This window comes from Holtiella tumoricola (genome assembly GCF_027857615.1).
In the GTDB taxonomy this organism is placed as follows: domain Bacteria; phylum Bacillota; class Clostridia; order Lachnospirales; family Cellulosilyticaceae; genus Holtiella; species Holtiella tumoricola.
Window position 1 is genome coordinate 1 of the sequence record NZ_JAQIFT010000058.1, and the last position, 57,671, is coordinate 57,671.

53 protein-coding genes (1 of these 53 running past the window's edge) are annotated in these 57,671 nt (G+C 33.5%); 44 read left to right on the top strand and 9 right to left on the bottom strand.

Going from position 1 to position 57,671, the window contains the following annotated elements; translation table 11 throughout:
- Positions 1-18 precede the first annotated feature (18 nt).
- Positions 19-783, bottom strand: a complete 765-nt coding sequence (locus PBV87_RS15790) for a TPM domain-containing protein (RefSeq protein WP_271012895.1) — start codon at positions 781-783, stop codon at positions 19-21.
- 2 nt (positions 784-785) lie between these two features.
- A complete protein-coding gene (locus PBV87_RS15795; protein ID WP_271012896.1) occupies positions 786-1,355 on the bottom strand; it encodes a LemA family protein in 570 nt (189 codons plus the stop codon).
- A 136-nt stretch (positions 1,356-1,491) separates the two neighbouring features.
- On the opposite strand from PBV87_RS15795, the gene PBV87_RS15800 reads away from it, so the two are divergent.
- The 15 genes from PBV87_RS15800 (at position 1,492) to PBV87_RS15870 (ending at position 16,845) form a co-directional block, all read left to right on the top strand.
- On the top strand, positions 1,492-3,192 hold the full coding sequence (locus PBV87_RS15800) for a LytS/YhcK type 5TM receptor domain-containing protein (protein WP_053985947.1): 1,701 nt from the start codon (positions 1,492-1,494) through the stop codon (positions 3,190-3,192).
- Entirely contained in the window at positions 3,189-3,944 is a 756-nt protein-coding gene (locus tag PBV87_RS15805; RefSeq protein ID WP_053985946.1) for a LytR/AlgR family response regulator transcription factor, read from the top strand. The genes PBV87_RS15800 and PBV87_RS15805 overlap by 4 nt, the downstream gene beginning before the upstream one ends.
- Positions 3,945-4,064: 120 nt before the next feature.
- On the top strand, positions 4,065-5,489 hold the full coding sequence (locus PBV87_RS15810) for a carbon starvation CstA family protein (protein WP_271012898.1): 1,425 nt from the start codon (positions 4,065-4,067) through the stop codon (positions 5,487-5,489).
- A 123-nt stretch (positions 5,490-5,612) separates the two neighbouring features.
- A complete protein-coding gene (locus PBV87_RS15815) occupies positions 5,613-6,245 on the top strand; it encodes a pentapeptide repeat-containing protein (RefSeq protein ID WP_271012899.1) in 633 nt (210 codons plus the stop codon).
- Between the two features lie 132 nt (positions 6,246-6,377).
- A complete protein-coding gene (locus PBV87_RS15820; RefSeq protein WP_271012900.1) occupies positions 6,378-7,907 on the top strand; it encodes an alkaline phosphatase in 1,530 nt (509 codons plus the stop codon).
- A 172-nt stretch (positions 7,908-8,079) separates the two neighbouring features.
- Positions 8,080-9,204: a YibE/F family protein gene (locus PBV87_RS15825; RefSeq protein WP_053985942.1), complete on the top strand. Its 1,125-nt coding sequence runs from the start codon at positions 8,080-8,082 to the stop codon at positions 9,202-9,204.
- A gap of 48 nt (positions 9,205-9,252) precedes the next feature.
- Positions 9,253-10,032, top strand: a complete 780-nt coding sequence (locus PBV87_RS15830; RefSeq protein WP_271012901.1) for a histidinol-phosphatase — start codon at positions 9,253-9,255, stop codon at positions 10,030-10,032.
- 173 nt (positions 10,033-10,205) lie between these two features.
- Positions 10,206-11,585, top strand: coding sequence for an MATE family efflux transporter (locus tag PBV87_RS15835; protein WP_271012902.1), 1,380 nt, complete (start codon positions 10,206-10,208; stop codon positions 11,583-11,585).
- Between the two features lie 172 nt (positions 11,586-11,757).
- Positions 11,758-12,270 (top strand): NUDIX hydrolase, encoded by a 513-nt coding sequence (locus tag PBV87_RS15840; protein ID WP_271012903.1) that lies wholly within the window; start codon positions 11,758-11,760, stop codon positions 12,268-12,270.
- A gap of 27 nt (positions 12,271-12,297) precedes the next feature.
- On the top strand, positions 12,298-12,813 hold the full coding sequence (locus PBV87_RS15845) for a P-loop NTPase family protein (protein WP_271012904.1): 516 nt from the start codon (positions 12,298-12,300) through the stop codon (positions 12,811-12,813).
- Between the two features lie 89 nt (positions 12,814-12,902).
- Entirely contained in the window at positions 12,903-13,157 is a 255-nt protein-coding gene (locus tag PBV87_RS15850) for a helix-turn-helix transcriptional regulator (RefSeq protein ID WP_330680457.1), read from the top strand.
- A complete protein-coding gene (locus PBV87_RS15855; RefSeq protein ID WP_271012905.1) occupies positions 13,144-13,854 on the top strand; it encodes a DUF3169 family protein in 711 nt (236 codons plus the stop codon). Before PBV87_RS15850 ends, PBV87_RS15855 begins: the two co-directional genes overlap by 14 nt.
- Positions 13,855-13,880: 26 nt before the next feature.
- Positions 13,881-15,230 carry a TraB/GumN family protein gene (locus PBV87_RS15860; protein WP_271012906.1) on the top strand — a complete coding sequence of 450 codons (1,350 nt, stop codon included), beginning with the start codon at positions 13,881-13,883 and terminating at the stop codon, positions 15,228-15,230.
- A gap of 117 nt (positions 15,231-15,347) precedes the next feature.
- Positions 15,348-16,145 (top strand): HAD family hydrolase, encoded by a 798-nt coding sequence (locus PBV87_RS15865; RefSeq protein WP_271012907.1) that lies wholly within the window; start codon positions 15,348-15,350, stop codon positions 16,143-16,145.
- 19 nt (positions 16,146-16,164) lie between these two features.
- Positions 16,165-16,845 (top strand): Dph6-related ATP pyrophosphatase, encoded by a 681-nt coding sequence (locus PBV87_RS15870; protein ID WP_271012908.1) that lies wholly within the window; start codon positions 16,165-16,167, stop codon positions 16,843-16,845.
- Positions 16,846-16,909: 64 nt separating this feature from the next.
- Here PBV87_RS15870 and PBV87_RS15875 read toward each other — a convergent pair whose 3' ends face one another.
- Entirely contained in the window at positions 16,910-18,214 is a 1,305-nt protein-coding gene (locus tag PBV87_RS15875) for a sensor histidine kinase (RefSeq protein ID WP_271012909.1), read from the bottom strand.
- Entirely contained in the window at positions 18,207-18,887 is a 681-nt protein-coding gene (locus PBV87_RS15880; RefSeq protein ID WP_271012910.1) for a response regulator transcription factor, read from the bottom strand. The genes PBV87_RS15875 and PBV87_RS15880 overlap by 8 nt, the downstream gene beginning before the upstream one ends.
- A 171-nt stretch (positions 18,888-19,058) precedes the next feature.
- Here PBV87_RS15880 and PBV87_RS15885 point away from each other — a divergent pair, with 171 nt between their 5' ends.
- The 5 genes from PBV87_RS15885 to PBV87_RS15905 are packed head-to-tail and all read left to right on the top strand — an operon-like array spanning position 19,059 to position 25,934.
- Positions 19,059-21,221, top strand: coding sequence for an ABC transporter substrate-binding protein (locus tag PBV87_RS15885; protein WP_271012911.1), 2,163 nt, complete (start codon positions 19,059-19,061; stop codon positions 21,219-21,221).
- Complete coding sequence (locus PBV87_RS15890; protein ID WP_330680459.1) at positions 21,187-22,068, top strand: carbohydrate ABC transporter permease; 882 nt, start codon at positions 21,187-21,189, stop codon at positions 22,066-22,068. Before PBV87_RS15885 ends, PBV87_RS15890 begins: the two co-directional genes overlap by 35 nt.
- On the top strand, positions 22,065-22,904 hold the full coding sequence (locus PBV87_RS15895) for a carbohydrate ABC transporter permease (protein WP_271012912.1): 840 nt from the start codon (positions 22,065-22,067) through the stop codon (positions 22,902-22,904). Before PBV87_RS15890 ends, PBV87_RS15895 begins: the two co-directional genes overlap by 4 nt.
- Before the next feature lie 22 nt (positions 22,905-22,926).
- On the top strand, positions 22,927-24,723 hold the full coding sequence (locus PBV87_RS15900; protein ID WP_271012913.1) for an HlyD family efflux transporter periplasmic adaptor subunit: 1,797 nt from the start codon (positions 22,927-22,929) through the stop codon (positions 24,721-24,723).
- Positions 24,720-25,934, top strand: a complete 1,215-nt coding sequence (locus PBV87_RS15905; RefSeq protein WP_271012914.1) for an ABC transporter permease — start codon at positions 24,720-24,722, stop codon at positions 25,932-25,934. The genes PBV87_RS15900 and PBV87_RS15905 overlap by 4 nt, the downstream gene beginning before the upstream one ends.
- Before the next feature lie 44 nt (positions 25,935-25,978).
- On the opposite strand, the gene PBV87_RS15910 is transcribed toward PBV87_RS15905, so the two are convergent.
- On the bottom strand, positions 25,979-26,131 hold the full coding sequence (locus PBV87_RS15910) for a hypothetical protein (protein WP_271012915.1): 153 nt from the start codon (positions 26,129-26,131) through the stop codon (positions 25,979-25,981).
- Positions 26,132-26,301: 170 nt separating this feature from the next.
- Between PBV87_RS15910 and PBV87_RS15915 the strand changes: the two genes are divergently transcribed.
- From PBV87_RS15915 to PBV87_RS15930, 4 genes are all read left to right on the top strand, one after another.
- Positions 26,302-27,018, top strand: a complete 717-nt coding sequence (locus tag PBV87_RS15915; RefSeq protein WP_271012916.1) for a LytR/AlgR family response regulator transcription factor — start codon at positions 26,302-26,304, stop codon at positions 27,016-27,018.
- Between the two features lie 3 nt (positions 27,019-27,021).
- On the top strand, positions 27,022-28,296 hold the full coding sequence (locus tag PBV87_RS15920; protein ID WP_271012917.1) for a sensor histidine kinase: 1,275 nt from the start codon (positions 27,022-27,024) through the stop codon (positions 28,294-28,296).
- A gap of 106 nt (positions 28,297-28,402) precedes the next feature.
- The gene (locus tag PBV87_RS15925; RefSeq protein WP_082238875.1) at positions 28,403-28,546 is read left to right on the top strand and encodes a cyclic lactone autoinducer peptide; all 144 of its coding nucleotides are present in this window, start codon (positions 28,403-28,405) and stop codon (positions 28,544-28,546) included.
- On the top strand, positions 28,546-29,133 hold the full coding sequence (locus PBV87_RS15930) for an accessory gene regulator ArgB-like protein (RefSeq protein WP_271012918.1): 588 nt from the start codon (positions 28,546-28,548) through the stop codon (positions 29,131-29,133). Before PBV87_RS15925 ends, PBV87_RS15930 begins: the two co-directional genes overlap by 1 nt.
- A 73-nt stretch (positions 29,134-29,206) precedes the next feature.
- On the opposite strand, the gene adhE is transcribed toward PBV87_RS15930, so the two are convergent.
- Positions 29,207-31,822: a bifunctional acetaldehyde-CoA/alcohol dehydrogenase gene (gene adhE / locus PBV87_RS15935; RefSeq protein ID WP_053985923.1), complete on the bottom strand. Its 2,616-nt coding sequence runs from the start codon at positions 31,820-31,822 to the stop codon at positions 29,207-29,209.
- Positions 31,823-32,385: 563 nt separating this feature from the next.
- Between adhE and PBV87_RS15940 the strand changes: the two genes are divergently transcribed.
- The 4 genes from PBV87_RS15940 (at position 32,386) to fliB (ending at position 38,117) form a co-directional block, all read left to right on the top strand.
- Positions 32,386-34,260: an FUSC family protein gene (locus PBV87_RS15940; RefSeq protein WP_053985922.1), complete on the top strand. Its 1,875-nt coding sequence runs from the start codon at positions 32,386-32,388 to the stop codon at positions 34,258-34,260.
- Positions 34,261-34,337: 77 nt separating this feature from the next.
- Positions 34,338-35,201 carry a radical SAM/SPASM domain-containing protein gene (locus PBV87_RS15945; RefSeq protein ID WP_053985921.1) on the top strand — a complete coding sequence of 288 codons (864 nt, stop codon included), beginning with the start codon at positions 34,338-34,340 and terminating at the stop codon, positions 35,199-35,201.
- 361 nt (positions 35,202-35,562) lie between these two features.
- Positions 35,563-36,765 (top strand): cation:proton antiporter, encoded by a 1,203-nt coding sequence (locus PBV87_RS15950; protein ID WP_053985920.1) that lies wholly within the window; start codon positions 35,563-35,565, stop codon positions 36,763-36,765.
- Positions 36,766-36,956: 191 nt separating this feature from the next.
- Positions 36,957-38,117, top strand: a complete 1,161-nt coding sequence (gene fliB / locus PBV87_RS15955; RefSeq protein ID WP_271012919.1) for a flagellin lysine-N-methylase — start codon at positions 36,957-36,959, stop codon at positions 38,115-38,117.
- A 6-nt stretch (positions 38,118-38,123) separates the two neighbouring features.
- Here the strand turns inward: fliB and PBV87_RS15960 are convergent, their stop codons facing one another.
- A complete protein-coding gene (locus PBV87_RS15960) occupies positions 38,124-38,732 on the bottom strand; it encodes a TetR/AcrR family transcriptional regulator (protein WP_053985918.1) in 609 nt (202 codons plus the stop codon).
- Between the two features lie 124 nt (positions 38,733-38,856).
- Here PBV87_RS15960 and PBV87_RS15965 point away from each other — a divergent pair, with 124 nt between their 5' ends.
- From PBV87_RS15965 to PBV87_RS16030, 14 genes are all read left to right on the top strand, one after another.
- A complete protein-coding gene (locus tag PBV87_RS15965; protein WP_053985917.1) occupies positions 38,857-39,426 on the top strand; it encodes an NADPH-dependent FMN reductase family protein in 570 nt (189 codons plus the stop codon).
- 4 nt (positions 39,427-39,430) lie between these two features.
- A complete protein-coding gene (locus tag PBV87_RS15970) occupies positions 39,431-40,099 on the top strand; it encodes a flavodoxin family protein (RefSeq protein WP_271012920.1) in 669 nt (222 codons plus the stop codon).
- A gap of 125 nt (positions 40,100-40,224) precedes the next feature.
- On the top strand, positions 40,225-40,929 hold the full coding sequence (locus tag PBV87_RS15975; RefSeq protein WP_330373829.1) for a DUF554 domain-containing protein: 705 nt from the start codon (positions 40,225-40,227) through the stop codon (positions 40,927-40,929).
- Positions 40,930-41,156: 227 nt separating this feature from the next.
- Positions 41,157-43,445 (top strand): ribonucleoside-diphosphate reductase subunit alpha, encoded by a 2,289-nt coding sequence (locus tag PBV87_RS15980; RefSeq protein WP_271012921.1) that lies wholly within the window; start codon positions 41,157-41,159, stop codon positions 43,443-43,445.
- A 21-nt stretch (positions 43,446-43,466) separates the two neighbouring features.
- Positions 43,467-44,495 (top strand): ribonucleotide-diphosphate reductase subunit beta, encoded by a 1,029-nt coding sequence (locus PBV87_RS15985; RefSeq protein WP_271012922.1) that lies wholly within the window; start codon positions 43,467-43,469, stop codon positions 44,493-44,495.
- A 130-nt stretch (positions 44,496-44,625) separates the two neighbouring features.
- Positions 44,626-45,435, top strand: coding sequence for a class I SAM-dependent methyltransferase (locus PBV87_RS15990; protein ID WP_271012923.1), 810 nt, complete (start codon positions 44,626-44,628; stop codon positions 45,433-45,435).
- A gap of 32 nt (positions 45,436-45,467) precedes the next feature.
- Positions 45,468-45,596, top strand: coding sequence for a hypothetical protein (locus PBV87_RS15995; protein WP_271012924.1), 129 nt, complete (start codon positions 45,468-45,470; stop codon positions 45,594-45,596).
- Positions 45,597-45,753: 157 nt separating this feature from the next.
- Positions 45,754-46,353 (top strand): TIGR04100 family radical SAM protein, encoded by a 600-nt coding sequence (locus PBV87_RS16000; protein ID WP_271012925.1) that lies wholly within the window; start codon positions 45,754-45,756, stop codon positions 46,351-46,353.
- Between the two features lie 196 nt (positions 46,354-46,549).
- The gene (locus PBV87_RS16005) at positions 46,550-47,314 is read left to right on the top strand and encodes a helix-turn-helix domain-containing protein (RefSeq protein ID WP_271012926.1); all 765 of its coding nucleotides are present in this window, start codon (positions 46,550-46,552) and stop codon (positions 47,312-47,314) included.
- Positions 47,315-47,417: 103 nt separating this feature from the next.
- A complete protein-coding gene (locus tag PBV87_RS16010; RefSeq protein ID WP_271012927.1) occupies positions 47,418-47,807 on the top strand; it encodes a diacylglycerol kinase family protein in 390 nt (129 codons plus the stop codon).
- Positions 47,808-47,992: 185 nt separating this feature from the next.
- Complete coding sequence (locus PBV87_RS16015; protein ID WP_053985910.1) at positions 47,993-48,649, top strand: DUF488 domain-containing protein; 657 nt, start codon at positions 47,993-47,995, stop codon at positions 48,647-48,649.
- 63 nt (positions 48,650-48,712) lie between these two features.
- Complete coding sequence (locus tag PBV87_RS16020; protein ID WP_271012928.1) at positions 48,713-50,344, top strand: glycosyl hydrolase; 1,632 nt, start codon at positions 48,713-48,715, stop codon at positions 50,342-50,344.
- Positions 50,345-50,473: 129 nt separating this feature from the next.
- Entirely contained in the window at positions 50,474-51,799 is a 1,326-nt protein-coding gene (locus PBV87_RS16025; RefSeq protein ID WP_271012929.1) for an MATE family efflux transporter, read from the top strand.
- An 85-nt stretch (positions 51,800-51,884) separates the two neighbouring features.
- A complete protein-coding gene (locus PBV87_RS16030) occupies positions 51,885-52,577 on the top strand; it encodes a response regulator transcription factor (protein WP_271012930.1) in 693 nt (230 codons plus the stop codon).
- A 7-nt stretch (positions 52,578-52,584) separates the two neighbouring features.
- Here PBV87_RS16030 and PBV87_RS16035 read toward each other — a convergent pair whose 3' ends face one another.
- A complete protein-coding gene (locus PBV87_RS16035) occupies positions 52,585-53,385 on the bottom strand; it encodes a TPM domain-containing protein (RefSeq protein WP_271012931.1) in 801 nt (266 codons plus the stop codon).
- Positions 53,382-54,416, bottom strand: a complete 1,035-nt coding sequence (locus tag PBV87_RS16040) for a TFIIB-type zinc ribbon-containing protein (protein WP_271012932.1) — start codon at positions 54,414-54,416, stop codon at positions 53,382-53,384. Before PBV87_RS16040 ends, PBV87_RS16035 begins: the two co-directional genes overlap by 4 nt.
- A gap of 156 nt (positions 54,417-54,572) precedes the next feature.
- On the opposite strand from PBV87_RS16040, the gene PBV87_RS16045 reads away from it, so the two are divergent.
- Together PBV87_RS16045 and PBV87_RS16050 are read left to right on the top strand one after the other, a co-directional pair.
- Positions 54,573-56,702, top strand: a complete 2,130-nt coding sequence (locus PBV87_RS16045; protein WP_271012933.1) for a sensor histidine kinase — start codon at positions 54,573-54,575, stop codon at positions 56,700-56,702.
- Positions 56,703-56,891: 189 nt separating this feature from the next.
- Positions 56,892-57,671, top strand: partial view of an ATP-binding protein gene (locus PBV87_RS16050; protein WP_271012934.1) — the start only. 1,542 nt of this gene lie beyond the right edge of the window; only the first 780 of its 2,322 coding nucleotides appear in the window; its start codon is at positions 56,892-56,894; its stop codon lies off the right edge, out of view.

The window sequence follows — 57,671 nt, forward strand, 5'->3', positions numbered from 1 at the left end:
GTTGCGACCTCTTTTTTATTACCATCCACCGCTTGAGCCGCCACCATTAGAAGAGCCGCCTCCGAAACCACCATTTCCTCCAAATCCACCAGGACCACCACCATTTCCACGACCTCTGCCACCACCAGTAATACTAGAAATATAGAAGATTTGTAGTAGGCTAGAGAGAATACGTCCTCTATTTAGAACAATATCTAGAAGAAGTAAGACAATAATGATAGGTGCAATAGAAGTTTGTTTATGAGGTTGTGTATTTGTAGAAGGCGTAACGGCATATTCTTCAAATAAAATAGCATTAAAGCTATCATAAGCTTTTATAAGACCTTCTTCATAGCGGCCCTCTATAAATTCGGGTTTTGCTATATTGGTCATAATACGATTACTAAGTGCATCAGGAATAAGACCTTCTAATCCTCTTCCTACTTCAACGCGCCAACGCTGATCCTTTGTAGCAAGGAGAATAAGCAAACCATTATCTTCCTCGGCATGACCAATACCCCAGCTCCTAAAAAGTTTAATGGCATAGTCTTCAATAGGAATACCTTCAGTTGAAGGAACCACAACAACAATAGCTTGTGCACCTGTTGAGAGCTCTACTTGTGTACCTACTTCTACAAAATAATCTAGACCTTGCTTAGAGATTGCGCCAGCATAATCGTTAATGTATTTGTATGTTGTAGGTGAGGGGAGAGATGGTATAGCAGCTAAAGAAGCAAAGTTCAAAAGTGTAACAGTTATTAGAACTAAAGTTATGAGCTTCCAATGTTTAGATTTATTTAGCATAATCAGCCAGAGAAGTCTACAATCGGTGCTTCATTAGCGCCAGCAGTAGCTGTATATAATGGATAATCTGGGAAATTAAATAGGGAAGCTACAATATTAGTAGGAAAACGTCTTTTTTGATTGTTATAGCTTGCTACAGCAGTATTATAGTCTTGTCTTGCAATAGCGATTCTGTTTTCAGTACCTTCTAGCTGAATAGATAAGTCTTGAAAGTTCTGATTAGACTTTAAGTCAGGATAGCGTTCTACAATGACAAGTAATCTAGATAGAGCATTACTTAATTCACTATCCGCCGCAGCTTGCTCGTTTACATCAGTCGCACCAGCAAGTTTACTTCTAGAATTGGCAATATCTGTAAAAATTTCTTTTTCTTGAGTTGCATAGCCTTGTACAGTATTTACAAGATTTGGAATAAGATCCATACGACGTTGAAGTTGTGTGTCGATATTGGACTTCGTTGTATTGACATTTTGTTCTTGCGTAATCAGATTGTTGTAACTGCCAACAGTAGGAATAGCAAGGAGTACAATTACAATAATGATACCAATAAGTACTTTCCAGCCTGTTTTCATCTTATTAAACTCCTTTCTTAATATAGAAATAGTATGTGTAGAAATGAACAGGATTATAGAATGAACAAACCTTAATATTTATGCTATAATAAATTTAAAAAGTTAGAAAATAAAATACAATTTTAGGGTGATAATGATGGATCCAATATTAAGAAATATTTGTTTAAATATTAGTATGTTGGTTTTTATGGCTTATTTATTTACACGTATTCCTATAATAAAAGATTTTATTTTTAATGATAGTGACAGATTATACTCAAAGATTATTTTGGCAGTTATATTTGGAGGAATGGGGATTGTTTCAACCTATACAGGAATCAGCGTACAAGGTGCAATAGCAAATACAAGGGTTATTGCTATTGTAACAGCAGGAATTATTGGGGGGCCTGTAGCAGGTGTAGGTGCTGGACTTATAGCAGGTGTACATAGATACCTTATTAATATAGGTGGATTTACGGCAACAGCATGTGCCATTTCTACTATACTTGAAGGGCTAATAGCAGGATTATTCTCAAATCGTATACAGAAATCAAAACAAAGAGGGATGTATATAATAGGTGTTACTATTTTGGCTGAGCTGGTACAGATGAGTGTCATTTTGCTTGTAGCAAGGCCATTTAATCAAGCAGTAGAAGTGGTAAAAGCAATCTTTATACCTATGGTATTTCTAAATGCAGTAGGTGTAGGAGTCTTTATTAATATTTTAGATTTTATTGTTATGGAGAGAGACTATGAAGCTGCAACACGTATTAAGCTGTCTTTAAAAATAGTCGATAGATGTTTACCCTATTTTAAAAATGGATTTTATAATGAACAAAATTTACAGGATATGGCTCAAACTATTTTAAAGATGTCTGATGTATCAGGAGTAGCCATGACAAATGAACAAGAAATATTAAGTTGTGCAGGATTATTAGAAAAGGCACAGTTTAGTCAATGTACCTATTTAAAGGAACTCATTAAGACAACATGTATAACAGGTAAGATACAAGTAGCAGATAAGCATGAGCTAGGGGAAAAAATCTTTAAATCTTTTAAGATGTTTACAGTAGTCATTGCACCTATTATAAAACATAATGAATGCTTAGGATGCATGGTTGTTCTCATTAACAAATCTAAGAAGGCCATACAAGCAGAAATAGGCTTTGTAGATGGTTTAGCCAAATTATTTTCAACCCAATTAGAGTTAGCAGAACTAGATAATCAAATTAAGTTAAGGCAAAGGGCAGAATACCAAGCCTTACAATCTCAAATTAATCCTCATTTTCTTTTTAATGCTTTAAATACAATTAGTGCATTGTGTAGGGAGAAACCAGAGCGTGCAAGAGAGTTACTTATTGTGTTAAGTACTTATTTTAGAAATACTTTAGAGGAAAGCTTAGATTCTATAAGTTTAGCTAAGGAGATAGAGCATGTTAAAGCCTATTTACAGTTAGAAAAAGCCAGGTTTGAAGAGCGGTTACAAGTAGAAATAGACATGCCAGAAGGGATTTGCTGTACAGTGCCCAACTTTATTTTACAACCTATTGTAGAAAATGCTGTGAAACATGGTGCCATGAGTAGAGCAGAGGGCGGTAAAGTAATCGTTGCTGTCACACAACAAGCACAAGAAGTTATCATTACAGTAAGTGATAATGGTAAAGGGATAGAAGAAGGTTTACTAGAAGATCTCTACAAAAATAAAATGGCAAAAGGGAAAGTAGGCTTATCTAATGTACATAGAAGGTTAAAAAGTGTTTATGGAGAGCAGAATGGTTTACAAATTGATTCAAATATAGGTAAAGGTACCATTTGTACCATACATATACCTTTGATGAGAAAGGGGGAAGTAGCATGAAAATTGCTATTGTAGATGATGAGAGACCATCGAGAAGTGAGTTAAGATATCTTATTGAAAAGTATTTGCCTTATGTTGAGATTGAAGAGGCAAATAGTGGACAAGGTCTTATGAAAAAAGTTTTAGAGATACCTTTTGATGTGATTTTTTTAGATATTAACTTAGGAGATGTACAAGGCATAGAGTTAGCGGCTTTAGTCAAAGGCGTTCTACCTGAGGTAAGTATTGTTTTTGCTACTGCGTATGATGAATTTGCTGTAAAAGCTTTTGAAATGGAAGCAATAGATTATATTATGAAGCCCTTTGATGAAAGGCGAATAGAGCTTACTATGAAGAAGATTATGAGGCAACATAAGAGAAAGCAAGTTTTAAGAGATCAATCTATAGAAGCATTACAGGTAAAAGAACAAGCAAGAGAAATTGGAAAGCTGGCTATAGGTACAGATAAAAAGTTAAATTTAGTGGATATTAAAGAGATTGCCTTTATAGAAGTAGATGAACGTGCGTGCAAAATACATACTTTTAAGGGTACACTGCAAAGTGGCCAACCCTTAAAGTATTTTGAGGAAAAGTTAGGGAAGGAACATTTTCTAAGGATACATAAGAGCTATATGATTAACTTAAAGTATGTAACAGAAATAGAACCAAGTTTTAATAATATGTACGTTGTTAAGCTTAGAGGATTCGAGAGAGAAGCCCTTCCTGTAAGTCGTAATCATATTAAGAAATTGAAAGAATACTTTTTAAGTTAAAACTGTGCATTTAAAACGTGAAATCAAACCTTTTAAACAAGAGTATATACATTTTAAACATAAAATTCTGACGTTTTGTTATAAATTTGTTAATATATAATAAAACAAGGAGGGATATTTATGATTACATTTTTTGTTGCACTTGCCCTACTTATAGGAGGGTATTTTGTTTACGGAAAAATAGTTGAAAGGGCATTTAACCCTGATGACAGGCTGACACCAGCAAGCACGATGGAAGATGGTGTAGACTTTGTACCGATGAAAACAGGACGTATATTTTTGATACAACTTCTAAACATAGCAGGTCTTGGACCAATCTTTGGTGCACTACTTGGTGCATTGTGGGGACCAGTTGTATTCTTATGGATTGTATTTGGAACCATCTTCGCTGGTGGTGTACATGATTATTTATCAGGTATGATTTCTGTACGACATAATGGTGCAAGTATATCTGAAATAGTAGGTATGTACTTAGGGAATGGTATGAAAACAGTCATGCGTATTTTTTCTGTGGTTCTTCTCGTATTAGTTGGTACAGTATTTATGACAGGACCAGCAGGATTGCTAGCAAGACTTACACCCGATACACTTACAACTAATTTCTGGCTTATTGTAGTACTTATATATTATTTCTTAGCAACATTATTACCTATTGATAAATTAATCGGAAAGATTTATCCAGTTTTTGGAGTAGCTCTTATTGTTATGGCTCTCGGAATCGGTGGTGGTATTTTAGTACAGGGATATCATATTCCAGAGTTAACACTTACTAATATGCATCCGGATAATTTACCAATCTGGCCAATGATGTTTATAACCGTTGCTTGTGGGGCCATCTCAGGATTCCATGCAACTCAATCACCTATGATGGCACGTTGTATTAAAAGTGAGAAAGATGGACGCAAAGTATTTTATGGTGCAATGGTAGCAGAGGGGATTATTGCTCTTATTTGGGCAGCAGCAGGTGTTGCCTTCTATGAAACAACAGGCGGTTTATCAGCAGCACTAACTGAAATGGGCGGTCAAGCAGGTGTTGTTTATGATATTTCATTTAAACTTTTAGGGCCTATGGGTGGCGTACTTGCGATGATTGGTGTTATTGCATGTCCTATTACTTCTGGTGATACCGCATTTAGAAGCGCAAGACTTACCCTTGCAGACTGGATGGGCAAAAATCAATTACCAATGAAAAATAGATTAATCCTTGCAGTGCCACTTTTAGCAGTAGGTGGACTTCTTTCACAAATAGATTTTAATATTATTTGGAGATACTTCTCTTGGTCAAATCAAACATTAGCCATGATCGCACTTTGGGCAGCAGCGGTATATCTTTATAAGAGCAAAGCAAAATATTGGATTGCAGCAGCACCAGCAGCCTTTATGTCAGCTGTTTCTTGTACTTATATTTTACAAGCGCCAGAGGGCTTTAAGCTTTCAACAGCTATTTCTTATCCAGTAGGCGCAATCTTTGCGATAGTATGTTTAGGAATATTCCTTAAAACAACCGTATTACGTAAAAAAGAGGAAAGTAGCCTAGATGCATAGACTTCAGCATCACTAAAATAATATCTGAATATACCTTGCGGATTGACTTTAATCGATTATCCTATATAGTATAAGAAGATAATAAATAGGAAACTAAAACATTTTGTTTTAGCTGGAGGATACATGGCTATTAATTTTAAGAATACACAAAAGCTTAAGAAGAACTTCATGTACAATAACTTAAAGAAAAGTAATTGTTTTGATGTAGACTTTTCAGGTTCAAATTTTGACTTTACCAGTTTAAGAGGGGCACATTTCAAAGGATGTAACTTCTATAAATGTACCTTTAAATCAGCTGAATTAGTAGGAACAAATTGTAAGAAGAGTAAATTCAAACAAGCTAAATTTGAAGATACTATTTTTGAAGGGGTTAACTTAAATGGTGCAGACTTCAGTGGAGCAACATTTAAAAATACAGTATTTCTAAATACAGATGTAAGTGTAGCAGCTAACTTAAACTTAAATGATGAAGGTATTATAGTTTATGAGAGTATGCCAGAACTTGAAATGAGTGAAGAACTTAGAGCTGCCATCTTAAGCCTTATGGAAAATGAATATGTGAAAGCTTCACGTGTACTAGATACAAAAGATGGTGACATTAATACACTTAGTGTAATGCGTTTACTTGCACACTACGAGGAAAAAGCACTTATTCGTGGATTCAAAATTATGCAACCACGTTTAGACAAAGAGTTCTGTACACTAAGTTATTTACTTAAAATGTTAGAGACTTATAAAGAAGCCGGATTTCTATAAAAGACTGCCTATGCAGTCTTTTTTTATTTAACAAAGATTTAATATAAATCTAATATTTGTCCAATGTGGATTTAACCTCATAATATTATTCTTTTAACTGAAGAAAACAGATAATGAAGGGGAAATCAAAACATGAAATTAAATAAAAAATTCGTTATAGCATTAGTAGGAATGGCAGTACTTGCATCATCATTTGTAGGGGTAACACAAATGCAAGCAAGTCCAACACCAATCGTAGCAGCTGCTGCAGCAAATACCAAGAAGGTAGAATATAAGAAACCAAAATATATCTTTACATTCATTGGGGATGGTATGTCTTATGTACAGCTTAATGCAGCACAAGTATACAAAGGTGCGACAGAAAAAGGAGGCATTAACTTAGGTAAACTTGCAGTAAGTAGCTTCCCAGTTGTAGGTTCAGCAACAACGCAAGATTCTACATCTTTCTGTCCAGATTCAGCTTCAACAGCTACAGCGATTTCTAGTGGGGTTAAAACACATAGTGGTGTAATTGGTTACAACGCTGACAAAGAAACAAAACCAGAAAGTATTACAGAAAAACTTAAAGAAGATGGCTATAAAATTGGTATCGTAAGTAGTGTTTCTATTGACCATGCTACACCAGCTGCTTTCTATGCTCATGAAGTATCAAGAAGTAATATGTACAATATTGCAATCCAACTTGCTGAAAGTGATTTTGATTACTTTGCAGGTGGTTCTTTAGCACAACCAAACGGCAAAAACAAAGATCAACAAAGTGCATTTGAAATTATAGAAGAAAATGGTTATACAATTGCTGATACAAACGAAGAAATTGCAGCATTAAATAATGATTCTGGTAAAGTCTATGCAATCAGTCCAAAACTTCAAGATTCAAACGCTATGAGCTATGCGCTTGATAGTGAAAAAGGGGATTTAGAGCTTAAAGATTTCGTTAAAAAAGGTATTGAAGTATTAGATAATGAAGATGGATTCTTCATGATGGTTGAAGGTGGAAAAATTGACTGGGCAGGTCATGCAAATGATGCAAGAAGTAACATTGGGGATGTTATTGCATTAGATGAAGCCATTCAAGTAGCTATAGACTTTGCAAACAAACATCCAGAAGAAACTTTAATCCTTGTAACAGGTGACCATGAAACAGGTGGTATGAGCATCGGATACTCAACAACTGGTTACAATACAACATTTGATATGTTAGAAAATCAAACAATGAGTTATGTAGAGTTTGATAAATTAATTGCTGATTACAAAGCAACTACAGATGTTGCGTCAGCAAAACTTGAAGATCTTCTTCCAACGATTAAAGAAAACTTTGGGCTTATGACATCAAAAGATAAAGATGCAAGCAAAAACCCTGAGTTTGTGCTTACAGATTATGAATACAGCAAGTTAGAAAAAGCATTTGAAGAAACAATGAAAGCATCAGCAGATCGCTCTAAAGACCAAGAAGCAGGTATTCTCTACGGTGGATATGAACCACTTAGTGTAACACTTACACACCTTCTTAATAATAAAGCAGGTATTGGCTGGACTTCTTACTCACATACAGGTGTACCAGTACCAGTATACGCAATGGGCCAAGGTCAAGAACTTTTCAGTGGTGCTTATGATAACACAGATATCTTCAATAAACTTGTAACAATCTGTGGTCTTGAATAAGTAATACATAGCAGTAAGTAAGGTTGGGTTATTAAAAAAAGTCTAAATGGAGTAAAAGGTGAGGGGACTTAAAAATAAAAGTTATCCTCACCTTTTATAGTTTAAATAGGAATAAGTCTATAGGATGGTTAGACTTGAAATATAGAATCAATGGATAGGAGTAAGGTGATCAATGAAAGCAGCTCTCAAAAATAAAAATGTTATCTTTTCGCTTTTATGTCTTATATTGATAGGCATACTACTTATCATTCCTACAGGGTTTGAAAAACAAATGTATGTCAATGCAGAAAGTGTTAAGGCAAAGGTCTTAGAAACTAACGAAAGTACAGTATATAACAATGGTCTACTTAGACAAGGAAGCCAAGTGTGCCAAGTAGAATTATTAGGTGGAACCTTTAAAGGGGAACAAGTAGAGGCAGTCAATCTTCTAACAGGTAAGTTAGAGTTTGATAAGTTATTTCAAGTAGGTGATACAGCACTTGTATTAGTTGAAAAATCTCAATCAGGAGAAATCCTATTTGTGAATATGCTTGACCATTATAGGCTATCTGCTGAATGGTTTATTGTACTTGTATTTATGGCAGCATTACTTATTTTCTCTGGAACAGTAGGTATTAGAACGATTATATCTTTTATCTTTAGTTTACTTTGTATATGGAAATTACTAATTCCAATGCTTTTAAAAGGCTATCAGCCTATGATATTAGGATTAGTTATTGGGTTAACAATGGCTACAGTAACTTTAATCTTAGTTGGAGGGTTTACAAAGAAGGCTTACTGTGCAATAGCAGGTACGGGGCTCGCTTCTATATTGACATGTTTTATGGCAATGGGGTTTGGAGCCATCTTTAAAATAGATGGAACGGTTATGGCGTGGTCTGAATCATTACTATACGCGGGATTTGAAAACTTAAATTTAACACAAATCTATCAAGCTGCAATTTACTTATCTTGTTCAGGAGCGATTGTAGACTTAGCAATGGATTTATCTGCTGCACTAGAAGAGGTGGTAGAGAAAAAGCCAGACATATCAAGCAAAGAGATTTGGGTGTCAGGTATGAGAATCGGAAGGTCTGTAGTAGGATCTCAAGCGACAACATTACTCTTAGCTTATATGGGAAGTTTTATTACAGTTATGATGGTTTATATGGCACAAGGTACACCAATGATAAGTATTTTAAATTCCAAATCTATTGCAGGTGAAATTTTACATACATTTGTAGGCTGTATAGGTCTAGTGATTGTCTCACCACTTACAACGATGATCTGTAGCTATGTATACAAAAAGGAAAAATAGTGTGCTATAATGGGTAGCGATGAATGTCGGACCATAAAGGAGTTTATTATGTTAGCCAATTATCATACGCATACGGAACGTTGTAAGCATGCAACAGGAAAAGTTATAGATTACGTAGAAGCAGCAGTAAGTGCAGGTGTAGAAATACTAGGGATGTCAGATCATACTCCATTTCCAAATAATAGCCTTTGGCCAGAAGTAAGAATGGCATATGAGGAATTAGATGACTATATTAAGCAGATTGATGAGGCACAAACAAAATATCCACAAATCAAACTGCTAAAGGCGTTTGAATGTGAATTTATTGAAGATTATAGTTCATTTTATAATGAAGTGCTAAGAGGACAATATGGGGCAGATTATTTAATTTTAGCAGGGCATATGATTCATGGAACTTCACCATGGAATAGGCTAGGTATGGTTAAAAGTGATAAAGAAGAGCTTAAACTCTATGCCAACTATCTAGTAAAAGCAATGGAAACAGGATTATTTAAGTTTGTAGCACATCCGGATGTGTTTGGACACTTTTATTTACCATGGGATGAAGAAGCGATTGCAGCCTCTAAATATATTATTGAAGCAGCAAGTCACTATAATATGCCATTAGAGATTAATGGATACGGATTAAGAAAACCAGAGATTATGACACCACAAGGTTCTAGAAAACAGTATCCACTAAAAGGATTCTGGGAGCTAGCAGCTGGGTATGATTGCAAGGTACTAGCTAATTCAGATGCACATAAACCAACTGATATTATTGCAAAAGTTGAAGAGGGTTATCAGATTGCAGATCAATACGGATTAAAAAAAGTTGAGTTTGTATGGTAAACATAGACTTTTTTAAATACCTATTCATTCAAAGGAATGATGAAAGAATAGATAACATGAGATGTAAGAGAAGACACATAAGTTGATGGAGAATAATCACTTGTGTGTCTTTTGTATTTATGAGAAAATAATATGAAAATGAAATAAGCGAAGATGCCAGGGGGAGAACTATCATGAAGAAATTGATAGGTGACAAAAAGTTTTATCAGATGGTATTGGCCATTGCAGTGCCTATTATGATTCAAAGCGGAATTACAAGCTTTGTAGGATTAATAGATAATATTATGGTGGGTCAAGTGGGGACAGATTCTATGTCTGGGGTTGCCATTGTTAATCAATTGCTATTTGTGTTTAATTTATGTATTTTTGGTGGGATATCAGGTGCTGGGATTTTTACAGCACAATTTTTTGGTCAAGAAAATCATGAAGGGGTACGAGATACTTTTCGTTTCAAAATTATTATTTGTGCAATGATTACAGCTATTGCAATATTGATTTTTGGTACATGTGGAAGTAGTTTAATTGCCCTTTACTTACATGAAGGAAGTAGCTCAGGAGACATTGGTAATACGCTTACATATGGAGAAGAGTATTTACGTATCATGTTAATCGGGCTTATACCTTTTGCCATTTCACAAGCGTATTGTGGTACTTTACGTGAGACAGGAGAAACTATAGTACCTATGAAGGCAGGGATTGCTGCAGTATTAGTAAACTTAGTTTTAAATTACTTACTAATCTTTGGACATTTTGGATTCCCCAAACTAGGCATTGCAGGAGCAGCTATAGGTACGATCATTGCAAGATTTATAGAGTGTCTTATTGTAGTGGTATGGACGCATAGACATCACGAAAAGAATCCATTTATACAAGGTGCTTATAAAACACTAAGGGTACCACTAGCCCTCACAAATAAAATTATCATAAAAGGTATGCCACTTTTACTTAATGAAGGATTATGGGCAGGTGGTATGGCAGTATTGATGCAATGTTACTCTGTTAGAGGATTATCAGTAGTAGCGGGGATTAATATAGCCAATACTATAGCCAATTTATTTAACATAGTATTTTTAGCATTAGGTAATGCAGTAGCGATTATTGTAGGCCCGCTATTAGGTGCAGGTAAAATGGATGAAGCGAAAGAAACAGCTTACAAGATGATTTTCTTTTCTGTTTGTTGTTGCTTAATACTAGGAGGGGTTATGGTAGTTGTCGCTCCAGCATTCCCAATGCTTTATAATACGACAGATGAAGTTAAGGATTTAGCAGCTTGGTTTATACGTATTGCAGCCATATGTATGCCTATATACGGCTTTTTACATGCGACTTACTTTACACTTCGTTCAGGTGGTAAGACGATTATCACCTTTATATTTGATAGTGTTTATTTATGGTTAGTAAGTATACCTTTAGCTTTTATGTTAGCCTACTATACAGGCATTAATATTTTAGTCGTATACTTAATGTGCCAGCTAGTTGATATTTTCAAATGTATACTAGGTTATGTATTACTGAGAAAAGGTATTTGGATACAAAACCTTGTAACTGATTAAATGGTTAGAATAGATGAAGATAACAAGAGCCATTGCATGAAGATGTAATGGCTTTTTTGCTACCTTAAGAAATTGTAAGATAAAATTAAGAATAGAGAGAGGGATCCTATGATATAATAAAAATATTCAGACAGGTAGTTGCCATATAAGATGAAAGGTAAGGATAGATACAGTGGAAAAATGGGATTTATATAATGAACAAAGACAACCTTTAAATAGAACACATAATAGACCAGAACCAATGGTAAGAGGTGAATACCATATCGTTGTTAGTATCTGGACTGTAAATAGCAAACATGAAGTACTTACTACATTAAGACATCCGGAAAAAGATAAATACCCAAACTTTTGGGAGAATACAGCAGGTTCAGTCTTAGCAGGAGAAACAAGTAGACAAGGTGCTAGAAGAGAACTTTTAGAAGAAACAGGTATAAAGGTAGAAGAGGAAGAACTTCACTTTTTACGAACAATAAAAGAAGAAAGTGCTTTTGTAGATTTGTACATTATAAGAAAAGATATAGGAATCGATGAATTAGTGATGCAAGAAGGCGAAACTGTAGATGCTAAGTGGGTAAGCTTAGAGGAGCTAGATGAAATGATTGAAAAAGAGCTTATTGCAAGCCCTGTTGCAAAAAGATTACAGCCTATAAGAGAGGATGTTGAACGTTTTATATTTAATAAATAAAAGTAATAGGTGTTGGGGGAGAACACGATGAAAATTTATATTGTAGGGATAGTGGCAAGTGGTAAAACAACATTGGCTAGAAGGTGGTCAGGAGAACTAGACATACCTTTTTATGAACTAGACTGCATTATATATGGGAAAAAAGATGGCGTAAGATATAAAAGAACACCGGAAGAACAGCAAAAGATCATAGAGAAGATAGACCAGCAAGGTGATTGGATTATTGAAGGTACTTATAGAAAAAGTTGTCATGAGCTTTTAGATCTTGCAGATAAAATTATTTTTTTGGATCCACCATTATGGAAGCGTAGGGTAAGAATTCTGAGTAGATATGTTAAGCAGGTATGTGGTCTAGAAAAATGTCATTATACACCTACATTAAGTATGCTAAGGTCTATGTATAACTGGTCGGATGACTTTGAAAAAAATCGTGAGAAGTTTGAAACCATGCTTTTTAGATATGGTCATAAATTGATTCTACTTAGACGATATAAAGGTGTTTATATCAAGGGAAATGAAGTATTAGAATTTATTGATGGATAGCTATTTAATATGAAGCCTTTAAAGAAGAGTTTAAAATAAACTCTTCTTTTTTTGTTGACAAGAATACTTGTCAGTGGTAAGCTTTTGTTATGACAAGAATACTTGTCATAACGGAGGTGAATGAAATGCCCCTTTACAATCAAGTAAAGCAGATGAGAGAAGAAAAGGGTATAAGTCAAACAGAGCTTGGAAAGCTTTGTGGAGTATCAAGACAAACAGTAAGTAGCATTGAGCGTGGAGACTACCATCCTTCAATTGTATTAGCAATCAAGATTGCGCATATATTTGATAAACAGGTAGAAGAGCTATTTTGGTTGGAGGATGAAGAAAATGAAAAGCTATAATTGGAAAAAGGGAATTGGAATTATTGTAATCAGTGGTTTTATTGGTGGGTTAATAGGATTTTTAATGAACATGATAGAAGGAAGTAATTATTTAAATACAATTATAAGCGTTGCCCAAGGGATATCACCAAGTTTATATATAATAGGTCTTATATCAGGTATTATAGGAATTGGAGGGTATTTTTACTTTAATGGGAAACTGAAAAAAGAACATTATTGTGATGAAGAAGGCTCTTTCTACGATACTCATGAAAAAGCAATGAGTGTAGTGATGATGTGCTCTACCTTATGTGCAGTCATAAACTTTACTGCATTAGGCATAAATATTTTTAATGATACACCTTTTGCCATATTATTTTTTGTAAATGTTATATTAGCTTTTTGGGGAGAGGTAGCACATATTGCTTTAGTCAAAAAGGTTAGACCAGAACTTGATGCAGATCCATTAGAAGTGAACTTTAATAGAGATCACTTTGATAAACTAGATGAATTTGAAAAAGATAAAGTAGGGAAAGCGTGTTTTAAAACAATATCAATGATGACACCTATCTATGTGTTTTTATTCTTATTATGTTATGGAATAAGTTTGGTATTTAACGTTAGCCCAGTTATTTGTTTACCAATTGGAATCATTTGGGCAGTACAAACTATTTTGATGACTTATTATAGCAACAAAGATTATAGTAAGAGCAAATAATAAATTATTGTGGGAGGTATTTGAAGATGTTTAAAAAGGTTTTAAGTTTAGGATTAATGACAGTCATGTTAGCAAGCTCCGTTTCAGTTTTTGCAAGGGAAGTTGATCCAGCAAAATGGGCATTAAGTGAATTAAATGATGCAGAGGCCTATGGCGTAGCACCAAAAGGCTTTGAAAAAGGACTGAATAATGTTGTATCTCCAGAACAAATGAGTTTTATTATACAAGGGCTTAGAAATAAATGTATAGAAGCAAAACTTGTTGCTAGCACAAATACAGAAGTTAAATTAAGTACAACAAGAGGAGAAGTATTAGAAGCTTATTATACTGTTCTTAAAGATTATAGTGGATTAGACTTGAAGAATGACTACATAGCTTATATGAGCGAAAATCAAATTATCAAAGGTTATGGTAAAGAGGATCTTAGATTAGAGCAACCATGTACGGTACAAGAAGCACTTGTTTTTGCATCACGTGTAGTAGAAAGTGTATATGATCAACTTGGGTTAGGCACAGATGGGTTCTTATGGGAAGTAAGTGATGAAAATAATACAATTTATTTACTTGGTACTGTACATATTGGAAAATCAGAAGTATATCCATTAAGCAAAGGGTTAAGGGAAGCTATTGAGGCTTCTGATAAAGTATCTTTTGAAGTAGATTTTGCCAATCAAGAAGGAATGATGTATTTAGCACAAAAGCAAATGTACTTAGATGGTACAACATTAGATAATCATGTAGATGAAGAAACCTATAAACGTATTGTCGCGCTTATGGAACAATATGGCGTACCAGAAGAACAAACAAAATACTATAAACCTTGGGCGCTTTCTAATACATTAACAGCCCTAACAGCACAAGATACAGAGAGCTTAGAAGCAGTAGCAACCTATCCAGTTATAGATGCTTATGTTTATTCAAAAGCCCTATTAGAAGACAAAGAAATCTTAGAAATTGAAGGCTATGCCTTCCAAGCAGATTTACTTGATGGCATACCTGTGGATTATCAAATTCAAAGCTTAAAAGCAGGATTAGATATGGTAGAGGCAATACAATCTGGTGAGGGCAATGCAGAAACTGCACAAGCTGAAGTAGAAATGATGAATAGCTGGATACAAATGATGAAGGTAAGAGATATAGAAGGATTTGAAGCAAGCTATCCTAAAGATTCAGGTATTGAAAGTGGAGATATTATGACTAAAGCTCTCTTTGAAGGGCGTGATGCACATATGACAGAAAAAGTAGTAGAATACTTAAATGATACAACAGATGCAAATTACTTTGTAGCTGTAGGTGCAGGTCATATGATAGGAAAAGAAGGAATCGTTAAACGTCTCCAAGAATTAGGTTATACTGTTAAAGTAGTAGAAAGATAGGATTTTGTTAAAATAGTTTAAAATATAATAAGCCTACGAGATGATTAATCAATTATTTCGTAGGCTTTTTTGTATGCTATAATAGGGGGTGACACTGACAGCATTAGAGGAGGCAACATGAGAAAAGTAATATTTTTTGACATTGATGGAACATTAATTAATAGCTGGGATGGAATAATGGATATAACACCGAAGGTGAAAGAAGCAATAAAGAAAGTACAAGCCAAAGGCCATTATGTATTTATTGCAACAGGTAGACCTTATGCTTTTATAAGCGATGAAATCATGAACTTTGGATTCGATGGTCTGATTTTAGCAAATGGTGCACAAGTTATATTAAATAATAAAACACTATTCACAGATAAAATAGATAAAGCATTTGTAAATAAAGCAGTAGAAACATTTGAAGAACTAGGAATGGAATACATATTAGAAGATGAATACTACTCTTATATAAAAGCAGATTATGAAGAATACTATAATTTCTATTTAGGTGTAGGTGCATCTCCACAACTTGTAAAACGTGAATATGACATAGATACAATTGAAGTACAAAAGATAGAAATGCGTTGTCCAACAGAAGAAGCCTATGAAATATGCCTAGACTTTATCAAGGCACATCCAGATTATGATTATTGGCATAGCATTAGTGCTAAGGCTTTTGAACTTTATCCAAGACGTAATACAAAGGCAACAGGGATTTTAAGAATTCTTGAACATTTAGGTATTCCAGTAGAAGATAGTTATGGTTTTGGAGATGGAAAAAATGATATTGAGATGCTAGAAACAGTAGGCTATGGTATTGCTATGGGAAATGCAACTGATGAAGTCAAGCAATATGCTAAGGCTGTAACAGATACTGTACATAATGATGGGGTAGCTATAGGGATTGAAAAATATATTTTAAATAACTAGAAAATAGGAGTGTCTATTAATGAAAAATTGGAAACAGGGTGCAGTAGGTAAAAAGTTTATTGCTTCTTATAGTGGAGGTAAGGATAGTTCCTTAGCACTTTATCAAGCCATGCAACAAGGAGAAGCAATTGGTATTATTGCTATGATGGAAGAAAAGGGGATACGTTCTAGATCTCATGGATTGTCAGAGGAAATGCTACAAGCCCAATCAGAAGCTATTGGTGTACCTCTTTATATAGGTTGTGCAAGTTGGGAAGGATATGAGGAAGTATTCGTAAAGCTGCTACAAGAAGCTAAGGAAAAAGGTGCCCAAGTACTTGTAACAGGTGATATTGATGTACCAGAACATGAATGTTGGCATGAACGTGTAACAGAAAGTGTAGGACTGGGACTAGGTATGCCTTTATGGAAAATGGACCATAGAGAAGTTGTTAAAACTTTTATTGAGGCAGGTTTTATTACTAAGATTGTAACAGTTAATTTAAATAAAGGAATGAGAGCAGAGGATTTAGGCAGAATTCTAACAAAAGAGTATATGCAAGAGTTAGAAGAACGTGGTATAGATCCTTGTGGTGAAGCGGGTGAGTTCCATACTACAGTCATAGATGGACCATTATTCAAAAAGCCGATTCCTGTAAAAGATGGTGAAATAACAAGCCGTGGTGAATATATGTATTTATCACTTGCCTTAGATAGATAAAAATGCTTTAGACAAATAAGAAGAAAGGTTGTAGCCCATAGATATAGGGCTGCAACCTTTCTTCTTATTTCGTAGGTAGATAAGGTAATTCTATTTTAAAAGTACATCCACCACAAGGAGTAGGGGAATGGGTAAGAGAACCATTGTGAAGATGAATGATTTCTTTAGCAATACTGAGTCCTAAACCATAGTGATTTTTATCTTTTCTTGCAGCATCTACTCTATAGAAGCGGTCAAAAATATGGGGTGCATGTTCTTTGGAGATACCAGGCCCATCATCGATGATTTTAATGATATAGGCCCCTGGCATTTTACTTAGCTCGATAGTAATATGGCCACCTGTTGGTACATAGTGCAGGGCATTGTCAATGAGGATGGTAATGATTTGTTCAATACGCTCTTGGTCACATGGAATAGGTGGAAGTATTTCATCGGGAAGATGAAGCGTAAGATGCTGTTGTTTTTTTGCCGCAAGAGGTAAGAATGTATCTAACAGGTCTATCAGAAGTGTATCTAAATCAACAGGTTCCTTATGAATGGACCAAGTGTGTGCATCTGCTGTTGCAAGAAGAAGTAAGTCATTAATAAGACGTGTGAGCCTTGTACATTCTCTTTCAATTTGAGAAGTAAAGAGTTGGGATTCTTGGTGATTCTGACTTTGAATGAGGGCATTACTACTTCTTATGACTGCAAGGGGTGTTTTAAGTTCATGTGAAGCAGCTGCAATAAACTGAACCTGCTTACGTTGATTTTCTTCAATAGGGATAATAGCTCGTCCAGCAAACCAATAACTAAATAAGCTAAGAAGCAAAATACCAGTAAAGCTAATCAAAATAAACAGGATACGGGTTTCGATAATCGTCACTTTTTCAGTTGAAAGGTCTTGAAGGAGTGTAAGTGTATAACTTCCTACAGAAGAAGGGATACGTGCAATACCTACGCGGTAGGAATCATTTGTATTACCTTGAATTTTAAAAAATATCTTATCAATAGATAAGGTTGAAGTAGTAGGTGCATCTTTATCAAAGTTATAAAGTCCTAGCGCATCTTTATGAGCTTGTTGAAGAAGGTCATGGCGAGGTGTAGAGGGAGACCAGGCACCTTTGAAGAAAAAGGGATGACCATTATCTTCTATAGAAATAATAAGTTTGTTGTCTGCTTCTAACTGAGCAAGCCAAGAAGATTTAATATTTCTTTGCGTTTGAAGCTGATAAGAAATAGTCTGAAGCTGATTCTCAAAGGCTATTTGATTCCTACTATTGAGTTGAGATTCTGAAATCTGTAGAGAAATAAGACAGATAATAAATAGAATTAAACCTGTGATTGTACTACAGATAAGAGCAAGTTGAAAACGTAGCCCTTTAAGCATGGATATGCTCCAAGCTATATCCAATACCTCGAAGGGTTTTAATTTCTATATGACACCCTACGGTACGTAGTCTACGTCTTAGAAAATGCATATAGTTATCTAAATTTCCTTCTTCTACTTCAGTATCAGGCCCCCAAACTCTAGAGAGCAAGAAAGTACGTGGAAGTGCCGTCTTGGGTTGTTTAAAAAAGGCTTCAAAGAGTTCAGCTTCTTTTTTAGAAAGAGAACAAACAGCTTTTGGACCTGTTAGTGTAAGAGCTGTAGCATCTAACGTAGCATCTCCAAATATAAGCTGTTCAGTGGTACTCCAATCCACAGGGCGTCTGCTAAGGGCACGAATGCGTGCAAGGAGTTCTTCGATAGCAAACGGTTTGGATAAGTAATCATCTGCACCTGCATCTAAACCAACGACTTTATCTCCTATACTATTGAGGGCAGTGAGCATAATCACAGGTGTATTAATATGTAGCATTCTCATTGTTTTAAGAATATGAATACCATCTAAAGATGGGAGCATACGGTCTAAAATAACAAGGTCATGTACTTGTTGTTTGATATAGAATAAACCTTCTTCTCCATCATAACAGCAGTCTACAGTATAACCCTGATTTTGAAGTTGTAGCCCCATGGTATTACATAAAGTTTGATCATCTTCAATTAGTAAAATACGCATAATGTTCCTCCATTATAGTCAATTGCTTCTTTTTATAATTCAATTTTAACCCATTTATCTCTAAATATCCTTTAATGGATAAAATTAGTACAAACAAATTTTAAGTTTTAGAGGTTATTTAGAGGTAAGCCTATTAAGATAAGGTTAATGAAATCGAAGAGGAGAACAAAAATGAAAAAACATATTTATAGATTAATGGCAAGTTTACTTATAGTAACAACAATGATGTCAGTAACTGCATGTAGCAATCAAGAAATAAAAAGTGAAGTAAATACAACCAATCAAAATTCTAAGGATACACCTATGGGGCGTTATATAGAAGAAAATATAGAACTTCCAAAGGATATAAAAAGCTTAATACATTATCAAGTTTTAGAAGATGAACGTATTCAAGTATATGGATATACTGCCAATAATAAAGGGGTTACTTATACATCAAAAGATGGTAAAGAATGGGTGCAAGAAGAAGCTAAGTGGTTTGAAAAATTAGTAGAAGAGAATAGTATGGGGATACAAATTGCTCATGATGGTAAGAGCACTATCTATGTATCCTATTTTGCTGATGATTACAAGATACATATAGCAAAAGTAGTAAATAATGAAACATTAGAAGAAGTACCCTATGATACAAATGATTTAGCGTATTCTGTAACAGGAATAAAAGCTTTACCTGATGGTAACATTGCTGTAGGGTTACAGTATAATGGCGTTGTAGTCTTAGATAGTACAACAGGTTCAGTCATAAAAGAATACCTAAGTGCAGGAATGGATCGTGAATTTGTTTTTAATGAGGAAGAACTCATGTTATTAGATGCTTTAAGAGGAGGGGTAGTAATCTTTGACTTAGAAACAACAGAGGAAAAGAAATTTATTCCATGTGAAGGTTCATTATGGGGAAGTAAATTGGCAATGAATACAGATGGAAATGCTTATCTTATTAATGGAGAAGGGATAAGCAGACTTGCAAAAGGCGGAAGTGTATGGGAACAAATTATTGAAGGACAACTTAGTTCTTTTGGAATGCCTTCATTATATATAGAAGATGGAATTGTTAAAGGTGATGAAGCGTTTTTAGTCCTATTCTATGATAGAGATATGGGATATCAACTGAGCCATTATCGTTTTGATCCAAATACGCCAACTAAGCCAACTACAGAGGTAAACCTCTATATGCTAGAAGATAATGTAACCATGAGACAAGCAATAGCAACGTATCAACGTCAAAATCCTGGTGTATTTATTAATATTCAAGTAGGGGTTGAAGAAGGGGGAAGTGTCACAAAAGCAGATGCTATACGTACCCTTAACACACAATTATTAGCAGGAAAAGGACCGGACTTATTACTTTTAGATGGTCTACCAGTACAATCTTATATTGAAAAAGGTGTATTGTTAGATATGAGTAATTGGGCAAAGGAGAAAATTGAACAAGGAGAATGGTTACCAAATATTGTTGGTGCTTTCCAAGAGGAGAATTCTATCTATACATTACCTCTTAGATTTTCACTTCCAACAATGTGGGGGAATAAAGCTATTATAGAAAATATTAAAGGTATAGAGGATCTTGCTTCATGGGCGAAGTCTAACCCAGACAAAGAAGTATTTTATAAGATGTCACCTGAAAAACTTATGAATCTTCTATATGGTCCAACAGCTCATACTTGGATTGATGAAAAAGGACAAATTAAAGAGGCAGAATTCATAACTTTCTTAGAAGCTATAAAAGAATTAACTCAGGTAGATGACATGGGAGAACAAGATGAGATAGCTTGGAACTTCCTTTCAACAGAGTATATGGCTAGTAAAGATACCCAGCTCCATTTAGAAAATATTTCTGGTTTTGATAGATTAAATTATCAATATTCTGCGATCACTCAACGAGGAGATGGGAATTTTGAGTTAATATTTGCAGGTGAAGAAAGTACATTTGAGCCTAGAGGTATTATTGGAATTAATGCAAATAGTAAATATCAAGATATTGCAAGAGAGATTGTTCAATTAGCAATGTCAAAAGAAGTGCAAAGTGTAAATCTAGGAGATGGATTCCCAGTTCATAAACAAACTTTTGAAGAGCAAGCTGTATTAAATTCAGACCAAAACCTTGTGGTATTCCCAGTAACCTTTGAGAAACCAATTCAAATGATTGATGTAACACAAGAAGTTTATTCAAAAGTGAAGGAACTTGCAGAAAAAGCCACTATACCAATAATAAAAGATGAAGTGTTATTAAATCTTATTATAGAAGAAACGAAAGGATACTTTAATGGTGAGAAAACAGCCGAAGAAGCTGCAAGTGCAGTTGCAAAACGTACAAGAGCCTATTTGGCAGAATAAAAAAAAGAATGAGTGGAAGGTTGCATTGTGCTTCTTATTACCTAGTTTGTTAGGTGTTATGATTTTTATTATGCTTCCTTTCATGGATGTTATTAGAAGGTCTTTCTTCGGAGCAATGAGTGGTAAATTCGTTGGTATTAAAAACTATAGCATGATATTTCAAAATGAAGCTTTTAAGCTAGCGTCAGGGAATACTTTGAAGTTTATAGCCATTTGTATTCCTGTACTTGTCATTACTTCTCTAGGTCTAGCACTTCTTATTAACAAGCTAAATAAAAGTGCTAAAGTCTTTAAAATGACTTTTCTTTTACCAATGGCAATCCCAGTTGCTTCAGTTGTACTACTATGGCAAGTTCTATTTCATCAAAATGGATTATTAAGTAAAGGCATTATAGCACTTGGAGGACAAAGTGTAGACTGGATGAAAAGTGACTGGGCTTTTTGGATTTTAATATTGAGTTATTTGTGGCGTAATATAGGGTATGATATGGTGCTATGGTTAGCAGGGCTTAGCACTATATCGCCTGCTATATATGAAGCAGCTAGGGTAGATGGCGCAAATGGATGGCAGCAATTTACTAAGATTACAATTCCTCAGCTTTTACCAACCTTATTTACAATCGTTGTGCTTTCATTACTTAATTCCTTTAAAGTATTTAGAGAAGCTTATTTGATTGCAGGAGATTACCCTCATGACAGTATGTATATGTTACAGCATTTGTTTAATAACTGGTTTGTATCTCTTGATATTGATAAGTTATCAGCAGCAGCGACAATTGTATCTCTTGTAATCTTTATACTAATTTTAATCTTGCAAAAAACATGGGTGGAGGATGAGGAAGGATGAAAAAGTATATACCGATTGCATTTGTAAGTATACTGGCTCTCATTGTATGGTTACCTTTGTGGATGCTTTTTAGTGGGTCTTTTATGCCACTAGATGAAATAAGGGCAGGATTTGGGCCAGTACTTGCTGGAAAATCTGGCCTTGCTAACTGGCCTCTTATCCCTAAGTATCCAACGCTTATGCCTTATGTTGAGCTATTGTTAGATTCACCAGAGTTTTTTGCCATGTTTTGGAACTCAGTTAAAATTGTAGTACCTATTCTTATTGGGCAAGTGTGCTTTGGTATGCCGACGGCATGGGCATTTGCAAGGTTTAGATTTCCTTTTAAGAAAACGATTTTTACAATGTACATAGCCTTAATGCTAATGCCATTTCAGGTAACGATGGTACCTAACTATTTAGTATTAGATAAGTTACAACTTTTAGATACAAGGTTTGCGATTATTTTGCCTGCTATCTTTTCCACTTTTCCAGTATTCATTATGTATCGATTTTTTAAATCTATACCAGAAGCTATGATAGAAGCTATTCAAATAGATGGAGCAGGACATTTTAAAACGTTCTTATACATAGGGTTACCCCTTGGAGCACCAGGAATTGTATCAGCACTTGTGTTAGGCTTTTTAGAGTACTGGAATATGATAGAACAGCCTTTAACATTTTTACAAAATAAATCATTATGGCCACTATCTTTATATCTGCCTAATATAGCAATAGATAAGCTAGGTGTATCTATTGTTGCTTCAGTTATTATGCTTATACCAGCTCTTCTTGTCTTCTTATGGGGACAAAATGATTTAGAAGCAGGCATTCGAGTTGCAGGTTTAAAAGAGTAGAGTGGCAAGAAAGGTAAGCGTGATGAAAATAGAATTAAAGCAGCAACTTCAAAGACAATTACCCTCGCCAAAAGAGGATAGAGATAAAGTAAAACAAGTGGCAATCAAAGGTCTAGCAGGATTTCTGATTATTATGGTCACTTTGACAGGACTGTCAAGAACAGCGAATGCACTAACAACACCACAAGTTACAATTGCACTCCCAAAGGGAGGGCGTATTGAACACAAAATACAAGGAAATGGTGTATTAAAAGCAAAAGATGAAGAGAGTATGGAAGCAAGCAGTGGGCTTAAAGTAAAAGACATCTTTGTAGAAGTAGATGACCGTATTAAAAAAGGTGAGCCTATCTTAGAACTAGATGCAAAAGAGTTACAAGAAAAGTTAGAAATGTCTCAGGATGATTTAGCAAAACTAAAATTAAGATTACAACAATTAGGGTTAAATGAAGATTATAGTACAGTACTTTCACCTCTTGAAGAGGCAAATAACAAAGTTACAAAGCTTGAGGAAGAAAAGTTAAATGCTACTGAGAAGGGGAAAGTTAAAATCAGTAGAGGTGAACAGAAAATTAAACAAGCAGAAGAAGATTTGCTTAGTGCAAAGAAAGATTTAGAAGCTTTTAAAGGAAGTAATTTGGAAGAGCAGCTTAAGAAGGCACGTGAAGAAGAAGATGAAGCTAAGCGCCATTTAGAAAATCAAAAGTATGAAAGAGATAAAGCACTTAAAAGATCAGAACAGGCTTTAAATGAAGCCAAAGAAAACTTCTGGATGACAGCAGGCCAAGGTGTGGATATTACCAGTGCTCAGCAAGCTGTAGACCGTGCCCAAATGGAATATAACATTACAAAGTCAGATTGGGATAGAAATGTAAAAGAAGCAGAAGAAAAATTTAAAAAAGCTAAAGACAAAGTAATTCAACTGGAAAATGGCGAAGTTGACCAAGAAATTTTAAAACAAGAAGAAGAAAAAGTAAAAGCAGCGGAGCGTGCAGTAGAAGAACAGAAACGTTTACAAGAAGACCTTATTGTAGAACAAGAAGAGCTTATTAAAAATCTAGATAGACAAATAGAGTCGGCTAAAAAAGAAGTAGAATTGGCAGTACAAAAAGAAAATAATATGGATTTAGAAGAGCAACAATCTGAGCAAAAACAAGCAATAGAAAAGCAACTTATGCAAGTGGATATTGCAGCTAAAGAAAAGGAAATTAGCCGTATTCAAAAAATTATAGCAGAAGGCGGTAAGCTTGTAGCACCAGCAGATGGAATGATTAAAGAAATTAAAGTTGAAAAAGGTCAAGTAACTACTGGTGGTGAATTAGTTACATTTATAGGTGATGATAGTAAGTATGTACTAGAGGTAGAACTTAGTCAGGAAAAAAGTGAAGGCATTCAAGTAGGGGATCAGGTTATTGTAACCCTTGAAGGCGAAAAAAGAGCGTTAGAAAATACAATAGTAGAAAATATTTCATATGTCCAAGGTGAAGGTGGAAGTAAGAAAAAAATAAGTATTTCTGTACCAGAAGGCATTCCAGGTATGAATGCATCATGTGAAGTAACAAATCAATCAGAGCAATATAATTCTATCGTGCCAGTAGAAGCATTAAAAGAAGATAATGGAAGTTATTATGTACTTGTGGCAAAGAAAAAGGTAACAACTTTAGGAGAAGAAATGGTTGCAGAAAGAGTTAATGTGATGAAAAAAGAGAGTAATGAAAGTTCTGTAGCTGTAGAAGGGGCATTTAGTCCACAAGATAATATTATTATCAAGTCGAATAAACCAATTAAGTCAGGCGATAGAGTACGCCTGATGGAGCAATGATAAAGTGTACTAAGCATGTGCTCATTTATATAAGTATTCTAGCAGTTACCTTATTTGCGTGGGGTATATGCTTAGTCAATGCACAGAAAATACAAGCCTTAGATCATGTGGTGCAGTTACACTATGAGAAAGAAGGATTAACAGGAGATCAACTAGAAAGTGTATTAAAAGACCAGCTAGAAAGTAAAGATAGAATTATTAGTGGTCTAGTAGCTTGGAATCAGGAAACGCAACAAACCATGAAGAATCAAGATCTTGGGAGGGGTATTGAAGGAAATCAACTTAAGGTTTATGGTAATACGAGATTATTATTTGAAACCAAAGAATTAATAGGAAATGGACTCTATGAAAATGATTTAGAAGGAGCCATTATTACAGAGCAAGTAGCTTATGAATTATGGGGAAATACAGATGTAGTAGGGAAGCAGATTACACTTCAAGATAAAGACTATACTATAAGAGGTATATTAAAAGACAAATCAAAAAGTATTATTGTCCAATCTGATACAACTAATCAAGAAGCTAAATTTAATGTAGCTCGAATTGAGTTTATAGATAATGACAATGTTGAGGAAACACTTAATACTTTGCAGTTCAAATATAATTTGCCAAAGGGAATATACAACAATTTATCCTTAAAAAGTATTTTGTTAAGTTATCTAGCGCTTATACCTGGCTGTCTATTAGGTGTGTATGGAATGCTTAAGCTGTATTTCTATATTTATAGAACCCATAGATATTGGATATCTGCAATTGTTCTTTCTATAATAGCTATAGGTATAACTTGGGTTACGGGTGAGGTATTACAGCTTTCGATACAATTACCTTCTTACATTATACCCAATAGGTGGTCAGACTTTGCATTTTGGTCCATCTTGTTAGAGAAGTTTAGAGCCAATGAGCAGATGCTAAAAATGCTACCAACTTCTATAGCAGATGGGTGGTATCAAGAGGTGTATGTTGTACTCATGAGTAGCTTTATTGTGAGTTTACTAGGGTGTATAATGATTATTAAAAAGGCAGTATTTGAAGAAACAAGCGAGTATTTTGGATGTATACTGATGTCAATAATCATAAGCTTTATAAGCATTATAAGTATTTATATAATAGAGGGTAGTGTGTTGATTATACCAGCCTTTTGGTGTAGTATTCCTCTACTTTTAGGTATACATGCTTTAATAAATAAATGGAGAACTATTTTAGAAGAATAAAAGGGTATTGCATAATCTTATGCAACACCCTTTTTGATGTACTATTATTTGTTTAATAATCCTTTTGTTACACAAGTAGAAGTCCATTGGTTATCACCAGCAGATTTCTTCGCTTTATCGTGAAAATATTTCACGCCTTCATCACTTGTATTACTAACCCATGCATTGCAGGTTGGAGTTTTTGGTTTTTTTCCCATTTTGAAATACCTCCCTAGGATTATAGTAAAAATAATTTGCACGTTATTAGTATGAGCAAGAATAATAATTGCATACGGAATAAATAAAATAAATCTTTATTTTATTTTTGCCTACATAATGTATAATATATTTCAGTGAATAATGATATCAGAGGGAGAAAAAAATATTTATGTTTAAAATAGCAGTATGTGATGATGACCGATTAATATGTGCCGATATAGAGCAGCTTATTTTAAATTTTCAAGAAACTATTACTATGAAGATAGAAATAGAAATTTTCTATGATGGAGAATCTTTATGTAAGTATATCGAAAGAGAGAATAGTTTTGATTTGATATTCCTAGATATTGAAATGAAAAAACTTAATGGCATTCAAGTTGGAAGAATTATAAGAGAGATTATGGATGATTATGAGACAAAGATTGTTTATATCTCAGCAAAAAATCATTATGATAGGGAATTATTTGATGTACAGCCAATGCATTTTTTACCCAAACCACTAGTAGCTGACAAGGTAATTGAAGATGTGAAGTTAGCTATAAGATTAGCAGATAAAAGAAGAGGATCTTTTACATATAAAAAAGGGTTTGAAAAATATAGTATACCTATCAAAGATATTCTATATTTTGAAAGCCTAAATCGAGAAATACGTATGGTACATATAAAAGGTGAAGAAACCTTTTATGATTCTATAGAAAATGTTTTAAAGAGAGTAGGACAGTACCAATTTCTTCAAATACATAGATCTTATGTAGTTAATTACGTACATATAAGTCGATTTAAATATGATGCAGTCATTATGACAAATAATGATTTATTGCCTATAGGACAGTCTAGAAGGAAAGAAATAAGACAAATCCAATTAAGTTTAGAAAAGGATAATTAGATTATGACATTATATGAGGGAGTATATTTATGTACTAATATTTTAGGAACTTATACATTGTATAAGTTTATGATGATCTTTTTTTATAATAAAGATTGCAATAAAAGGATAGAGCAGTTATCTTATATTTTATATTTTTTATGTAGTTCATTTATGTATTTGGTTGTTAAGATACCCATTATCATGTTAATGACGAATATAATTGCCTATTTTTGTTTGACCTTAAACTACAAAGCACCTTTAAAAAAACGAACGATAGCAGTTGCCTTTATTTATTTAATTTCAATGTGTATAGAAATTATCGTTATTACTATGCTTTCGGGTATAAAGTTTGATATTATGGCTCAAAATGATTATTCCTTATCTTATACACTAGTAGTGTTAGCACTTGCAAACTACAGTATAATTACGTGCTTAAGCAAATTTAAAAGGATTAAAGATGGTGAAAAGGTACAAATATCATACTGGGTTTGTTTATTGCTTATGCCAGTGGCGTCACTATATATTATTCTAGTACTTTTCAAAACATATGTTATTTCAAATATTGTTATGTGTATTATAATTGCATTATTATTATTGATGAACTTTGGAACATTTTATTTATATGATGTTATTTCAAAAATGTATAGTGAAGAAGCTGAGAAAAAGTGGATTGCTCAACAAAATATGTATTATGAAAAGCAATTTAATATGATGAAATCTTCAGTAAAAACAACAAGAACAATAAAGCATGATTTAAAAAATCATTTATATATGTTACGCGCTTTAGTTGAACGAGATGAGAAAGACAATGCAATCAAACATATTAGTGAGATAATGGATGTTTGTGAGTTACAACAAGAATATGCTCAGTCAGGTAATATTGCAATAGATAGTATTTTAAATTTTAAATTACAACAAGCAGTAGAAGAGAATATAAAAGTAATTGCTGAACTATATATTCCTTTTGAACTAGAGTTATCTTCCTTTGACATGTCTGTTATTTTAGGAAACCTATTGGATAATGCTATCAATGCAGTAAATAAAATAGAGGAACATAAATATATTCATGTCAAGATAAAGTATACAAAAGGCGTACTGATTATAAAAATTGAAAATACTTTTAATGGTGTGATAGAAAAAGACGGAGAGTCTATACTGACAACCCATCAAGATAAAGAAAATCATGGTATAGGCTTAGAAAGCATTAAACGTACATTGGAAAAGTATGATGGTTCCTTAGAAATAGAGTATGCAGAAAATGTTTTTTCTGCTCTAGCATTAATATATATTAATTGAAAATAAGAGATTAAAAATAATATTATAATTTATTACATAAATAGACAAATATTGTGAAAAAGTAGTATAATTACTAGTGTAAATATAGTTGAAGGAGGAGAGCCAGATGAAAAATATGTTATTAAAATTAAGTGGAATTGTAGCAAGCCTTGCACTAGTAATCACTGCATTTAATTCAAATAGTGCTTGTGTTTTTCTTGTACACCAACCAGAACTTCCAGATGAAGCTAAAAAGTTGAGTAAATTTTAATGTTATCAGCAATAAGTCAACAAATGGCGGATTATCTAATAGAAAATAAAGTTATTGTACCTGAGGATAAACCCATTTATATCTATGGGATTGAGCAAGTAATATTAATAGGTATTAATATATGTACAACATTGATTCTAGGTATGTTTTTTAATAAACTATTAGCAAGCCTTATTTTTATGATGGCTTATATTCCATTAAGGTCATATGCAGGGGGATATCACGCAAAGACAAGGATAAGATGCTATTTGTTTTCGGTTGGAATGCTTATAGTATGTTTTATGGGAATAGATCTACTAGGCAAGAGTCAAGGAATAGGGAATTTACTATTGTGCATAGCATTAGGCATAATAGTAACATTAGTACCAGTACAAGATACTAATAAGCCATTAAGCTTGAATGAAAAACGAGTATTTAAAAAAATAGCATTAATTATTTTATCTTTGTTACTAGTAATGATGATAATGTTTCGTATTCTAGGCAATCAAGAAATAGTTATAACTTTAAAAGTAGTTATTATTAGTGTAGGGGTTATGGTAACCCTAGGACAAATCAAGAACTACATAGGAGTAAGACAAACTGATTAAAGATATAAAAAGGTTAAAGCTATGAAAAACATTAAGAAGAGGTAGTCCATATGGGCTACCTCTTCTTAATGTTTTATTTACCGTAGTAAGCTTTTTTGTAAAGATCTTCTAATTCAGGAACTTTTGGAAGTCTTGGATTAGCTGTTGTACATTGATCTTCGAATGCTTTATATGAAAGGTCTTTGATTGCCTCAAGATATACTTTTTCATCAATACCCATTTCTTTTAATGTAAATGGAACATTAAGTTCTTTCATTAAGTTACGAACAGCTTGAACAAGAGATTTAACACCTTCTTCAGGAGTAGAAGCAGGAAGTCCTAACATTCTAGCGATATCAGCATATCTTTCAGGAGCAGTGAATTTACCATATTTAGGGAATGCCATAAACTTAGTTGGATTTGTTTCACCGTTGTATGCGATAACGTGTGGAAGAAGGATAGCGTTTGCACGACCATGAGCAATGTGGAATTCACCACCAAGTTTATGAGCAAGTGAGTGGTTAATACCTAAGAAGGCATTAGTAAAGGCCATACCTGCAATACATGATGCATTGTGCATTTTTTCTCTTGCTTCAGGGTCTTTAGCACCATTTTTGTATGAGCGTGGTAAATATTCAAATACAAGTTGAATAGCTTTCATTGCAAGAGCGTCTGTGAAATCAGAAGCAAGTACAGATACATATGCTTCAATAGCATGTGTTAATACATCAAGACCTGTATCTGCAGTAGGACTAGCAGGTACACTCATTACAAATTCAGGATCGATAATAGCTACATCTGGTGTTAATTCGTAGTCAGCAAGAGGGTATTTCATATTCTTAGATTTATCTGAAATAACAGCGAATGATGTTACTTCTGAACCAGTACCAGATGTTGTTGGAATAGCTACAAATTTAGCATTTTTACCCATGTGTGGGAATTTGTAAACACGTTTTCTAATATCTAAGAATTTTTGTGCCATACCAACGAAGTCAGCTTCTGGGTGTTCGTAGAATAACCACATAGCTTTACCAGCATCCATTGCAGAACCACCACCAAGAGCGATGATAACGTCTGGTTGGAATGAACGCATAACTTCAGCACCTTTTCTTACTGTTTCAAGGTCTGGATCTGGCTCAACTTCGCTGAAGATTTCAATAGAAAGCTTATTAGGATTTTTATTTAATTGGTATGTTACACGATCAACATAACCAAGTTTAACCATCATTGGGTCAGCTACGATTAATGCACGAGAGATATTTGGCATTTTTGCTAAGTATTGAACTGAGCCAGCTTCAAAATAGATTTTTTCTGGAATTTTAAACCATTGCATATTCACGCGTCTCTTTGCCACCCTTTTCTTATTAATTAAGTTCATTGCTGTAACGTTTGAAGAAGTAGAGTTACGTCCGTAAGAACCACAACCAAGAGTTAATGAAGGCATCATTGAGTTATAAACATCACCAATACCACCAAAAGCAGAAGGAGAGTTTACAATGATACGACAAGCTTTAAGTCTTTCACCGTATTCTTCAATAAGCGCTTCATCAGTAGAGTGGATAACAGCTGTATGACCAAGTCCACCAAGTTCAACCATTGTTTCAGCTTTTTTGATACCATCTTCAGCATCTTTAGCTTTTACAACAGCAAGTACTGGAGAAAGTTTTTCTCTTGAAAGAGGATATTCTTCGCCAACGCCATCAATTTCACAGCAAAGTACTTTTGTTTCTTTTGGAATAGTAATACCTGCAAGAGCAGCAATTTCATATGGATATTTACCTACGATATCTGGATTAACCATTTGTTTTTGTGGGTTGATAACAATTGGTTCAAGTTTTTTAATTTCTTCTTTAGTTGCAAAGTAGCAACCAAATTTTTTCATGAAAGCAACTGCTTTATCATAAACAGGTGCTTCAATGATAGCAGCTTGTTCAGAAGCACAAATCATACCGTTATCAAATGCTTTTGAAAGCATAAGGTCTGTAAGAGATTGTTCTAAGTTAGCTGTTTTTTCAATGAAAGCAGGTACGTTACCAGGGCCTACACCAAGTGCTGGTTTACCAGCTGAGTATGCAGAACGAACCATTGCAGAACCACCAGTAGCAAGAATCATCGCAACTTTTGGATGGTTCATAAGAGCTGTAGTAGCATCAATTGATGGATATTCAATCCATTGAACACAGTTTTCAGGAGCGCCAGCAGCAACAGCAGCATCTCTTACGATTTTAGCAGCTTCACGTGAGCAGTTTTGTGCAGATGGATGGAAACCAAAGATGATAGGATTACGTGTTTTTGCACAGATAATTGCTTTAAACATAGCAGTTGAAGTTGGGTTAGTAGTAGGTGTAACACCGCAAACAATACCAACTGGTTCAGCGATTTCCATATAACCTTCATCTTCATTATCTTCGATTAAGCCAACAGTTTTGTCATGTTTAATACTGTGATAAATATATTCTGTAGCAAAGATATTTTTTGTAACTTTATCTTCAAAAACGCCACGTCCTGTTTCTTCAACAGCCATTCTAGCAAGCTTCATTTGAGCTGAAAGACCAGCAAGGGCCATAGCTTGAGTGATTTTATCAATTTGTTCTTGATCGAGTTTCATGTACTCTTCAAGTGCTTTATCTGCTTTTTCAACTAATTCATTAACCATAGCTTGAGCATCCACAACAGGAGCTTCAACAGGTGCTTTTTTTTCTGTAGCCATAATAACAGCCTCCCTTATAAACAATAATTAGATATCGTATTTGTTATATATACTATTAATTTACATATAAATATATAAAATTAATATTTATTTTGAATACATTGTAATAATACTACTGGAGTTTAAAATTGTCAATTATTTAACAAGTGGTAAGTGTCAAAGAAAAATGCATTAATTGCATAAAAAAATAAACATATGTTATAAAAAAATAGCTTATATGACAAAAAAATCTTGAGAAATAGATTGGCAGAAATAATAAATAAACTATTTTTATTAAATAATTTTAAAATATATATTAGGAATATATGAAAATTTAATTTTTAACAATATTTTTATAGCTAAAAATATAAGGAGATATCTAATAAAAAGGACAGCTATATTAAGATAGCAGTCTTTTTATTAAATATCTTTTTTTGTTAAAGAAATATCTATTACTAAGTCAAAAGTTGCGAATGCAACAAAAAAGTTGTAAAGTAATTAATGTAATTAGATGGTTGAAAAGAAGTATAGAATGAACCTCTATAAGAAATTAATAAAAGTATATAGGAAGGGGAGGAATATAAATGAATAAAAAGCTCATTATGTCAAAGACAATTCTATTTGTAGCAATTATAGGATTTATTATTATCTTCAAAAGTATTTTTGGAAATGAAAATACTTTAATCGGTGTTACCACCATAACAGCTATGCTAATGTTTTTAGAAAGAGATTTAACTTTAGCACCGTGGAAAAATACTTTTACTCTTATTGCTTTAAACTTATTTATTGGATGTGCAAGCACACTGGCTAGTATGAATACTTGGTTAGGTATTCCTATTAACTTTATAGCTATTTTTATTTTGGGCTATAGCCTTTTATATAATTTGAAGAAGCCTATGTATATGCCTTTCGTATTAGAGTATTTGTTTATACTAGCAACGCCAGTTAGTATAGAGTTGATACCTAACAGACTAAGCGCCTTAGTATGTGGAGCAATCTTTATTATGGTGTCTCAATTAGTTATTAATAAAAATAAGTTTAAAAAAGTAGGTAATCAGCTATTAGCACAACTGTGTAAAAATATTATTAAAAAGGCAGAGTATATTAAGGTAAACCAACAGTATGAGGGGATAGATAAAGATATTAGAGAACAGATTCATCTATTCACTACACTACTTTATGATAGAAGAGAAGAAGATTTTTATCTAACGGAGGAGGGAATGATCAAGCTTAACTTAGCTGTTTCTTTAGAAAAAATTTCTTATCTTTTAGACAAAGTTAAGTATGAAGCAGAGCAACAAGAAATGATTGATGACCTTATTAGCATACTGGATCAAATAAGTAAATGCTTTAATGATTTAGCAGAAATAGACTGCTTAGATGAGATCTTTAAGACCTTATTAAGTAAATATCAGATAGAAAGAATTAATGATATAGAAGTTTTGAAGCTTCTTAATCATCTGAGCTTTATTAAAAATAATTTAGAAGAATTAAGTAAGATAGAAAATAACCAATATAATTTAGAGAGATTTAAGAAACATTTTGTCTTTAAAATAGAGTTAGATAGAAATTCTATTAAGTTTTCTTATGCATGCCGTCTTGCTATAGGTATTACATTAGCGGCTTTTTTAACAGACTTTTTTAAGTTAACAGAGGGAAGATGGATTATGTTTACAGTTTTTTCTTTGATTGTGCCTATATATGAACAGTCAAAGCAGAAACTAAAGGATCGTATCTTTGCAACGATTATAGGATCGATTATAGTTGTTATTTTATTTAGTATTTTTCATGATTTAACTATACGTACTATAATTTTAATGGGCGCTGGATATATTGGGAATTACTTAAAACAGTATCGACATACAACCATTTGTGTGACTGTTTCAGCTATTGGTGCAGCAGCATTGATGGGAGATGCATTAGTACTATCAGAAAGTCGTATTCTTTTTGTTATATTTGGAGCAATCATTGCATTAGTGATTAATAGATTTATTCTTCCATATAGATTAGAAACACATAATAAACAACTTGAGAAATTGTATAGAATAACAATCGAAGATATGATGAATACTGTATATGAAATGACTAGAGGAAATGGTAATGAGCATAAGTTAAAGAATCTTTTTATCTTAACCTCTTTAATTGAAGACAGAATCAAACTTAATAATCAGTTAGCAGTAAATATAGAAAATCAGGATATGGTAAAAGACTATAGGCTATTTTTAATTACTATTTATGAGCTTTATATATGGGCGACTCATCATGAGATAAGTGTAAATGTACAGCATGTTTTAGTGGATATAGGTAACCTTTTGAAAGGTAACCAAGCTGAATTAATACCAGCTATTGAAGAAGGTCAAAGACAAATTCAATTAGCAGAAGATATTTATGATAAGGTTATTCTAAGTATTATTGTTGAGATTCTACAAGAAGAAGAAAGTATAAAAAATAAGGAGTAAGTAAGGCTCCTTATTTTTTATGTTATAATACAAATAGAGTATAAAAGGACATACCTTAGAAAGTAGGATACGACTCAATGAAAAGATTTAAAAAAGTTTATATTGAAATTACAAATATATGTAATCTAAGTTGTAATTTTTGTCCTAAGACAAAAAGAAAATTACAAGTAATGGAGCCACAAGCTTTTAAACATATAATAGAACAAGTTAAGCCTTATACAGATTATATTTACCTTCATTTAATGGGGGAGCCTACCCTGCATCCTCAACTTGAAACATTTTTGGAGATAAGTAATCAAGCAGGGTTAACAGTTAATATAACTACTAATGGAACATTATTACCTAAGGTCAAAGATATTTTATTGGCATCAAGTCATTTAAGACAAGTTAATATTTCACTTCATAGTTTTGAGGCAAATAGTAGTGAAGTAGATCTTAAAACATATGTGAAAGAGGTTACAGAGTTTGTAAAGGAAGCTACTCAGAAAACAGATATTATCTGTGCTATTAGATTGTGGAATATGGATACAGAAGAACTAAAGGCAGATAATGCATTAAATGAAGATATTATTAGCCTATTAGAGGAGAACTTAGACCTACAAGTGAGACAGTTATTACTAGAGAAGCGAGGCGGTAAGCTTGCTCATCACTTATATCTTAATATGGCAGAAAAGTTTGAGTGGCCAGACATAGATAAGATAGATACAGCCAAGCAAGTATTTTGTTATGGGCTTAGAGATCAAATAGGTATTCATGTAGATGGTACAGTAGTACCGTGTTGTTTAGATAGTGAAGGAAATATTCCATTAGGAAATATTTTTGAGAAGACTTTAGGTGAAATAATAGAAGGACCAAGGGCTAGGAGAATTTATGAAGGTTTCTCAAATCGTCAAGCAGTAGAAGAACTTTGTAAACGTTGCGGATATGCAAAACGTTATTAATTAAAGTATAAAAAAGGGATATTCTTTTAATTAGAATATCTCTTTTTTTATTAAATCAATTTTTAAGTTAAAAGCAGATTTGAAGGAATTAGAAAAATTAAATAATTTAATGAAATAGGTGTAGAAAAATATAAACATACTAGAGTTTAAATTGTAATAAATGCATATGATGAATCGGATAAAAATGAAAAATATTACATGATATTTTGTTTTATATAAAAAATAGTATAAAAAATTAATAAAATAATTTGAGATCTTTAAATGAGAATCAAATGAAAAACATTACAAAAGTTGAAAGTTAAACTAATGGGTATATAATAGGTAATTGGATAAAAAATATTGAACAAGGGTGGGGAAATATATGCTTTCTTATGAGTTCTTTCTAGATTTAGCAATTATATTAATTGCATCAAAATTATTTGGTATTGCCTTTAGAAAGATCCATTTACCGCAAGTAGTAGGTATTTTGGTTGCAGGGCTTATTATAGGTCCTAATGTGTTAGGAATTGTAAAAGAGAGTGATTTTTTAGTCAAGATGGCAGAGCTTGGAGTAATTATGCTCATGTTTACTGCAGGCCTTGAAACTGATTTAAAAGAACTTAAAAATACAGGACTTGCTTCACTTTGCATTGCTTCATTAGGTGTTATTGTACCTTTAGGAGGTGGCTATCTACTTTATTCCTGCTTTAATGGTTTTGCACCTGTAGGAAGTGAGGCCTTTTATCAAGCAATTTTTATAGGGATTATCATTACAGCAACATCAGTAAGTATTACTGTTGAGACTTTACGTGAGATGGGCAAATTAAAAGGAAAAGTAGGCACAGCTATTTTAAGTGCAGCCATTGTAGATGATGTGATAGGGATTATTTTATTGACTTTTGTAATTGGACTCAAGAATCCAGAAGCAGCTCCAATGAAAGTTGTTTTTAATACAGTAGCATTTTTTGTGATTGCTATCATTGGAGGGGTAATAATTAATTTACTTTTTAAATACTTTGATAAGAAGTATCCTCATAAAAGGAGAATCCCAATTTACGGATTTGTACTTTGCCTTTTGATGGCGTACATAGCAGAACATTTCTTTGGTATAGCTGATATTACAGGCGCTTTTGTAGCAGGAATTATCCTATGTAATATACAGTCTTCAGAGTATATTGTTGAAAAAATTGATATAAATTCTTATATGTTGTTTAGCCCTATATTCTTTACAAGTATTGGACTTAAGACAGAAGTTACAGGTGTAACAACGACAGTATTATTATTCTCAGTATGTTTTGTGCTTGTAGCATTACTTGCAAAGATAATAGGCTGTGGTATAGGTGCAAAACTAATAGGATTCTCTGGACATGAAGCATTGCGTGTAGGTGTAGGAATGATGGCAAGAGGAGAAGTGGCACTTATTGTTGCACAAAAAGGTTTAAGTGCTGGACTTATGGAACCAAGTTTATTCACAGCGGTTATTTTCCTTGTTATTGTATCATCTGTTATAACACCAATTATACTAAAATTACTTTATAAAAAAGAGGATCAAGTGGAGAAAAGTACGCTTGCTTGTGTACAATAGCAAATTGCTAGCAGACCAAACTAGGCTAGTAGAATCTAAACTAATATTAAGTTTAGATTCTACTAGCTTTATTTATATAGAAAGATATGAAATTCTATTTATTTACAAAGGTTTTCAATATAGAGACTAGAGTTTTAGCTAGAAATTCGATACAATAAGGGAAACATGTCAGGTTAAGGAGAATGAATTAAATGCCGGAACAAAAACAATATAAACGTATAGTACCTTCTTATATTAAGGACTTTAAATGTATAGGTGGTAAATGTGAAGATACTTGCTGTGCAGGATGGTCCATTGAAGTAGATGCTGGTACCTACGATAAATATAAAAAAGTTGAGCATGCAGAACTTAAAAATAGATTTAGTCAAGACATTGTAGATTGTAAGCAAAAAGCAACTAAGGCTTGTGCAGCACAAATTAAATTAAAAGATAACCGTTGTGCATTTTTAAGTCAAGATGGATGGTGTGATATCTATAGTGGCCTAGGTGAATCCTATTTAAGCCATACTTGTGGACTCTATCCAAGAACATTAAATCGCATCCATAATACTATGGAATATTCAATGACATTTTCTTGTCCAGAAGCAGCACGTCAAATCTTATTACAAGAAAAACCAATAACTTTTAGCTTATCAGAAAAGCTATTTAATGAATCAACAATTAGTGCAGATGTGGACTTAAATATAGAAAACCCAAAAGAATGGCAAGATTATTTCTTTATTATAAGAGATAAGGCGATTGGTCTATTACAAAATAGGAATTTCTACTTAGAAGAGAGATTAACACATGTAGAAGGATTAATGCTTGGAATTACAGAACTTGCATTAAAAGGAAAAACAAAACAAATACCAGGATTTGTGCAAAAGTATACAGGTGAAAACTTTACAGGTGAAAGAGAAGTAGATGCGGGCATTCTAATTGAAAGAATGTATTTCTTACAGCAAGATATGGAACTACCATCTGAGCGTTATGCTGAGTGCTTAGACCAAGTATTAGAAGGGTTAGGATTAACAAAGGAGACTGCAACTTTACAGCAAGCTTATAAAACTTACTTAAAGGGTGAGAGAAGTTGCTATAAGGACTTCTTAGAACAAAAAGGCCATATTTTAGAAAATTATTTAGTGAACTATATCTATGAGCGTTGTATACCTTTAGATGGTGCAACACCTATTGAAAGTTATGAATGGATGTTATTATACTATACACTTATTAAAGTACATCTCATAGGAATGGGTCTAGCTACACCAGTAGGCAGAAAAGTCATAAAGGAGGAACAAGCTATCAAGCTTATTCAATCCTTTACTAAAACTTATGACCATAATGATGGCTATTTAAGTTATTTTACAGATTAATAATCATTAATTGGAATCAAACATAGTATTTAGGCTGGTTGTAATTGTGTGTCGTGCAACGACTTCTGCAGGCTCTACACTTGTAATGCTTCCGCTGGCAAAGAGTGAAGCAAGACCATGGACAAGGCTCCACATAGAAAGCACATAAGTATCATAAAGTGCTAGGTCAGCTCCTACTGTTTCTAGATAACGAAGCGCTGTGCTTCTAAAAGCATTAAAAGATGGATTAGAACATGGATGGAACATACCACTTTCTATACAAATAGGTATAGGAGATTGATTCATAAAGGAAAACTGTAAGTAGTCAGGATTAGCTACCATAAAGGTGACATAGGCTACACCCAGTTCTATAATCTGTTCTTTAGGGGCATCGTGGTAATGAGTAAGAATAGGGGCTAGGGCAGCTTGAAATTCCTTAGCTGATTCTTGCATAATGGCTTGAACCAATTCTTCTTTATTTGCAAAATGCTTATAAGGGGCATTATGGCTTACCTCACATAGTTTAGCTACTTTTCTAAGAGAGAGATTATTATAGCCTTCTGTAGCAATAAGGCGTAGTCCGGTCTGGATAAGTTTAGTGCGTAATGAGTCATCAGTCACATGAGAGGGTGTCATAATAAATTCATCCTTATTTAATATATTTTTTTAAAAGTATAGCACTCTGGGTTGACAGTGTCAACGTAGGGTGCTATATTAATGGCAAAAAGGTTGACAGTGTCAACTTAAGCGAGGTGTAAAAATGAAAGTACTTGTATCATATAATGAAAAACCAACTCATATTCTTGGTAAAAGGCTTCGTGAGGAAATACTTAGTAGGTTGAAAGAACAAGAATATCCTATACAAACTTTTGGTGCCAATATAGAAGAAAGTAAAAATTGCTTAGGATGTTTTGGGTGTTGGGTAAAAACACCTGGCACATGTGTCATCAAAGATAAACAAACTGAATTTAGCAAAGCATATATAAGTAATGATACTGTGATTCTGATTACTCAAATTAAATATGGAACGTATGAGCCGGTGATTAAGAATATGTTAGACCGTAACATACCTAATGTATTACCTTTTTTTGAAACAGTTAAAGGTGAGACACACCATCAACCACGTTACAAAAAGTACCCAGAGTTTATTGTTGTAGGCTATGGAGAAGATTTAAGTCAGGAAGAAGTAGAGACTTTTAAAGGGATTATCAATGCAAATAGTATTAATATGAAAAAGTCAAAAGGCTATACATTCATTTGTGAAAGTGAAGAGAAAGTAGAAGAGATTGTTAGTGCCTTAATAGAACTTTGTAAAGGGCTGGAGGTATAAGAAAATGAAAAAAGTAATATTTTTAAATGGTAGTCCAAAGCAAGAACGCAGTGTTACTCATTATTACATAGAAGAGTTAAAAAAGCTTTTAGGAGAACAGGTGGAATGTGAAGAAATCTATGTAGCCAAAGTAATCAAGCAGAAGGATTTAGACAGTACTTATAAAAAGTTAACGCAGGCAGATCAGTTAGTGATAGGTTGTTCCCTTTATGTAGATACATTATATGCTGGTCTACTATCTTTCTTAGAGGAATTTGAAACTTATTTAGAAGTTTATCCAAACTTAAGAGAACCTAAAACCAGGGTATATGCATTATGTAATAATGGATTTTTACAAGGAGAGCAAAATAAGTATGCTTTAAGAAATCTTAGATTCTTTACAGAAAAAATAGGTTATAGCTGGCAGTTTGGACTAGGCCTTGGTGCAGGTGAAATGATGTATGCAACACGTGATCAGATGCCTATGGAGTTTGTTGTAAAACGTCAAATAGGTAATGCTCTTAGAGTTTTAAGCAGAGCTATTTTAAATGAAGAAGAAACAAAACAACAAGATTTATTAGTAAGTCCTAAAATACCAATTTGGATGTTCAATCAAATGGGGAATCAATTTTGGAAGGATAGGGCAAAAAAGGGAAAAGTGTCCGTAAAAATGATAAGACAACGTATTTATTAATTTACTTCAATTTTTATAAGTATGTTTACTTTGGTATAAATATAAATTATAATTTTATCCAATGATGTACTATCGGTTATATAAAGAATGATTATAACATGAGGTAAGTTAGGAGTGATAAAGGGATGATTTTGTTAGGGACCATTGTAAATGTATTATTAATATTAGTAGGAAGTATATTAGGGATTTTATTAAAGCGAGGCATAGAAAAACGTTATGAAGATTTGATTATGAGTGCACTAGGACTAGTAACTGCTGTTATTGGTATTACATTTGCAATTAAATCACAGAATATGCTAATCGTTGTGGTAAGTTTAGTAATTGGTGCATTGATAGGAGAATGGATCGATATTGATAGTAAGCTTAATAAAGTTGGAGATTGGTTAAAAGATAAAGTAAAGGGGAAGGGTGGAACAGGTTTAGAAGAAGAAAGTAGAATAGGAGAGGGATTTGTTACTGCTACTTTACTTTTTTGTGTAGGCTCGATGGCCATAATGGGTGCACTAGATAGTGGGCTTAGAGGGGACCATACAATTTTATATACAAAAAGTATTATGGATGGTATTTCAGCTCTAATCTTTGCAAGCAGTATGGGTATAGGTGTAGCTCTATCAGCATTTCCTATTTTAATCTATCAGGGTGGTATTGCTTTAATGGCACAAACTGTGCAGCCGTATTTAAGTGATGCAATGATGATAGAGATGAATGCAGTAGGTGGTATTTTACTTATTGGAATAGGTCTATCCCTTTTAGATATTAAGAGAATAAAGGTCTCAAACCTATTGCCAGCGTTGATTATCCCGATTATATGGTTTTTAATAGTAGGTTAGAGAAGAGAAAAGATGAGTAGCTATAGACAGTTACTCATCTTTTTTATTTTTTTATAAAGTTTATATAGATATACCAAGGGGTGAGAAGAAGGGAGGAAATTTTAGACTGAAGTTGTTGTACAAAAAATAAATAGAGTATGCTATCATAGATATACGTAAAAGATAAATATTATTAAAAAACAATAATTTTAATAGATATACAAATGGTAAGAAAAGGGGCCTGACTAATGGATATATTGATTCGTAAGAGAGACGGTAGGTTGGAAAAATTAAACGTAGAGAAAACAAAACGAATGATTAATATGGCTTGCGAGGGGATTGAAGGATGTGACCCTATAGAACTTGAATTAGATTCTTGCATTCAGTTTAGAGAAGAGATGACAACAGCTGAGATACAGAAGATACTTATACAAACAGCGATAGGAAAGGTTATACAAACAAAAGCAAATGAATTTGGTGGAAGTACAAAGGTAACCCACTCTAATTGGCAATATGTAGCAGCTAGATTATTATTATTTGATTTATATAAAGAAGCAAAGAAAAATAGAGGATATGACCACTTCGGGTATGGCAGTTACTTAGAGCTTATATATAAATTAGAAGAGAAGGGGCTATATGGTAAGTATCTTTTAACGGAGTATACCAAAGAAGATATCCTTGAACTTGCAGAATATATTAAACCAGAAAGAGATTACTTATTTAACTATGAAGGGGTCAAGCTCTTAGTGGATAGATACTTGATAAGAGGATTTGGAAAAGAAGTATTAGAGTTGCCACAAGAAAGATTTATGACAATAGCTATGCATTTAGCTATTCCTGAAAAAGAAAATAAAGTTCATTATGCAAAAAAATTCTATGATTTACTTAGCCAGTTAAAGATGACAGTAGCAACACCTACATTAGGTAATGCAGGAACACCGACTTATCAATTAAGTAGTTGCTTTATTTCAACAGTGGGAGATAATTTGTGGTCTATCTATGATACCAATCAGAAATTCGCCCAAGTATCCAAACATGGTGGAGGAATGGGTATCTATTTAGGAAAAATAAGAGCTCTAAATAGTGAGATTAGAGGTTACAAAAATGCATCAGGGGGCGTTATCCCTTGGGTACGTTTATATAATGATACAGCTGTAGCAGTAGATCAATTAGGGAAAAGAAAAGGTGGTGCAACAGTAACACTGGATATCTGGCATCAAGACGTTTACGATTTTCTAGATCTTAAAACCAATAATGGTGATGATAGAAGAAAAGCCCATGACTTATTTACTGCATTATCTATACCAGACCTCTTTATGCAGAGATTAGAAAAGAGACAAAAGTGGTCATTGTTTGATCCTTATAGTGTTCATAAATTAATGGGGTACTACTTAGAGGATGCTTTTGATGATGTAGAGGATAAGGCATTTACACGTAAATATGTTGAGTGTGAAAATAATCCAATGTTACCTAGAGTAGAGGTAGATGCTTTAGATATTATGAAAAAGATACTAAAGAGTGCAGTTGAAACAGGTACACCGTTTATATTCTTTAGAGATACAGTCAATAAATACAATGCGAATAAGCATGCTGGAATGATTTATGCGTCAAATCTCTGTCATGAAATCACTCAAAATACAAGTGAAAGTATATTTGTAAACGAAGAGATTGTAGGAGATGGTAGAAGGGAAATTAGAAGTACGATCACTCCTGGGGATATGGTTGTATGTAACTTAAATTCTATCAATCTAGGAAAGACAGAGTTAGAAGAGTTACAAGAAACTGTTCCTCTACAAATTAGAATGCTTGATAATGTAGTATCTCTCAATGACCTACCTGTTGCAGAAGCGAAATTAACCAGTGATAAGTATAGAGCAATTGGTCTAGGAACAAGTGGGTATCATCATTACCTGGTGAAGAAAAATATTATGTGGGAAAGCCAAGAACACTTAGAAGTAGCAGATACTTTATTCGAAGAAATTGCTTATCAGGCTATAAAAGGTTCTATGGAGTTAGCTAAAGAAAAAGGTGCTTATTCTGAGTTTGAAGGTTCTGAATGGCATACAGGTGCTTACTTTGAAAGACGTGGTTACACATCTTCTAGATGGCTTAAGTTAAAAGAAGATGTGAAAAAGTACGGTGTACGAAATGGGTATATTATGGCTATAGCGCCAACGGGAAGTACATCTAATATAGGAAATACTACAGCAGGGATAGATCCTATATTTAAAAAGTTCTTCATTGAAGAGAAGAAAGGTAGCTTTACACCTAAGACAGCTCCAGATTTATCAGTGGAAAACTTTTGGACTTATAAAGAAGCTCATACAATCGATCAACAGTGGAGTATAAAGGCTTGTGGTGTAAGACAAAAGCATATAGATCAAGCACAGTCCTTTAACCTTTATATTACACCAGAAATAAAAGCGAAAGATATCTTAGAAATGTATATGGAAACATGGAGACAGGGTGTAAAGACGATTTACTATATCAGAAACCAATCTCTAGAAATGGATGAATGTACAAGCTGTTCAAGCTAAGAGTGGAAGGAAGTATTGATAATGAAGAAAAAAATGATATTTAATGAAAATGGACTAAGAGGTACCCATTCTTTAATTAGTGGAGATACAACTAATTTAAGAGAATGGAACAGAATCAAATATGATTGGGCAAATACTATGTATAGAGGGATGCTTAATAATTTTTGGATACCTGAGGAGATCTCACTAGGTGAAGACGTTAAACAATTTCCTCATCTAACAGATGGAGAAAGAAGAGCATTTGATAGAATCATTTCTTTCCTCAACTTTTTAGATTCTATACAAAGTGAAAACTTACCAAATCTCTCTAGATATATTACAGCACCAGAAGTATCCTCCTTATTAAATATTCAAGCTTTTCAAGAAGAGATACATGCACAAAGTTATTCCTATATATTAGACTCTGTTACCAATCCCATTACAAGAGATCAAATCTATGATATGTGGAGAAATGACGAGCACTTATTAGAAAGAAATAAATTTATAGCAGGTATTTATCAAGCATTTAATGAGGAAGCTACAGAAGAAGGCTTTATTAAAACTGTTATGGCAAATTATATTTTAGAAGGTATCTACTTTTATTCAGGTTTTAGCTTCTTCTATACATTAGCAAGACAAGGTAAAATGACAGCAACAAGTACATTATTTAAATATATCAATAGAGATGAAATTACTCATCTTGTATTGTTCCAAAATATTTTAAAAGAACTTAAAAAAGAGAATCCAAGTATCTTTACACCAGCATTTGAAAGCGAACTAGTAGAGATGATGAGGGTCGCTGTTGAGCATGAAATCAGTTGGGGACAATATGTAACCAATAATGAAATACTAGGTTTAAATGATGAGCTTATTGATAGATATATCAAATATTTATCCAATTTAAGATTAAAGGCAATCGGATTAAATGTTCTTTACCCAGAGATTACAACACATCCAATGGAATGGATAGAAAGCTTTGCAAACTTAAATAATACAAAGACTGATTTCTTCGAGGCAAAAGTAACAACCTATACCAAAGCCGCCGCTTTTGATATAGATGAATTAGAATAAAAAGTATAAATGATCCTAGGTTTCTTGTGAGAGGCTTAGGATTATTTTTTATAAAAAAGAATTGACAGAAGATTTAATATGGGATAAGATAGTGAACAATATATTCTGAAAAATAAAAGGAGGCGTTGTAATGGAAGTTGTAAAACAATACTATGATGAAGAAGCAGAAAGAGAGTGGCAAAGACTTGCCAATCCTTATAGTCAAGTGGAATACAAAACGACTTTACATCTTATAGAAAAGTATTTTCCAAAGAATGGTCATGTTTTAGATATTGGCTCAGGCCCTGGACGCTATTCATTAGCCCTCCTTAAACAAGGTTATCAAGTTTCTTTATTAGATTTATCAAAAAGGGAATTGGCTATTGCAAAAGATCAAATAGAGATGGCAGGTTTGAAGGCAGAAAATTATTATTGCCAAAGTGCTTTAGAGTTAGAAGGATTTAAAGATAATAGTTTCGATGGGTTACTAATCATGGGGCCAATGTATCATTTACATGAAGAAGCAGACCGTTTACATATTTTAAGAGAAGCCAAAAGAATTGTAAAAGATGAAGGCATAATCCTTATTGCATATATCAATACGTGGGGCGCACTTAAGGCGAGCCTATATGAGTTTCCAGAGAGCTTTTTAGACAAGGAGCATTTTGAGAGATATATAAATGGAGACTTGAAGTTTAGTGAAGAAGAAAGCTTTACCCAGACCTATTTTACAACACCACCAAAGGCGTTAGAAGAGATAGAAAAGTCAGGATTACAGTTGGTTTCTTATGCAGGTGCTGAAAGTTATATATCAGGAATGCACGTAGAACTTAGTAACTTAGCAAACTATATGCCTGAAGTCTATGCAAACTATGTAGAAAAGGCATGTGAATATGCAGAACTTCCTCAATATAGAGATGCAACAGAACATGTTGTAATGATTGTAAAGAAGGAAATTTAGAGAAGTAGACATATTCTAGGGGGAATAGAGAAATGTATATGAATAGAGCGATTATTTTTGAGGAGGTACCATTAGGCATAGATATACTCTTTTGGATTTTTGTTATAGGTATAATAGCTTATTTAATTTGGACAAGAGAAGGTAGAGGGAAGAGGAAATAATCTAAGTTATATAAGAAATGAATTGTATCGGTATAGATTGTAATTCGTTCAAAAGGGACATGAGGATGTATTGAAGTTCTATTTCATTTATGTAAAAATACCTTTTACATAGATCATGAAAATGTATGGGTATTCTTGAGTAAATGGAGGGATGGAGATGACCATCTTATATAAGATAGACAATAGCTTATATGTAAATATAACGAATAAATGTCCTTGTGCGTGTGTGTTTTGCGTAAGACTAGAACATGATAGTGTAGGGGAATGTGAAAGTTTGTGGTTAGAGAAAGAACCAACTTTAGAAGAAATCATAGATGCGTTTGAAAAACATAATTTAGAAGACTATGATCAAATTGTATTTTGTGGTTATGGTGAGCCTCTTGAAAGACTAGATACAGTGGTAGAGATATGTAAGTGGATTAAAGCAAAAAGTAAAACACCTATACGTATTAATACAAATGGGTTAGCAGATTTGATTCATAAGAAAGAAACAGCTCCAACATTAGAAGGATTAGTCGATTCTATTTCTATTAGTTTAAATGCTCCAGATGTAAAGAGTTACTTAGAAATAGCAAGACCTAAATTTGGTGAAATAAGTTTTAGCCATCTTCTTTACTTTGCGAGTGAATGTAAAAAGGTTATTCCACAAATAACTTTTTCAGTTGTAGACATTCTTAGTGGGGAACAGATAGAAGGGTGTAAAAGGTTAGCATCAGAAATGGGTATTGCACTTCGCGTAAGAGAAATGATAAAATAAAGAGTATCATTTTTTACAATACAAATTTTGAATAATGAGTATAATATATTATATTAAAAGAATGAAGTTGAATACAATTACATATGAAGATATAGACAAAGGCGTCTTAGGAGTTATTCCTAGGGCGCCTTTTTTAGTTTAAAGATGGTAGAAAGGAGTCGTACACACTTTAATAAAGAAAAGATTGAGGTGGGATATGAAAAATTTTTGTATTAGAAGAAGTATGGATTATCAAGAAATACAAGTAGAACATTCAAAGTATAATAAGTTTTATTTATTTAATAATCCTAACCATGAACCTATTACGGTTATACCGGATGGTTGTATGGATATACAATTCGTATGGCAAGAAGGAAAGGGCCAGATCCATTTGTGTGGGAGCTTTCTACAAGGTAGTGTATCTTCTATAGGGCAATATGATAGATGTTTTGGGATTAAATTCAATTTAGGTATTATTCCTGATATAGATCATATAAGCATAGAGGAGCTCATTAATAATAGATATGTTTTAAATCAAGAGGGAGATTTAGAATTACCAACAAGTAAGATGATAGAATATCTGGCTAGCCATGATAGATTAGAGGACTTAGTAAGATATTTTGTAGAACAGTTTGGAGACTTAGTATTCTATGAAACTAATCATATTATACAAAAGGCTATAGAAGAGATTGTTAAAACGTCAGGTTTGGTGAGTGTAAGGCATTTGGCAGAAGAAATGGGATATAGCCAATGCTATATTAGCCGAGTTTTTAAACGTTTTATGGGGATCACTTTAAAGCGATATGCAAGTATTATCAGATGCCAAAATGCTATTCGATTTATAGAAGATAATGAGGAGAGTATAATCTATGAACAGCTAGGTTATTATGATCAGGCACATTTTATCAATGAATTTAAACGCTTCACCTCTTATACACCTTATAATTACAAAAAACATATGGATGAATTATTAATCGTATAAATAAGAAGGAATCATAAATAAATTCGCATCGGGTGGTAGAAGTGTGTATTATTTTGTAGTAAGCTAACTATACGAATCAAAATAATAGTATAGGGGAAAATAAGTGTCTATCAAGCAAAAGTCACATCAACGACAATCACTAATTTCAAGTTTTAAGCATGCTTTTGAGGGAATTGCTGTAGGAGTATTAAACGAAAGAAATATGAAAATTCATCTATGCGCCATGTGCCTTGTTATCTTATTTGGCATAGAGTTTAAGATAAGTATAATAGAATGGTGTATTTGTGTTATCTTATGTGGAATGGTCATAGGAGCAGAACTTGTTAATTGTGCCGTAGAAGCCATTGTGGACATGGTAATGCCAGATATTCATCCTAACGCGAAAGTAGCAAAGGATACAGCAGCAGGAGCTGTTTTAGTATGTGCTATTAGTGCATTAATTGTAGGGGGGATTATTTTTGTACCGAAGATTTTTTCTATACTCTTGAAATAGAATCATTAAATCATAGATAAAAATTATCAATAATAAAAGGATATTGTAAAATAGTTACTTATTATGCTATTTTACAATATCCTTTTGTTATACTAAGAATAGCTTTTATAAGAAAATAGTTTAGTTAATAATTCTTTAAGACTCGTTGTATACTAAGAAAAAAACTAAATATAAGGAGCACGGTAATGGAAGAGCAGGTTATTTATACAATTGGTTACGCCCATCATACACAGGAGAGTTTTTTAGAACTTCTATTAAAATATCATATTAACTGTGTGATTGATGTACGTACAATGGCTTATTCAGGATTTCATCCTCAATTTAATAAAGAAATTATTAAGGCTTATCTCAAACAACATGGAATAGCTTATTTGCATATGGATCAACCTTTTGGAATTATAAAGGATAAGATTGAACTGAATACTAAAGAAGGGTATTTGGATTTTACCAAACTAGCTAAGACAGATAAGTTTTTAGAAGGTGTTTCACGTGTTCAAAATGGGTTAGAAAAAGGTTATCATATAGCATTTATGTGCGCCGAAAAAGATCCAACAGATTGTCATAGAAGTACACTTGTAGCAAGGGCACTTTATGAAATGGGATATGAGGTGAAGCATATTCTATATGATGGCAGTGTAGAAACTCATCAACACATGGAAGAAAGAATGAAAGAGAAGTTTGCACCAGACAATGGACAGATTGATTTATTTAGGGGCGAACAGTCAGAAGAAGATCGGTTAGAAGAAGCCTATGCAAAATGTAGCAAAGAAATTTTTATTGTCAATGCTAAGCGTGTACTAAAAGATGATTATGATTTCCCAAAACCTAACCCTAATGCGTGAGTAGGCCATTTATGATATACTACTTTAGCAATTACTAGAAATTTAGATAAGGGAGCACGGAAGATGAAGACATTTCAACAAAAGGTTTGCCTAGCATTAGGGACAATGATGATGCTTGCTGCGATACCAACTTATGCAGGGGCAAGTTGTGGCGGTAATGGGTGGAACTGTTACAAAAAAGGTATGAGTTATATGCAACAAGGTCAGTATGCAAAAGCTGTAGAAGAACTAAAATATGCTGCAACTAAACTACCAGACCAAGCAGCAGTGCATAGTGAGCTTGCAAAAGCTTATGAAAAGGTAGAAAAATATCAACTTGCAGCAGATCATTACTATAAGCAAGCAGCACTTTATAAAAATAAAGGGGAAAATCAACAAAGCTATCTTGCAGCACTTCGTAAAGCTGATGAACTTAATAGCACCATAGAATTTTATCAAGTAGAAGAAGCACCAGCTGAGACAGTACAACTTGCCAAGTATGAACCAGCAAGAGGAGCCTATATAGGTGCTTTTATTGGTGGAGAGCAAAAGTTCAAAGATTCAAGTTACAACTGGGGTGGGGACCTTAATGAATTTGAAGAGTTCAATGAAATGACAGGGAAGAAACATGCGACTTTTTTTGATTATGGTTCAATAGGAACAACACTGAATCAAAGTTTACAACAGCAAGAACAAGATATAAAAGCTGCCGGTGCAGCAGTACATATTGCCTACGAACCCAATCGTGGATTGCAAGAAGTAACAAAGGAAGCCATTACAAAGTATGCTGAAGAATTAAGAGACTTAGGCGTACCAGTATTTTTACGTTATGCTTCAGAGATGAATGGAAAATGGGTGCCATGGAATGGTAATCCAAGCTTATATATTGAAAAGTGGAAGATGGTACATGACATTATGGAACAAATCGCACCTAATGTAGCGATGGTATGGTCACCATCAGAAATGCCACTTGATCAAATAGATGCCTACTATCCTGGAGATGCTTATGTAGATTGGGTAGGTATTAGTATTTATAGTGCTCAGTTTGAGAACGGAGATATTACAAAACCTACAGATAGAAGAAATCCATTAGAATCACTAGATTATATTTATAACAAGTATGCATCTAGAAAACCGATTATGATTAGTGAATATGCAGCCAGTCATGAAGCAGGTTTTGCACCTAACAAACAAGATACCTCTAAGTTTGCTGTGGCAAAGATGACTTATTTCTATGAAAGTATTAAAACAAAGTATCCACGTGTAAAATGTATTCAATGGTATAGTGCCAATAACTATAACTTAGCAGATAAAAGCAAAAATCGTGTAAACTATAGCTTACTAGAAGGTGGAGGTAAAGGTGTACTAGAACGTTATAAAAAAATTATAGAAGATCCATATTTCTTAAGTAATGTAGTAAATGGTCCTCTTGTAGAAAAGCAAGCCAATCTCCCAAAAGCAAGTAAGCAAATTAAAGGTTCAGTTAAAGCAACAAAGGATATGACATTACGTACTTGGGTAAAGTCTTATGATGCTTATATTTCACAAGTTGTTTATAAATTGAATGGAGAACGCTTAGAAGTTTGTGCAACTGCACCATATGAAATTACCGTTCCATATGCTAAACTTAAAAGTGGAAAAAATACATTAGAAGCTGTAGTGTTCGATTCAAAAAGTCGTGTTGCAAAGACAGAAAGTATCACGATTCAAAAATAAATAATACACTTATTGTTTAATCACCGGATTAAGCAAATAGAAGTGCCTAAAACATATTCCGTAGGTCTTAGAAGGAATGTGATTTTAGGCACTTTTTTGTTTGAACGGTAAAATTAGAGGGAGGCATTTATGAAGAATAATCACACACTTAAAACTTTTATGAGCTATGTTATTTTGAACATGTTAGGGATGCTTGGGATATCTTGCTATATCTTAGCAGATACATATTTCATTGCTAATGGTATTGGAGCAGATGCTCTAACAGCTCTAAACTTGGCATTACCTATCTTTGGACTTATGAATGGTATGGGTCTACTACTTGGAATAGGGAGTGGAACAAGATATACGATTCTTATGGCTAGAAATAAGAAGAAAGAGGCGAATCAAGTATTTAGTCAAACCATAATGATAGGCCTTGGCATTGGTCTTGTACTTAGTATCATTGGATTAATGGGGGCAAGGACTATTTGCGGTTGGCTTGGAGCAGATGCAGTGACTTTTAATATGATGAATAGCTATTTAAAAACTATTTTATCTCTAGCACCATTCTTTATTTTGAATCATATTATTATTTGTTTTGTACGTAATGACAAAGGGCCTAAGCTAGCTATGATGGCTATGGTAGTAGGAAGCTTAATCAATATTATATTAGACTATGTGTTTATCTATTCTCTTGGAATGGGAATGTTTGGTGCAGCATTTGCTACAGGGATTGCACCTATGATTAGCATTGGTATACTCTCAACTCATTTCTTTAAGGAGCACAATAGCTTACGCTTTGTAAAATGTAAGGTGCAAATAAGTACCATTAAAGATAGTTGTAGTTTAGGTCTTTCTGCATTTGTAACTGAGCTTTCAACAGGTATTGTATTACTTGTATTTAACTTGGTAATCTTAAAATTAGCTGGCAATGTGGCAGTTGCAGCATATGGTATTATTGCAAATATCTCATTAGTCTGTTTGGCACTTTTTACAGGTATTGCACAAGGTATACAACCACTTATGAGTCGTTACTATGGTGATGGTGACATGAAGAAAGTGTATCAAGTATTAAAATATGCTTTATGCTTGGCAGTAGGATTAGGTGTGATTTTATATATAGGCATTTATATTTTTGCTAACCCTCTTGCAGCAGTGTTTAATAAAGAACAAAATTTAATGCTTGCAGAACTTGCGATAGCAGGAATGCATATTTATTTTATAGGTATTATTTTTGCAGGAATTAATATAGTAGGCGCAGCTTACCTCTCAGCAATTGAAGAGACGAAAAAAGGATTTAGTGTCTCTATCTTAAGAGGGCTTGTTGTGATTGTTCCAAGTGTAATAGGATTAGCTATGTTATTTGGATTAAATGGTGTATGGATCTCCTTTGTTTTTACAGAAACAATCACAGCTTGTTTTGCTATAGCTATCATGTATAATGGCTATAAAGTTAAAGAATTGACCAGTTTTTAAGAAATCGTAAGAAATTTATTAAGTGATTGTAGGAATTATAAGATACAATAGAGGTACAAAGATTGAAAGTTAGGGAGGCATACAAATGACATATACCATTTTAGTATGTGATGATGATGAGCTTATAGTGAATTCTATAGCATTACATTTACAAAAGGAAGGATATCGTGTAGTCAAAGCTTTTAATGGTATTGAAGCTTTAGAAGCAGTAGAAAAGGAGAAGATTCATCTTGTTTTATTAGATATCATGATGCCTAAATTAGATGGATTATCGACTACATTACGTATTAGACAGGAGAAGAATATTCCTATTATTATTTTATCAGCTAAAAGTGAAGATACAGATAAAATTGCAGGATTAAACTTTGGGGCAGATGATTATATTACAAAACCATTTAATACTTTAGAACTACTAGCACGTGTGAAGTCACAACTTAGACGTTATACAACGCTTGGGAGCATGGTAGTAGAACCTCAAATTCTGTCTACAGGTGGCTTATGGCTAGATGCAGAAACGGGGAAGGTAACATTAGATGGTGAGATGGTGAAGTTAACACCAACAGAGTATAAAATTTTATATTATCTGATGAAAAATATGGGGCAAGTCCTCTCTATGCATCAAATCTACGAAAATGTTTGGCAAGAAGTGGCCTATGCCCCAGAAAACACAGTAGCCGTCCATATTAGACGACTACGTGAAAAAATTGAAATTAATCCTAAAGATCCTAAATACTTAAAAGTTGTCTGGGGAAGTGGGTATATGGTAGAAAAAATTTAATGGTAGATTAAAAACTTCTTCCACCACCACCATGACTACGGCCACTACTAGAAGTATGGGTAGAACTGCGCCCACCACCAGAGGAGTTATTTGAGGATTCTTTCTTGCGTTTAGAAATATGACGTCCAAGGAACGTATCTTCTTTGCGTGTGAAGTGAACAGAACCATGATTAAGGTATGCCTGACCGGATATGGAGGTTGGTCTTTTGTAGCTTTTACTTACGCAGATACAAATAATAAAGCTTATAATAACTGAGATAACCAAATAAAGAAGGGTAGATGACCAGGAAAATTTGAAGCCTTCTGGTTCAGTGTACTGATTACTTGGTATACCAGAGATTAGATTGGATTCTACTTTAGATAGAAAAGTGGTACAAGCAGCACTGTAGTGTTGGTTAGCAAGGCTACTTGTCATGGCATCTAAAATAGAATCAATACGTGCATCTGTAAAGTAACGAATACCTTCACCACAAGTAGAGATATAGACTTCACGGTCTTCCATATTAATAAGTAGAAGTAGGCCACTATAGTCTTGACCAATACCCAATCCATTTTGATCATAAAAGTCATCAGCATAGGTACGAGAGGACTTACCGTTCATAGAATCAGTCGTTACAATGCCAATATCTATCTGATAGGTGCTAACAAGCTCATCCATTTGTGTCTGTAAAGTAGCTTTTTCACTGCTACTTAAGAGGTTTGCTTGATCGAAGATTTTAGTTGTCGCACCATACATAGGGAAAATACAACTGACTAAAAGGCTAAGGAATACCATAAGTTTAATAGAAGATAAAGTTACTTTTCTCATAATAGTCCACCTCCAATAAATAAAATGAGGAAGATAACAAGGGTTAAAATAAAGAAGAGATAAGTCACTTTTTTCTTACAGATTGGTAGCTCTCCAAATATCTTACCGGTTTGACCATTCATAACAAAGAAGTAGGTTTTATCGTTATAGAGATAAGTAAGTACCCAAATAGGAAGTAGTGTATAGTCAAATTGCACATCTTGAACGTTAATATTACAGTTTGTTACTGCTAGACTATTATAGCTTTTAATAGATTCACGAAATACTTCAGTAGTGGCTGCTTCTACACGCTTTTGTATAAATGGATAAACTTGCTCTTGCTTCACATCATACTTTTCGGCTAAGAAGCCAGATAGATAAGGTGAAGAAAAGTCTATCAGGTCTACAAAGTTAAAGGGTTCAACAGAAGCCATTACGGCATCTTCAGCTTTACTCGAAGCATCATGAGGTATGTAATCAAAGCGCATAGAACCTGCACGTTCAATCATATAGTCTTGAGTCTCTGTATAATAATAACTAGAATCTGACCAGGTTCTTATATTTTTTGCTTTAGCAACCAGGTTGCCGGAAGTACCACAGCTCATCAGCCAATAAGGAAGGTAGATACCTGTAAGTTTTTGAAGTTGGCTGGGAGAAGCAAAGTCTGAAGGTAGAAACCATTTGCCACAACACCAATTTTTAAAGGATGTAATAGCATCTTCTTTAGTTGTTTTAAAAGGAATGATTTTAGAAGGTTTAAAGTCATCTTTTAGCTGGTGGGATAAAACAACAGGACTGTGGCAATAACAACAAAAGGTAGCAGAGGTGTTGGGGTCAGTAACGAGCTGGGCACCACAACTAGGGCAGCTATAAATAACGGTAGCATCTACAGTATCAGTAAAAGGTTCTTGAATGGTTTGAGTAGACTCTGTAGCTTCAAGAGCATGTTGATCGAAGCTACTTTCACAAAAGGGACACGCCCACTTTTGCATTTCGGGGTCAAAGACTAATTTGGCACTACAATGTGGGCACACATAGCTAACAACAGACATTTAGTATACTCCTTATATTTTAAATATTGTGAGTTTATTATAGCATTAAACAGAAATAAATAAAATATGAAGAAACCGTAATAAATTTATGAAGGTCTTTGTAAAGTCTAGGTTTTAGACTAGTGATATAAAGAAAGAAAAGGTGGTGTATCACAGATGAGAAATATAGGATACAGCAAACTCGTGAAGTTGCTTTTATACATATCTATGGTTGCATTCAGCATAGGTGGTATTTATAGTTTGTATGGGTTAGCTGGAATGCCAAGAGAAAAGAATTATTATTCTAGCTATGGATATGAGTATGAACTTATTACTAAAGCAGGTTATGTAAGGGACTGGATTGTACGCTATGCAGATGAAAAAATCCTTGAGAAGGACGGCGTAAGCTCGGCGGATATTAAGCGCTATCGTACAGCAGATACATCTGTAACAAGTGATGAACAGGCAATAGCAGGTATACTATCCGATCGCCATGATTACTATGAATTTATTCAAGATCAACTAGTAAGAGATAATGTGAATGTAGAGTATATAGGCATTGATAAAGGAACAGGAAAAGTTATTACGAATAGCCCACTTTATAAAGGAAGTAATTTAGATGCAGTTTTAGATGACTTTTTAAAGTCTCCAACTCTAATTACAGGGGATGGAGAAAAAATTAAACGTTCTTTTCAAGAGGAAAGAACATGGAACTATATTGATGGTGTAGGGACGTTTCATAGCAATTACTACAATGGAAGTGGTGTGGCGAATAAGGAAAACTATGCCATATACGTACGTACTAAAGAGAATTTACAACCAGGAGATAGCTTTTATGAAAGGGCTATGAACTTTGAAAAGGCTACAGCAAATAAAGATATGATTTATGTCTTTGGTGCATTAAGTTTTGTTCTTGGGCTTCTTGATTTGATAGGATGGATTAAAGTGATTGGACAAAAAGAGCCAGATGGAGAAGTAAGTTTAAATTTCTTTGATAAGATTCCGTTCGAAATACAAGCCATTGGATTTGGGTTTATTATGCTTATATGGGCAAGTTTTAGTTTCTTCTGGATTAATGATATCATGGTGAGTAGAGGTTGGGTGCCTTATACATTAGGTAGTATCTTTGGCTCAGAAGAATTTGTACTCATGGTACTCATTGCAAGTGGTGTAGCTATAACTCTTGTAGTCTTATCAAGTTTTGTCAGACACTTTAAAAATAAAAGTATGTCTAGATACATCTTAGTATGGCGTCTAGGAAAATGGGCAAAAGAAGATTTATTGAATGAAAAAACTTTACCATTAGCAGCGGCCTTAGTTATTATAGGTTATGTTGTAATTAATTTAGGACTTATTTATATGATTTGTAATGTGTGGGGACTTTTTAATCTGCTGATGTGGTTGATGTTCTTTAGCTTTAATGGCTTAATGCTTTTATTAATGATTAAAATCACTATGGACTATGTGAGGCTCTCAAGGGGAATAGAGACACTGGCAAAAGGTAACTTAAACTCACAAGTAAAATTATCACTAAGTTTGCCAGTTATGAATCGTACAGCCAATCAGATCAATCATATAGGAGGCGGTTTAGAAGCAGCCGTTGAACAGAGTCTTAAAAGTGAAAGATTAAAAACAGAGCTAATCACCAATGTATCCCATGATTTAAAAACACCACTTACTTCTATTATTAGTTATATTGATTTATTAAAAGAAGAACCTATAGAGAATAAGACAGTAACAGAGTATATTGAGATTTTAGATGAAAGAAGTCATCGACTTAAACAATTAGTAGAAGATTTGGTAGAAGCGTCAAAAGCAGCAACAGGTAATGTAAAGGCAGAACTTATGCCAACAAGATTAGACCAACTTGTTATTCAAGCTGTAGGTGAATATACAGACCGTTTAGAAGCAAGCGAACTAGAAGTTGTATTTAACCAAACGGAAGAAGTAGAAGTCTTAGCTGATGGGAGACACATGTGGCGCATTATAGAAAACTTACTTTCAAATGCTTGTAAGTATGCTATGCCAAATACAAGGGTGTATGTTGATGTAGTAAGAAAAGAAGGTAAAGGGTGCTTAATCCTTAAAAATATTTCAAAAGAGCCGCTGGCCATAGAACCAAGTGAACTTACTGAACGTTTTGTAAGAGGGGAATCCTCTAGAAGCAGTGAAGGCTCTGGGCTAGGCCTTGCTATTGCAACAAGCTTAGCACAAGTACAAGGTGGTACGCTAAAGTTAGAAATAGATGGGGACTTATTTAAAGCGATTGTAGAAATGCCACAGGTAGCACAAAGACCAGTAGAGTAGGCCATAAATAAAATAGAGATATGTAAATTTTATAGAGTTAAGCTAGGATATGATTAATCATATCCTAGCTTTCTTTATTTTATGGATAAATATAAAAATATTAAATAAAGAATAGATGCAAAATACTAAAAAATGAGTTAGAGTATTATAATGTAGATAGCGCATTATAATCCACATTAAGGAGACAGTATGAAACAGTTTTTAAATACACTAGAAGACAGTATGTGCATATTAGATATTAATAAAAAGCTTATGTACTTAAATAAGGCCTCCCAAGAAAGTATAGGTTATGTAAATAAGTTAATAGATATGCAGATATTAGAGTACAAAATTGTGTTTGATAAAGAACAAATACATTTATATATAAAGAATAGTGAAGGTAAGTGGAAGTCAGGAAGATTACAAACATATGAAATCACTATTGAAGAGGAGCAATGTTTCTTAGGTAAAATTCAATGGAGTGATATACTAGATAAAAAGAAAAAAGCTCAGTTGTTAGAAGCGTTCTTAGAGAATCTTAACCAAAGTGTTTGCATTAAAGATAAGCTAGGTAATTATATCTATGCAAATAGGCATTATCGTGAGAGGATCAATGCTACAGAAGATGAAATAATGGGAAAAAGAGATGAGAATTATTGGGGCGAACAATACAGTGCATTTTTTAAAGAGAGTGATGATTATACTTTAGAAACAAATATGGAATGTGTTATTGAGGAAAAAGTAGTTGAAGAAGAAAAATATTTTGAAACAACGAAATTTCCTATTGTACATGAGGATACTTACATAGGTGTTTTAATTAAAGATATAACACTTCAAAAAATATTATATAGCCAATTAGTGAGGGATCAATCAGAGAATAATCATTTATCAAAATTGTATCATACGGTCAAAAGTTTAAAAGAATATTTTAAGACGAATCAAGTAAATATATGGCTTTATAACCAAGAAAAGGAGTGTATAACACCTTGC

Coding starts and splice junctions, on each gene's coding strand:
- PBV87_RS15790 (WP_271012895.1), bottom strand. CDS start 783: ATGCTAAATAAATCTAAACATTGGAAGCTCATAACTTTAGTTCTAATA.
- PBV87_RS15795 (WP_271012896.1), bottom strand. CDS start 1,355: ATGAAAACAGGCTGGAAAGTACTTATTGGTATCATTATTGTAATTGTA.
- PBV87_RS15800 (WP_053985947.1), top strand. CDS start 1,492: ATGGATCCAATATTAAGAAATATTTGTTTAAATATTAGTATGTTGGTT.
- PBV87_RS15805 (WP_053985946.1), top strand. CDS start 3,189: ATGAAAATTGCTATTGTAGATGATGAGAGACCATCGAGAAGTGAGTTA.
- PBV87_RS15810 (WP_271012898.1), top strand. CDS start 4,065: ATGATTACATTTTTTGTTGCACTTGCCCTACTTATAGGAGGGTATTTT.
- PBV87_RS15815 (WP_271012899.1), top strand. CDS start 5,613: ATGGCTATTAATTTTAAGAATACACAAAAGCTTAAGAAGAACTTCATG.
- PBV87_RS15820 (WP_271012900.1), top strand. CDS start 6,378: ATGAAATTAAATAAAAAATTCGTTATAGCATTAGTAGGAATGGCAGTA.
- PBV87_RS15825 (WP_053985942.1), top strand. CDS start 8,080: ATGAAAGCAGCTCTCAAAAATAAAAATGTTATCTTTTCGCTTTTATGT.
- PBV87_RS15830 (WP_271012901.1), top strand. CDS start 9,253: ATGTTAGCCAATTATCATACGCATACGGAACGTTGTAAGCATGCAACA.
- PBV87_RS15835 (WP_271012902.1), top strand. CDS start 10,206: ATGAAGAAATTGATAGGTGACAAAAAGTTTTATCAGATGGTATTGGCC.
- PBV87_RS15845 (WP_271012904.1), top strand. CDS start 12,298: ATGAAAATTTATATTGTAGGGATAGTGGCAAGTGGTAAAACAACATTG.
- PBV87_RS15850 (WP_330680457.1), top strand. CDS start 12,903: ATGACAAGAATACTTGTCATAACGGAGGTGAATGAAATGCCCCTTTAC.
- PBV87_RS15855 (WP_271012905.1), top strand. CDS start 13,144: ATGAAAAGCTATAATTGGAAAAAGGGAATTGGAATTATTGTAATCAGT.
- PBV87_RS15860 (WP_271012906.1), top strand. CDS start 13,881: ATGTTTAAAAAGGTTTTAAGTTTAGGATTAATGACAGTCATGTTAGCA.
- PBV87_RS15865 (WP_271012907.1), top strand. CDS start 15,348: ATGAGAAAAGTAATATTTTTTGACATTGATGGAACATTAATTAATAGC.
- PBV87_RS15870 (WP_271012908.1), top strand. CDS start 16,165: ATGAAAAATTGGAAACAGGGTGCAGTAGGTAAAAAGTTTATTGCTTCT.
- PBV87_RS15875 (WP_271012909.1), bottom strand. CDS start 18,214: ATGCTTAAAGGGCTACGTTTTCAACTTGCTCTTATCTGTAGTACAATC.
- PBV87_RS15880 (WP_271012910.1), bottom strand. CDS start 18,887: ATGCGTATTTTACTAATTGAAGATGATCAAACTTTATGTAATACCATG.
- PBV87_RS15885 (WP_271012911.1), top strand. CDS start 19,059: ATGAAAAAACATATTTATAGATTAATGGCAAGTTTACTTATAGTAACA.
- PBV87_RS15895 (WP_271012912.1), top strand. CDS start 22,065: ATGAAAAAGTATATACCGATTGCATTTGTAAGTATACTGGCTCTCATT.
- PBV87_RS15900 (WP_271012913.1), top strand. CDS start 22,927: ATGAAAATAGAATTAAAGCAGCAACTTCAAAGACAATTACCCTCGCCA.
- PBV87_RS15905 (WP_271012914.1), top strand. CDS start 24,720: ATGATAAAGTGTACTAAGCATGTGCTCATTTATATAAGTATTCTAGCA.
- PBV87_RS15910 (WP_271012915.1), bottom strand. CDS start 26,131: ATGGGAAAAAAACCAAAAACTCCAACCTGCAATGCATGGGTTAGTAAT.
- PBV87_RS15915 (WP_271012916.1), top strand. CDS start 26,302: ATGTTTAAAATAGCAGTATGTGATGATGACCGATTAATATGTGCCGAT.
- PBV87_RS15920 (WP_271012917.1), top strand. CDS start 27,022: ATGACATTATATGAGGGAGTATATTTATGTACTAATATTTTAGGAACT.
- PBV87_RS15925 (WP_082238875.1), top strand. CDS start 28,403: ATGAAAAATATGTTATTAAAATTAAGTGGAATTGTAGCAAGCCTTGCA.
- PBV87_RS15930 (WP_271012918.1), top strand. CDS start 28,546: ATGTTATCAGCAATAAGTCAACAAATGGCGGATTATCTAATAGAAAAT.
- adhE (WP_053985923.1), bottom strand. CDS start 31,822: ATGGCTACAGAAAAAAAAGCACCTGTTGAAGCTCCTGTTGTGGATGCT.
- PBV87_RS15940 (WP_053985922.1), top strand. CDS start 32,386: ATGAATAAAAAGCTCATTATGTCAAAGACAATTCTATTTGTAGCAATT.
- PBV87_RS15945 (WP_053985921.1), top strand. CDS start 34,338: ATGAAAAGATTTAAAAAAGTTTATATTGAAATTACAAATATATGTAAT.
- PBV87_RS15950 (WP_053985920.1), top strand. CDS start 35,563: ATGCTTTCTTATGAGTTCTTTCTAGATTTAGCAATTATATTAATTGCA.
- fliB (WP_271012919.1), top strand. CDS start 36,957: ATGCCGGAACAAAAACAATATAAACGTATAGTACCTTCTTATATTAAG.
- PBV87_RS15960 (WP_053985918.1), bottom strand. CDS start 38,732: ATGACACCCTCTCATGTGACTGATGACTCATTACGCACTAAACTTATC.
- PBV87_RS15965 (WP_053985917.1), top strand. CDS start 38,857: ATGAAAGTACTTGTATCATATAATGAAAAACCAACTCATATTCTTGGT.
- PBV87_RS15970 (WP_271012920.1), top strand. CDS start 39,431: ATGAAAAAAGTAATATTTTTAAATGGTAGTCCAAAGCAAGAACGCAGT.
- PBV87_RS15975 (WP_330373829.1), top strand. CDS start 40,225: ATGATTTTGTTAGGGACCATTGTAAATGTATTATTAATATTAGTAGGA.
- PBV87_RS15980 (WP_271012921.1), top strand. CDS start 41,157: ATGGATATATTGATTCGTAAGAGAGACGGTAGGTTGGAAAAATTAAAC.
- PBV87_RS15985 (WP_271012922.1), top strand. CDS start 43,467: ATGAAGAAAAAAATGATATTTAATGAAAATGGACTAAGAGGTACCCAT.
- PBV87_RS15990 (WP_271012923.1), top strand. CDS start 44,626: ATGGAAGTTGTAAAACAATACTATGATGAAGAAGCAGAAAGAGAGTGG.
- PBV87_RS15995 (WP_271012924.1), top strand. CDS start 45,468: ATGTATATGAATAGAGCGATTATTTTTGAGGAGGTACCATTAGGCATA.
- PBV87_RS16000 (WP_271012925.1), top strand. CDS start 45,754: ATGACCATCTTATATAAGATAGACAATAGCTTATATGTAAATATAACG.
- PBV87_RS16005 (WP_271012926.1), top strand. CDS start 46,550: ATGAAAAATTTTTGTATTAGAAGAAGTATGGATTATCAAGAAATACAA.
- PBV87_RS16015 (WP_053985910.1), top strand. CDS start 47,993: ATGGAAGAGCAGGTTATTTATACAATTGGTTACGCCCATCATACACAG.
- PBV87_RS16020 (WP_271012928.1), top strand. CDS start 48,713: ATGAAGACATTTCAACAAAAGGTTTGCCTAGCATTAGGGACAATGATG.
- PBV87_RS16025 (WP_271012929.1), top strand. CDS start 50,474: ATGAAGAATAATCACACACTTAAAACTTTTATGAGCTATGTTATTTTG.
- PBV87_RS16030 (WP_271012930.1), top strand. CDS start 51,885: ATGACATATACCATTTTAGTATGTGATGATGATGAGCTTATAGTGAAT.
- PBV87_RS16035 (WP_271012931.1), bottom strand. CDS start 53,385: ATGAGAAAAGTAACTTTATCTTCTATTAAACTTATGGTATTCCTTAGC.
- PBV87_RS16040 (WP_271012932.1), bottom strand. CDS start 54,416: ATGTCTGTTGTTAGCTATGTGTGCCCACATTGTAGTGCCAAATTAGTC.
- PBV87_RS16045 (WP_271012933.1), top strand. CDS start 54,573: ATGAGAAATATAGGATACAGCAAACTCGTGAAGTTGCTTTTATACATA.